Source organism: Clostridium ljungdahlii (assembly GCF_001636845.1).
GTDB lineage: Bacteria > Bacillota > Clostridia > Clostridiales > Clostridiaceae > Clostridium_B > Clostridium_B ljungdahlii_A.
In genome coordinates this window covers 115,344-161,324 of the sequence record NZ_LITT01000063.1, presented here as the reverse complement: position 1 = coordinate 161,324, position 45,981 = coordinate 115,344, and the positions used below count along the sequence as shown (strand labels likewise).

Here is a 45,981-nt window from a genome sequence, read left to right as displayed (position 1 = left end):
AATCTGTTAAATCCATCTCCTCAATAAATTGACTTAGCAAACGCACCGAATCATCATCTGGAATCATGTACTCAATATTTAGTGGAAGTTTTAATTGATAATTTCCACGATTTGAAGTATAATTTTTGTGTAAATTAATGTATTTTGTCATATATTAATTTTACCATAAATCTTTCACTCTTCCGAGTGAGAGATTTATTTTTTTATACAAAAACTGTCACACTAATTTTTTTAGTGCGACAGTCCCTTTATTTTATTTAAACCATTTAACACGTTTTATATATCATACATATAAAATTAAATAGTATTAATTCTGCTTAATTTAAATGCACCTACTATTCCTCTACTTGTTTATCATCTGTATCATCACTACAATTTATCTTAGCAATTGCAACAACCCTCTGTTCTTCATCTGTTCTCATGAGAGTAACTCCCATAGTATTTCTATTTGTAACAGAAATCTCAGATACATTGAGCCTTATAGCTACATTACTGCTATTTATGAGCATCATTTCATCCTCATCTTTTACAACTCTAGCACCAACTATTAAACCGGTCTTCTCTGTAACTTTGTAAGTGATAATTCCTTTTCCACCTCTTCTATGAATAGTATATTCGGATACTGGAGTTCTTTTACCAAATCCATTCTCACTAATTACAAGAACATCTTGAGACTTATCTACGATATCCATAGCTACAGCTATATCACCAGTTCTTAAAGTTATGGCTCTTACTCCTGTCGTATTTCTTCCTGTAGGTCTTACATCATTTTCACTGAATCTTATAGCATATCCATTTTTAGTGAAAATAAGAATTTGACTCTTACCTGTAGTCATTCTAACTCCTATAAGTTCATCTTCATCTTTTAAATTTATAGCATTTAATCCATTTTTTCTTATAGAAGCATACTGACTTATCTTAGTCTTCTTTATCAATCCACATCTAGTAGCCATGATAAAATAATTGTCCTTATCAACTTCCTTAAAGGATATAACTGCTTGAATTTGCTCGTCTCCTTGTAGAGGTATTAAATTAACTAAATTTGTTCCTTTAGCCGTTCTACCCGCATCAGGGATTTCATAACCCTTTAATTTATACACTTTACCTTTGTTAGTGAAAAATAAAATATTATTGTGGGTTGATGTAATAAATATGTGCTCTACAAAATCATCCTCTTTTGTAGACATTGCTTGTATTCCCTTTCCCCCTCTTCTTTGGGAAGAATAGGTATCAGCAGAAATTCTTTTTATATATCCTGAATGAGTTAGAGTTATTACTACTTCCTGCTCTTCAATAAGATCTTCAATATTTATATCATCATTGCTTATTTGTATTTCAGTTTTTCTTTCATCACCATATTTATCTCTTATCTCAATTAATTCATCTTTAATTATCTTCAACAGCAATTCTTTATTTTCTAGTATTTCCTTCAGATGTTTTATTGTTTCCATCAATTCATTATATTCATTTTCAATTTTTTCTCTTTCAAGACCTGTAAGTCTTTGAAGTCTCATATCCAAGATAGCTTGAGCCTGTTTTTCTGAAAGACTAAATTCAGACATTAACCCATTCCTAGCATTTTCTGTAGTTTTAGATGATCTTATTAGACGTATTACCTCATCTATATGATCTAATGCTATTTTTAATCCTTCTAGAATATGAGCTCTAGCTTGAGCTTTATCTAAATCAAATTTAGTTCTTCTTGTTACAATTTCTTCTTGAAATTGTAAATAATATACAAGCATCTGCTTTAAATTCAGTACTTTTGGTTCATTATTTACAAGAGAAATCATTATAATTCCAAAAGTATCCTGCATCCTTGTATGTTTGTACAGCTGGTTAAGAGTTACATTAGGATTTGCATCTCTTTTTAATTCTATAACTATTCTCATTCCATCTCTATCTGATTCATCTCTAATATCAGATATTCCATCTATTTTTTTATTCTTAACAAGGTCAGCCATATTTTCTATAAGCTTCGATTTATTAACTTGATATGGAATTTCAGTTATTATTATTCTATTTCTACCCTTAACTTCCTCAATTTCAGCTTTAGCCCTTACTAATATTTTTCCTCTTCCAGTTTCATAAGCACTTCTTATGCCTGATGTGCCAATTATTATTCCTGCAGTTGGAAAATCAGGACCTTTTATAGATGTCATAAGCTCACTAATTGTTATATCTGGATTGTCTATTATCATTATGACACCATTTATAACTTCAGTAAGATTATGAGGTGGTATATTTGTAGCCATACCTACTGCTATTCCAGCAGAACCATTTACAAGCAAATTAGGAAATCTTGAAGGTAAAACTGAAGGTTCTTTTTCTTCACCATCAAAGTTTGGGACGAAATCTACTGTATTTTTATTTATTCCCCTTAGCATTTCAAGTGTTATCTTATTCATTTTAGCTTCAGTATACCTCATTGCTGCCGCACTATCTCCATCTACTGAACCAAAATTTCCATGACCATCAACTAGAGTATACCTGATAGAGAAGTCTTGTGCCAATCTAACTAGAGCATCATAAACTGCTGTATCACCATGAGGATGATATTTACCTAAAACATCTCCTACAATTCTTGCACACTTCCTATAGCCCTTCTCAGGAGTAAGTCCTAACTCATACATAGAGTACAGTATTCTTCTGTGAACTGGCTTTAATCCATCACGTACATCTGGAAGTGCACGGCTTACAATAACACTCATAGCATAGTCTATATAACTTTTCTTCATTTCACGGCTTATGTCTACTGGTAAAATTTTTCCTTCATCAAACATCTATTACACCTCTCTACTTATATATCTAAGTTTACAACTTTTTTAGCATTTTCTTGTATAAAATTTCTACGAGGTTCTACCTTGTCACCCATAAGTATAGTAAAGATTTCATCAGCAGCCATAGTGTCCTCTACATTTACTTGAATAAGGGTTCTTGTTTCTGGATTCATTGTAGTATCCCAAAGTTGCTCTGAATCCATTTCTCCAAGTCCTTTATATCTTTGTATATCTACATTACTGTCTTTCCCACCTATTTCAGTAAGCAATACGTCTAATTCATCATCTGAATATGCATAGTATTCCTTCTTCCCTTTAGCTACTCTATATAAAGGTGGTTGAGCTATATAAACGTGACATTTTTCAACAAGCTCCTTCATATATCTGAAGAAAAAAGTAAGTAATAATGTTCTTATGTGCGCACCATCTACATCTGCATCTGTCATTATTATTATTTTATTGTATCTTATTTTATTTACATCAAAATCTTTTCCTATACCTGCTCCAAATGCCGTTATCATGGCTCTTATTTCTTCATAACCAAGTATTTTGTCAAGCCTTTGTTTCTCAACATTCATTATTTTACCACGAAGTGGAAGTATAGCTTGAAATTTTCTATTTCTACCTTGTTTTGCAGATCCACCTGCGGAATCACCCTCGACTAAATATATTTCACATTCAGAAGGATCTTTAGATGAACAATCTGCTAATTTTCCTGGAAGAGAAGTATTTTCAAGTATAGATTTACGTCTTGTAAGCTCTCTTGCTTTTCTTGCCGCTTCTCTAGCACGTGATGCCATAAGTGATTTATCAAGTATCATCTTCGCTACTTGAGGATTTTCCTGTAAAAAATTATTTAATGACTCTCCCATTATGCTGTCAACTATACCACGCACTTCACTATTTCCTAGTTTTGTTTTCGTCTGTCCTTCAAATTGAGGGTCTACAAGTTTTACAGATATAACTGCAGTAAGGCCTTCCCTTATATCTTCTCCTGATAGATTTTTGTCATTTTCTTTTAATATACCAAATTTTTTTGCATAATCATTAAATACTCTAGTAAGTGCTGACTTAAATCCAGCTAAATGAGTTCCACCTTCTACTGTATCTATATTATTAGCAAAAGCAAAAATATTTTCAGTATACCCATCATTGTATTGAATAGCAATTTCTACAGAGTAGTCATCTTTTTTGCCCTCTACGTATATAGGCTCTTTATGAATTGGTTGTTTATTTCTATTAAGATAAGTTACAAATGACTTTATTCCACCTTCATAGTGAAATATTTCTTCTTTATCATCTCTCTCATCTTCTAACCTTATTTTTATACCCTTGTTTAAAAATGCCAATTCTCTAAGCCTTTGAGCCAATGTATCATAATCATATTCTATTTCATCAAATATTTCTGCATCCGGTTTAAAGTGAATTTTTGTTCCGTGCTCCTCACTATCACCTATTATGTCAAGTCCACTTGCTACTTTTCCTCTTTTAAATACCTGTCTCCATATATGGCTTTCTCTTTTTACTTCAACTTCACAGATTTCAGACAGAGCATTTACAACTGATGCTCCAACTCCATGAAGTCCGCCGGAAACTTTGTATCCGCCACCACCAAATTTTCCTCCTGCATGTAGTATAGTCATTATAACTTCTACAGTTGGTTTTTTCATTTTATGGTGCATTCCAACAGGCATTCCTCTACCATTATCCGTAACTGTTATAGAATTATCTTTATGTATAATTACATTTATTTTATCGCAATATCCTGCCAGTGCCTCATCTATGCTATTATCAACTATCTCATACACTAAATGATGAAGCCCCCTTGAACTAGTACTTCCAATATACATTCCAGGTCTTTTTCTAACAGCTTCAAGACCTTCTAATACTTGTATTTGATTTTCATCATAAGTTTGCTTTTTTTCTTGCATCATACCTATATCCTCCTATTTTAGAGTTCGTAACATAAAATTTCTGACCTTTTAGCTAGTGTGGATGAAGATATAGGTGATAAATAAATTCTACTTTTTTTATTTACTTCCGCAATAATGAATGATTTAGGTTTATCTTTTGTAATTTTTTGAACAAATCCATCTTCTTCAGCCATTCTTAAAAATTGGGTTGTATCAGAATTATATGTTGAAGTTTCAATATCAAATATTCCAATTATATCTTTTATCGGAACAACTATATTTTCACCTAAATGTAAAAACATAACAATCTCCTTTCAAAATTAAATTCTATTCATCTTTCCACTCTTTACAATAAATATTTGATTTTCTTTTTTTACATTTTTTTTAATGCCGCCAATTCCTGTACCCGTTATAAATGTTTGTATTTCATTTATAGAATTTAATATATACTTTTGTCTATTTGCATCTAGTTCAGATAAAACATCATCCAGTAGCAAAACGGGATATTCTCCTGTAATTTCTTTTATTATTTCAAGAGACGCAAATTTCATAGTTAGAACTGATGTCCTCTGTTGTCCTTGGGAACCAAAGTTTCTTACATTTATACCATTTATGCTCGTAACAAAATCATCCCTATGTGGACCATAGAGGGTAATACCTTTTTCTATATCCCTTTGTCTATTAGTTTCCAAAACTTTAAACAAGCTGTTTTCTATATTATCTAAGTCTGTTATAGATGTTACATATTTAAATTCTATTTTTTCAGTTTGTGAAGTTATATCTTCATGAATAATTTTACCCATTTTGCTAAGTTTGTTTATGTATTTATTTCTGAGATCTATTATAACTGCACCATATTTAGACAATTGGATATCATATATATCAAGAATATCACTATTACTGCTACTCCGTTTTCTAAGCAATAAATTTCTTTCACTTAGGACCTTGTTATATTGAACTAAGTTATAATAATATCTTTTACTGAATTTACACAGCTCTATATCCAAAAACTTTCTTCTGAAAGAAGGAGATTCTTTTATTATTTTTAAATCTTCTGGAGAAAACATTACTACATTAAAAATTCCCATAAGTTCAGACAGTTTATTTACCCTTATAGAATTTATGTTTATTCCCTTTTTGCCTTCTTTGAATATCTTTATCTCTATTTTTTTATCATTTAAGTTGTGTGATGAACTATATACCCCAGCTTTTATATAAGCATATTTGCCATTCCAATTTATTAATTCCTTATCCTTATTTGTTCTTGGTGACTTGCCTATACTGCAATAGTATATACTCTCTAATATATTCGTTTTTCCTTGTGCATTATCTCCTATAAATACATTCAAATTTTTATCAAATTCTATTTCTAGTTCCTTATAGTTTCTAAAATTAATAAGTTTTAAATACTTGATATACATATAAAAACACCTATTTATAATTATATCACAATATATAATGCACATTTAATACTAAATTTCTAATTGCACCTATATAATTTTATAAGTTTTTTCTTGAAATTCAACTGTAAATCCTTGCGAAAGTTTTCTTCCTCTTCTCGTTTCCACTTCTCCATTTACCTTTACCATTCCATCTTTTATAAACATTTTAGCTTCAGAGCCTTGTGAAACAGCCCCGCACCATTTTAGAAAAGAATCTAATTTTATTATATCTGTATTAATTTTAATTTCATTCATTTTCTATTATCTCCAATTTTTTTATTTTTAATTGTTTAAAAGCCTTACAGGAAGTACTAAATAAGTGCAATTATCTTTATCCTTATTTTTGATTACGCATGGACTTACACTGCTGGAGAATTTCATAATAATTTCTTCTTCATCCATTATTTTTAAAACATCTATTAAGTATTTTGAATTAAATGCAATTTTTAGTGTGTCTCCTTGCAATAATATGTTTAGTTCTTCTCTGACCATTCCTAATTGAGAATTTGAAGTTATTATCATGTTGTTTTCTTCTATTTCTAACTTTATTAAATTGGTATTACTGTCTTTAGCCATTAGTGAAGCTCTTTCAATGCAACTTAAAAGTTCTTCTCTTTTAGCTGTTACTTGCAAATTAAATTCATCTGGAATTATAGAATTATATTTTATAAATTCACCTTCCAGTAATCTAGATATAATTTTAGTATTATCTAAATTAAAAAGTATGTGATTAGGTGTAAAAGTTATATTTACATTTTTATCATTATCTTCTAAGATTTTAGAAACTTCATTTAATGTTTTTTCTGGAATTACAGCATTTATTATGTTTTCTGTATTAAGATATTCTGATTTTAAAGCTAATCTATATCCGTCTAACGCTACTAAATTTAATTTTTTGTCCTTGATTTCAAATAAAATGCCTGTAAGTATAGGTCTGGTTTCATCTTGAGCTGCAGCGAAAATAGTACTTTTTATCATATCTTTTAGTATTTTTTGAGGTATTAAGAAAATAATATTTTCATTTATATTAGGTATTTCAGGAAAATCTTCTGCATTCATATGAATTAGATTAAATTTAGATTTTTGACATATTATTTCTATTGAATTATTTTCTGTAGTAGAAATATTTATATTGTCATTAGGTAATTTTCTTATAATTTCTCCAAATATTCTAGAATCAACTACTACAGATCCTTCTTCCTTTATTTCTGCATTTATTTTTGTTTCTATACTGAGGTCTATATCTGATCCAGTTAATTTAATTTGATTTTTACAGGTTGTAATAAGTAGACCATTTAATATTGGCATGCTGGATTTCCCTGTAATAGCTTTTTGTGCTATTGAAATAGCTTCTTGTAATTCTGTTTTTGTACATATAAAATTCATTTAATGTCCTCCTTTATTCACAATGTAGAAAGATATATAGAACATAGATAATTAATTAAATTTAGTAATAATAGTAGTAGGGACTGTGATTATGTGGATAACCTTTGAATGCGTTGATATTGAATAAAAAAATGCGAAAAATAATTGTGGATAAGTAATTGATAAAAATTGACGTTATCCACATAATTAGAAAAAAAAATATTAATATTTTTTATGCACAGTGTTATTACTAAATAATATTAACAGTTGTTGATATTTAATTTTGGTTTAGTCGTTTTGTTAAATCGCCTATAGCATTTTGAAGACTTTCATCCTGTTTTAAATTAGTTGATATTTTTTCATAGGCATGTATTACGGTAGTATGATCTCTTCCACCAAATTCTTCTCCGATTTTTGGCAAAGACATATCTGTAAGTTTTCTACACAAGTACATAGCTATTTGCCTTGGAAAAGCTACATTTCTTGTTCTTCTTGCAGATTTTAAATCATCTACTTTTAAGTTATAATAGTTGGCAACTACATCTTGTATTAAGTCTATAGTAACTTGTTTTGATTGTTTGCTTGAAATTATATCTTTTAAAGCCTCTACTGCCAAATCTATACTTATTTCTTTATTTGTAAGTGAAGAGAAAGCGACTATCCTTATTAGGGCACCTTCAAGTTCTCTAATGTTAGATTTAATTTTAGTAGCTATATACACCATTACTTCATTAGGAATATTTAAATTTTCCACGTCTGCTTTCTTTTTTAATATAGCCATTCTAGTTTCAAAGTCTGGTGGTTGAATGTCTGCTATAAGTCCCCATTCAAATCTAGATCTAAGTCTATCTTCTAATGTAGGGATTTCTTTTGGTGGTCTATCACTGGATAGAATTATTTGTTTATTAGCTTCGTATAATGCATTGAAGGTATGAAAAAATTCCTCTTGAGTTCTTTCTTTACCTGCAATAAATTGTATATCATCTATTAAGAGTACATCTATATTTCTATATTTATTTCTAAATTCTACATTTTTATCATCTTTTATTGAATTTATAAGCTCGTTTGTAAATTTTTCAGATGAAACGTATACTACTTTAGATTTACTATTATTGTTTAATATGTAGTGTCCTATAGCATGCATTAAATGAGTTTTGCCTAGTCCTACGCCTCCGTATATGAATAGAGGGTTATATGCTTTTGAAGGTGATTCAGCTACAGCAAGTGAAGCTGCATGAGCGAATCTATTACTATTGCCTATAACAAAGGAATCAAAAGTATATTTTGGATTTAGCATGGTTGACATTTCATCATTTACCAATACGGAATTTTTATTGTGTTTTTTGTTAGTATTGTCTAATGTTAAAGCTTCTTCTGATTCAGAGGCAATTAAAAATTTAATGTTGTATTTTTTTGAAGTAATTAATTTTAGAGCATTAGTTATTAGATTTTTATATTTACTAGTTAATATGCCTTTGGTAAGGTCATTTGGTACACTTAATATGAAGGTGTCATTTTCAATAGATACAGGAGTAATACTTTTAATCCATGTGTTAAAGCTTACTTCAGTAATTTCACCATTTATTATGTTTAAAGATTGTTCCCATATTTCTTTTGGATGGGCATTCATTTTGTATCCTCCAGTCTTAGAAAAATAATTCACAACATATTTACATGATTATAAACGTCATTATATTTTCTTGACATATGTTTATAAAAATATTCACATGTTTATAAATATGTTTATATCTTTTAAATAAAAAAAGTTATAAACAATAACCGTAAAATAAATATTAACATTATCTACAATGAATAATGTTAGTAAAATAGTTAAAAATGTATAAATGAATAGGAAGTTTATATAAAATAAAACAACTTATGCACATTTTTATCCACAGTTGTGGATAAGTTATATATTTTTAAAGTTATTAACAGGTCTCTATTTATAATATCAAAACCTAACTACCTATTCAAGAAGTTATCCACAAAAACCGATAAAAAATATTAACAGGTAATGTTTTTTATCCATTTTTGTAGTCGTCATTTTGTATTGACATTGTAACTTAGTGAATATATAATTTAATAGTAAAACTTTAGGATTTATAATTAGGTGAATTGATTGCTTTTATAAATGTTAGTTTACATGAGAGTAATGTATTTATTGCGCTCCATATATAATAAGTAAAGAAAAAATAAATGCTAAATTGGAAAGGAGTTGTGTTATAGTATGTGGATGACTTATCAACCAAAAAAGAAACAAAGAAAAAGAGAGCATGGCTTTAGAAAAAGAATGAGAACTTTGTCAGGAAGAAATGTTATTAGAAGAAGAAGACAAAAAGGTAGAAAGAGATTAACAGCATAAGGGCCGCTTTTGTGGCCTTTTTCTGCAAGCAGAAAAAAGGAGCAAAACATATGGATGTTTACAGAATAAAAAAGAATGCAGAATTTAGGGCTGTGTATAGAAGAGGAAAATCTTTTTCTAATAATCTATTAGTATTATATATTTACAGAAATAAAAAGGGTATAAATAGATTAGGTATATCAGTGAGTAAGAAGGTAGGAAAGAGTGTTATTAGAAATAGAATTAAACGATTAATCAAAGAGAATTTTAGGTTGAATATTGAAGACATAAAAGTTGGATATGATTTAGTATTTATAGCTAGGAATTTGTCAAATGGTAAAAGTTATATAGAAATAGAGAATTCCATGAAAAATTTAATTAAAAAAGCAGGTTTGTATAATAAATGAAAAAATTTTTAATTTTTTTAGTTAAATTGTATATGAAATATATATCACCTTTGAAGGGTCCATGTTGTAGATTTTACCCTACTTGTTCACAGTATACAGTAGAAGCATTGCAAAAATATGGTACTATAAAAGGTGGATTTATGTCTATAAAGAGAATATTGAGGTGTAATCCATTTTGCAAGGGAGGATATGACCCAGTTAAATAAATTTCGGGAGGTTTAGTATTTTGCAATATCTAAATAATGCTTTTGTTCAGTTTTTTGAGTTTTTACATCATAGTGTAACTTCCGTCATACCTAATCAGAATGTGTCTTATGGTATCGCAATAATTTTAATGACTATAATAATTAGAATTATAATACTTCCACTAGGTATAAAACAAGCAAGATCTTCACTTATAATGAATGAAATTCAGCCAGAAGTAAAAAAGCTACAAGAGAAATATAAAAAAGATCCTCAGAAAGCACAGCAAGAAATGATGAAATTATATAAAGAAAAAGGAGCAAGTCCTTTTAGTGGATGTTTACCGCTTCTAATTCAATGGCCTATTCTAATAGCTCTCTATTATGTTTTTAACAATCTATCAGGAATAAATGGCGTTAGTTTTTTGTGGATAAAAGATTTAGCTAAAACGGATATATTCCTTGCTATTTTATCTGGCATAACTACTTTCTTATCAGGATATCTAATGATGTCAGGTAATAGCGAACAAGCAAAGCAGTCAAAGAATATGAATATAGGAATGTCTGCAGTTATGGTATTTATGAGTATAAAGTTTAAAGCAGCTTTAGTACTTTATTGGGTTGTTAGTAATTTAATTCAAATAGCACAAACTGTTGTTTTGAAAAAGATTGAAATGAAAAAAGGAAATATTAAGGCTTAGGGGGTGGCCATGTGTTATGGATTTTATAGAAACGACTGGGAAGACAGTAGAGGATGCATTTAAAACTGCACTTTCTGAATTAAAAGTTGAAGAAGATAAAGTGGAAATGGAAGTTTTAGATGAAGGCAATAAAGGTTTTTTTAATATTATAGGAACGAGGCCAGCCAAAATAAGAGTTACGGTTAAGAGAGATTATATAAATGAAGCTAAAACATTTTTGAAAAGTATTTTAGATAAAATTAAGGTAGAGGCTGAAATAGAAATAAAAGAAGACAAAAATGGCATAAAAATGTATTTAACTGGTCAAGAAATGGGAATACTTATAGGATATAGGGGAGAAACGTTAGATGCACTTCAGTATCTTGTAAGTCTTGTAATAAATAAAAATCATGATACAGAATATAAGAGAGTTGTTTTAGACACAGAAAATTATAGATTTAAAAGAGAAGAAACACTAAAGAGACTTGCTAGAAGAGTAGCTGAAAAGGTTAAGAGGACAGGTAGAATAATTAAGTTAGAACCAATGAATCCTTACGAGAGAAGAATAATTCATTCTGCCCTTCAAAATAATATTTATGTGAATACATATAGCGAAGGTCAGGAACCCTTTAGAAGAGTTGTAGTGGATTTAAAGAAAGCCTAAAGGCTTTCTTTTTTACATTTAGAAAAATAAATGGGAGATACAAAATAATTATTTTTCCCATAATAATTTTAGACATTAGCTAGATGTAGATTATTTTATGTGTAGAAGTATACTTATAAATTATATTTTGAGGAAGTGAAATAATGAAAGAGTTTGATACAATAGCAGCTGTAGCTACTGTTTTAGGTGAAGGTGGCATATCGATTATAAGGATTTCAGGCTGTGATTCACTTAAAATAGTTAATAGTATATTTAAAGGAAAAAATAATAGAAATTTAATGAATATGAAACCTTATTCTATGAGATATGGTTATATAGTAGAAAAAAGTAGTGGTGAATTACTAGATGAAGTACTTGTTAGTTTTATGAAATCCCCTAAAAGTTATACTTCAGAAGATACAGTTGAAATAAATTGTCACGGTGGAGTTGTGGCAACTAAGAAAGTACTCGAGGAAGTTATTAAATCTGGAGCTAGAATTGCAGAGCCAGGAGAGTTTACAAAGAGGGCATTTTTAAATGGAAGGATAGATTTAAGTCAGGCGGAAGCGGTAATTGATATAATTAGAGCAAAAACTGAACTTTCGATGAAGTCAGCTGTACAGCAATCTACAGGTAAGATTTCTAAAGAAATTAACGCACTTAGAGAAAAGCTTTTGGAGGTAATTGCACATATAGAAGCTACAGTGGACTATCCTGAAGAAGACTTAGAAGAAATGACATCAGAGAAGGTTTCCATGAGATTACAGGAAATATTAGACGAAATAAATCATATATTAAGCACTGCAGAAGAAGGTAAGATAGTCAGAGATGGATTGAATACAGTAATTGTAGGAAAACCTAATGTAGGTAAATCCTCACTTTTAAATTCTTTAATTAGAGAAAATAGGGCAATAGTTACAGATGTACCAGGTACAACAAGGGATGTCATAGAGGAATATATGAATATAGATGGAATTCCTATAAAGGTAATTGATACTGCAGGAATAAGGAAAACAGAGGATTTGGTAGAAAAAATTGGTGTAGAGAGATCTAAACAAAAGATAGATGAAGCTGATTTAGTCATATTAATGCTGGATTCAAGTGAAGAATTGGATGATGAAGATAAAGAGATTATGAATTATATAAAAGATAAAAAATATATAATTCTATTAAATAAAATTGATATAAATGATAAAATAAATTTAGACGACATTTGTAATTTGGATTCCAGTTGTATAATAAAAACTTCAATAAAGACAGGTAAAGGATTGGATAAGATAAAAACATGTATTAAAGACTTGTTTTTTAAAGGTGAGGTTAAACCAGGAGATTTATTTATAACTAATGCTAGACATAAGGAAGGACTTATAAGAGCTAAGGAAAGTTGTATTGAAGCTTTAGAAGCATTAAAGAATACATCTGCTATAGATTTGGCATCTATAGATATAAGAAATGCATGGGATAATCTTGGGAAAATAACTGGAGACACCTTAGAAGAAGATATAATTGATAAAATATTTTCACAATTTTGTTTAGGAAAGTAGGTAGTTAAAAATTGGAGTATTTTTCAGAAAAATATGATGTAATAGTTGTGGGAGCAGGTCATGCAGGTTGTGAAGCAGGACTTGCAGCTGCTAGAATGGGTTGTAAGACTTTAGTGTGTACAATGAATTTAGATAGTGTAGGATTTATGCCTTGTAATCCTAATGTTGGTGGAACTGCTAAAGGGCATTTAGTAAGGGAAATAGATGCTTTAGGTGGAGAGATGGGTGTAAATATTGATCATACTTTTATACAGTCAAGAATGCTTAATACTTCTAAAGGACCAGCAGTACATTCACTTAGGGCTCAGGCTGATAAGAAAAACTATTCAATTAGAATGAAAGAGGTACTTGAAAAACAAAGTAACTTGTCTTTAAGACAAATAGAAGTACTAAGTATAAGGACAGATGATAACAGAAAAGTATGTGGTGTATTAACTAAGAATGGAGCATATTTTGAAACGAAAACTGTGGTTTTGGCTACAGGCACTTATCTAAAGGGTAAAGTTATCATAGGAGACGTAAGTTATAATTCGGGACCAAATGGATTTATGCCTGCTAATGACCTTTCCCAGAGTTTGCTTGATCTTGGTATAGAACTTAGAAGGTTTAAAACTGGTACACCAGCTAGGGTAAATAAGCGAAGCGTTGATTTTTCAAAAATGATAGAACAACCAGGTGATAAGAAAATAGTTCCTTTTTCTTTTATGAGTGGAAATTTAGATAGAAGTCAAATATCTTGTTATTTAACGTATACTACAGAGAATACTTTAAAAGTAATAAGAGATAATATAAATAGATCTCCACTTTATAATGGTTCTATTAAATCTGTAGGTCCTAGGTACTGTCCTTCAATAGAAGATAAAGTAATGAGATTTCCAGACAAGGAAAAGCATCAGATATTTATAGAGCCTGAAGGTGAAAATACGGACGAACTATATGTAGATGGGGCATCTACTTCTATGCCAGAAGATGTGCAGATTGCTATGTATAGAACTATAGCTGGACTTGAAAATGTAGAGTTTTTAAGAACAGGTTATGCTATTGAATATGATTGTATAAATCCAACACAACTAAAACTTTCACTGGAATTTAAAAAAGTTGAAGGATTGTTTGGTGCAGGTCAACTAAATGGAAGTTCAGGATATGAGGAAGCTGCTTCTCAGGGAATAATTGCAGGTATAAATGCTGCTCTTAAATCACAAGGCAATCTACCTCTTATTTTAAAGAGATCAGATGGATATATAGGTGTTTTAGTGGATGACTTAGTTACAAAGGGAACTCAGGAGCCTTACAGAATGATGACGTCACGAGCAGAGTATAGGCTAATACTGAGACAAGATAATGCAGATTTGAGACTTACGGAACTTGGACATAAAATAGGACTTGTTAGCGAAGAAAGATATGAAAAATATTTAAAAAGAAAAAGTAACATTGAGAAAGAAGTTGAAAGAATAAAAGATATTCACATAACGCCTAAAAAAGAAGTAGTTGATTTCTTAAGTTCTATAGGTTCTTCTGAATTGAAGAAAACTACAAGTTTGTATGAGCTTATTAAAAGACCAGAGCTTGACTATTTTAAGGTACAACCACTTGATGTAGATAGACCAGAGCTTGGGGAAGATATTCAAGAAGAAGTTAACATTATTTCCAAATACGAGGGGTATATTGAGAAACAATTAGAACAAGTAAGTCAATTTAAAAAATTTGAAAATAAAATTATACCTGAAGACATAGACTATGATAAGATAAATGGATTGAGAATAGAAGCTACCCAAAAATTAAAAAAGATAAGACCTATGAGTATAGGTCAGGCTTCTAGAATTTCAGGAGTTTCTCCAGCAGATATTTCTGTTTTACTAATTTATATGGAGAAAAAATATAGAGATAAGGATCTGTAAATGAAGGTAGATTGGAGAACTAAATATGCAATATTTTAAAATTATAGATACTGCATGTAAAGATGTAGGACTAGAATTTGATGAAGAAAAGTATAATAAATTTATAAAATATAAGGATATATTAAAATTTTGGAACAACAAAATTAATCTTACTACTATAGTAGAAGATGAAGATATAATAAAAAAACACTTTATAGATTGTGTAAAAATATTTAAATTTTCACCATTAAGAGATATTTCTAATGTTATAGATATAGGAACAGGAGCTGGATTCCCGGGTATACCTATGAAGATAGTTAATCCTCAAATAAAAGTAGTACTTTTAGATTCATTAAATAAGAGGATAAACTTTCTGAATCAAGTTATATCAGATATTGAATTAAATGATATAAAATGTATACACGGAAGAGCAGAAGATTTTTCTAAAGATATTGAGTATAGAGAAAAATTTGATGCAGCAGTTTCAAGGGCAGTAGCAAATTTAACTGTTCTAAGTGAGTTTTGTATTCCTTATATAAAATTAGGTGGATATTTTGTGGCTATGAAAGGTCCATCTGTTGAGGATGAGATTAAGGAAAGTAAAAAAGCTGTTAGTATTTTAGGTGGGAAAATAGAGGATATAATAAGAATAGAAAATGATGATCTTAATCATAATTTAGTCGTAATAAAAAAAGTTAAGAGAACACCAAATATGTATCCAAGAAAGGCAGGTATAGTTTCTAAAAAGCCACTAAAATAAATGCAATAATTTGTCGGATAAAAATTATATAAATTAGAAGGATTTTATAAAACGGTGAAGAAATGTTAACAATAGGAAACATAAGAGGGATGGTTAAATATGCAAAAGAACGTTAATTATATACCCGTAGATTTAATTTTACCTAATGTATATCAACCAAGAAAATATTTTAATGAAGAAAGTTTAGAAGAGTTAGCTCAATCTATAAGTTCATATGGAATAGTTCAACCACTGTCAGTAAGAAAATTAGGTGAAAATAAGTACGAATTAGTTGCTGGGGAAAGAAGACTGCGAGCAGCAAAAAAAGCAGGGCTTACTGAAGTCCCTGTAATAATAGTAGATATAAGTGATAAAGAATCTGCTGCAATTGCACTTTTAGAAAATTTGCAGAGGGAAAATTTGAATTTTTTAGAAGAAGCAGAAGCATATTATAATTTAATAAAGGATCATTCTTATACTCAAGAGAAACTAGCTGAAACTATAGGAAAAAAACAATCTACTATTGCAAATAAAATTAGACTTCTTAGACTTGATAAAGAAATTAGAATTATGTTACTAGAGAATAATTTAACTGAAAGGCATGCAAGAGCTTTATTAAAACTTCCAACATTAGAGATTCAGAAAAAAATATTAAAAATTGTAATTAAGAAATCTTTGAATGTAAAAAAAACGGAAGAGCTTATTAATAAAGAATTAGACAAGCTCACTAGTAATAAAAAAAATAAAAGAAAGAAAATAAAAGGAATATTTTCTCCTAAAGTATATATAAATACAATTAAGCAGATTTTTGATAAATATGGGCTGAATGCAAAGTATACTTCGGAGGATTCAGACGAAGAGGTTCAGATTATAATTACTATTCCTAAAAAATAAAATGTTTCACATGAAACATTTTATTTTTTTATAGAAATTTAAATGTTAATTAATAATAAAAACTCTTTTATTATTTTAAATAAAAATATATAATTAGAAAAGATGAATATATAAAGCTGGAAGGAGGAAATTTAAATGAAGGTAATATCCATATTTAATCAAAAGGGTGGGGTTGGTAAAACTACTACTTGTATCAATTTAAGTGCTTATTTGGCTATGCAAGGATATAAAATATTGAATATAGATATTGATCCTCAAGGTAATACTACTAGCGGATTGGGAATTGATAAGGAAAATTTAGAAGCTTCTATATATGATATATTAACTTCAGATGTTGAAATAGATAATGTTATAAAAAAATGTGAGTTAATAGATAATTTTTCTATAGTCCCATCAACTATAGAACTAGCTGGAGCTGAAGTGGAATTAATAAATAAAGAAAATAGAGAAAATATATTAAAGAATAGTCTAAAAAAGCTAAAAGCTAAATTTGATTTTATATTTATAGATTGTCCTCCGTCCTTGGGACTTTTGACTGTAAACGCACTTACAGCATCAAATAGTGTGATTATACCTATCCAATGCGAATTTTATGCTTTGGAAGGTGTTGGACAACTAGTCAACACAGTACAATTGATAACAGAATCCTTAAATAGAAATTTAAAAATTGAAGGGGTTATTATGAGTATGTGTGATGGGAGAACTAATCTGTCTACTCAAGTGATTTCAGAAGTAAAAAAATATTTTAAAGATAAAGTATATAAAAGTACCATACCTAGAAATATAAGATTAGCTGAAGCTCCTAGTTTTGGACTACCTATAGTACTTTATGATGATAAATGTAAAGGTGCTAAAGCTTATGAAAGATTAACTAAAGAATTTTTGCATAGGCAAAAGGAGTGAGTGAGGTTTGAATAAAAAATATGGATTAGGTAAAGGACTTAGAGCATTGATACCTGAAAATGCATTAGAAGAGAATGCAGAAAGTAAAAAGGATACAATACTTATTGATATTGACTTAATAAGTGCAAATAAAACTCAGCCTAGGAAAAACTTTGATGAACAAAAAATATTACAACTTTCTCAATCAATACAAGAGCATGGTATAATACAACCACTTATACTTAATAAAACAGGAGATGATGCATATAGCATAGTTGCAGGTGAGAGAAGATGGAGAGCTGCAAAATTAGCTAATATTAAAGAAGTGCCTGCAATCATAATGAATTTATCTGATAAGGAAATTCTAGAAATTTCCCTTATAGAAAATATACAGAGACAAGATTTAAATCCAATAGAAGAGGCTTTAGCTTATAAGAGATTAATTAATGATTTTAATTTAACTCAAGAAGAATTGAGTGTAAAGATAGGTAAATCTAGGACTGCAATTACTAATTGTATGAGACTTTTGAATTTAGACAGCAGAGTTCAAGAATATATAATAGATGGAGTTATTACAGAAGGCCATGGTAGAGCACTCTTAGGTGTGGACGATGGAGAACTACAATATAAATTAGCACAAAATGTAATAGATGAAAATCGAACAGTTAGAGATATAGAAAAAATTATTAAAAATCTAAATTCTAGTAAGGCAGCTAAGAATGATAATATAAAAAAAGCAAATCCCTATTATGTAGATATAAGAGAAAAGCTAGAAGATTTATTTGGCACTAAGGTTTCACTAATGGATAAAAAGAATAAAGGAAAAATACAAATAGAATATTATTCTCAAGAAGATTTGCAGAGAATATTAGATATACTAAAAATTTGATAAGTCTTGTTTAAATGTTTCATGTGAAACATTTTTATGAAAGGAGAAAGAAATGCAAAACATTATTAGCTTAATAGGAAGTTTACAACCTTATATTATAATTGGATTAGCTGTATTAGTATTGATATTGTTAATTATGAATATGGTGATTTTTACATCTTTAAGCAGATTGGAAAAAAGATATAGAAAAATCATGAGAGGTTCAAACAATAAAAATTTAGAAGAACTTATTGTAGGTTACTTAGATAATATAGATGATGTAAAAGAACAATCTAAAGACATGAAAGAACTTTACAATAGCTTAAATTTAAAAATAAAGGACTGCATTCAAAAAATATCCATTATAAGATACAGGGCTTTTGAGGATGTAGGAAGTGACTTGAGTTTTTCAATTGCACTGCTAGATGGGAAAAATGATGGTGTAATAATTACAGGAATATATGGAAGAGATGAGAGTACTACTTATGCAAAACCTATTGATAGCGGAATGTCAAGATATGAGTTATCTCAAGAAGAAAAGCAAGTTTTAGAAGAATGTGTAAATAAGAAAATATAATAACTTACATAAAGAACCTCCTTAAGGGAAAATTATCTTTTAAGGAGGTTCTTTATATAAAAATATATGTTACTAAAAATCTAAGTCATATAAGTGATGAATTGCAAAAAAGAGGATATATAATAGTAACAGATGATTCAGATACTAAATATGATGTTATAATTTGCAAGCTAAAAGATGATGGACTTGCAAATTTGAATATAAAAAATAAGGATATTCTAATAATTGATTTAGGAAAAAAGAATATAGAAGAAATAGAGTATATACTTAGGGATAGAGTATTTTAGTATAAGTAAAACATTAAGCTTCTATATTTTGAAAAAAACTTGTATTCTTTTTACCACCTATAGTCTTTAATATGGAATGATATAACCCTCTAGAAATTGTATCTGCAAGTTGCATAACAGTAAACAATCGGGTATTTTGTAATACCATAAATTCCATGGCTCCACAGATATTTACGATGCCTGTTATACTTAAATCTCCTACTTGAGGTAATGATTTTTTCATTGCAGATCCGGGGGTAAGAGGCTTTGTTTCTATTATTATTTTGCCTACATCTTGAATAGTGCCAAGGCAAGCATCAATTGCTATTATAAAAGGTTTGTTGTATTTAGAATTTATTTCAGTTATAATATTTTTAAGATTTTTTGCATGTACTGGATACTGCAAATTACCATATAGTTCAACTTTATTCCTCATTAGAAACTTCAATTTATCTCCTACTATTGGACCTAAACTATCTCCAGTAGACCGATCTGTTCCTATACAAAGTATTACGATAGTTCTACCTGATTTAACAACGGGATATATTTCATCACTTATTTTATCTCTTAAAGTGTATACGGAATTTCTACATGCGGAATCTAATGTTAATTTTTTAATCATAAGAAAACCTCCTATATTATGATTTTTGCCATATGGAGGTTAATTATACGTATAATTTACATTTTTTATTATAAAATTTTACACCATGTCTAATTTATGAAATATATTAAAAAATACAACTAAAAATATGCAAAATATTATGCCTATAAGTCCGTCTGCTTTTAAGCCTATAAATAATGCTGCTAATACGGCTACAGGATGTACACCAAGAGATGAAGAAACTATTTTAGGTTCTATAATTTGTCTTATAACTGAAACCAAAATGTAAGATATAATTAATCCTGTGCACGTGATGTAATTATTAAATATTGCAAGATAAATAATAGCAAGAGGCAAATATATAGCGCCAATTCCTATGATAGGAAGCAAGTCTGCTATAGCACAAATTATACTGAGGATTAAGGCATATTTAATCTTAAATACTGAGAATACTATGAGTGTTTCCAAAAAAGTTATTAAAATTATTATAAGATAGGATAGTATGTAATTTTCCAACATTCGTTTACTTTCATTATATATTTTTAATATCTTATCTGTTTTGTTTTGCGGTATCAAAGTATTCATATTTATTTTAGAAGAAGTCATATCTCTAGTAAAAAAGTATGTGGCGAGTAGTGTAAAAAATATTACCATTAATATGTAAGGAATTGTAGTCAATAGGTTTATTAAAGAAGAAACTAATTTACCTGAAACAGTTACTGCTATATTCGACAATTTAGTAATAAAATTTGTAAAGTTTTTTTCTAAAGTATTTATTATATAAGGGTCTAAGTTGTTATAGTATTTTTGTAATTTATAAAAAGAGTTATAAACGTTATCAGAATTCCTAGAAATATATAGTTGAGTGCTTTTACCCAATTGTATGGCTTCTTGTGTAACTACCGTTATTCCAAATGACAATACTGTTATTATTATGGTAAAAAATATTATAGTAGTAATTAAAGAGGATAGTGCATTGCTGATTCTAAGTTTTCTCGAAATAAAAAGAGTAGGTCTTTTTAGTATTAGAGCAAAAACAAAAGCTAAAACAAATGGCAATGTGTAATTAAGTGTACTGAAGAACACTAAAAAAGTTATAGTATAAAGTATAATAAATAAACTAATTCTATTTATTTTGTTTATCAATTCATTCACGATTTAAGAGACTCCTTTTCTGATTTTTCCTAATAAATTAAATAAAACATATTTTTTATGTTTATATGAAAAATAAAACGTGTTTTGTTATATAATTATATTGTTGGGTACATAGATTTTACAATTTTAAAGTAAATTATTAGTTAAGTTTGTATGATGTATTCATAAAAAACATATTTCTGATATAATGGTATATAAAAAATAAGTATTTGTTTTAAAGAATTTTATTAAAATTATGCACTAAAAGTAAATCTTTATACAATAATTATAAAGTAATCTAGTGTTGTTGTATATAACATAATAGTAAAATTTTACAAGGAGGTTCAGCTTTAATAAACTGAGATTATAATTATGAAAGAATATTATGTAGTAACTTTTAAAAATACTCACGGAGCTATAAATGGGGAAAAGATTTTAAAAGAACAGGGAATAGACATAAATATAATGCCTACACCAATAGTTATAACTAAAAGCTGTGGTATAAGCATAAAAATTGATAGAAAGGATATAGATACAGTAAAAAGTTTGATAAATGAAGAAAAGTTAATTATTAAAAATATTTATGAAAGAAGTAATTTAGGGTATAAGCAAATTTGCTTATAATTCTGGAGGTAAAACATGAAAGAAAGTGGTGTTTTTTCTTTTCTTAAAGTTAGTATGTATGGAGATAATATTAGTATAGGTAAATTATCCATATCCACACAAGCTATGTATAATTTTATTTGGATAATTATTAAAGTGATATTTATACTTATAGTTATGTATCTCATCGTTAAACTAGGAAACAAAATAATAAATAGATATGTTTCAAGACAGAAAGATTTTAAAATTTCATTGAATGATAAAAGGGCTAAAACTATAGGAGCTATTTTAAAAAGTGTATTAAGGTATTCAGTATACTTTTTTGGAATATTTACAATAATTACAGTCATATCACCTAAAGCAGGTGTAACTGGTTTAACTTTTGCAGGAATAGGAGGTGTGGCTGTTGGATTAGGTTCTCAAAGCATTATAAAAGACATTATAAATGGATTTTTTATATTATTTGAGGATCAATTTTCCGTAGGAGACTACATAAGTATAGATGATAAAAGTGGCATCGTAGAGAGTATGGAGCTTAGAGTTACTAAAATAAGGGATTTTAATGGAGATCTTCATATAATACCTAATGGACTTATTTCAAAAGTAACCAATCATTCTAAGGGGAGCATAAGAATTACAGTAGATGTGGAAATTTCTTATGATGAGAATATCCAAAAAGTCATAGAAATAATGACACAATTATGTGAGGATTTTGCTAAAGAAAATAGTTCCATTACCCAAGCACCTACTGTTCAGGGAATAACAAATATAAAAGATAACAGAGTAACTATTAGAGTAGCAGGTAAAGCTAAGGCCATGACGCAGTGGGATATGGAGATGAAACTTAGGAGGGAAATAGGAGAAACTTTAAAAAAGGAAAACATAAAAACTCCTTATTTAGTAATAAAAAATTTAAAGGGGGAATAGTACATGAAAAAAATTTATTACATTGGTGATGTAGTTGAAATGAAGAAAGGACATCCTTGCGGTAGTAATGAATGGGAAGTAATAAGACTTGGGGCAGATATAAAGATTAAGTGTTGCGGATGTGGAAGAATAGTTATGCTTCCAAGAAATAAATTTGAGAAAAGTGTAAAAAAGATAATTAAGCAAAATTCACCTGATGAAAAAGGGATACAATAATTAAAAAAATTAATTGATTTAATGTTAAAAAAGTAGTAAAATGAATAACTGTAGTCCCTGCTGTGAAATCACAGCCATTAGCCCAAAGGGAGGAGGTGGAATCAATGAATAAGTATGAAACTATATTTATATTACAGCCATCATTAGATGAAGAAGCTTGCAAAGCTAACATAGAAAAGTTTAAGGGTGTAATAGAAAATGGTGGAGGAGTAATAGAAAACGTTGATATTTGGGGTAAGAGAAAACTTGCCTATGAAATAAACAAAGTTAACGAAGGATATTATACCTTAATAAATTTTAATGCTGATCCTAAATTACCAAAAGAGTTAGACAGAGTATTCAGGATTACAGATACAGTTATAAGACATATAATAGTAAAGGATGAAAAATAGGTGGTGTTTTGATTGAATAAGGTTGTTTTAATTGGAAGATTAACTAAAGATCCAGAATTGAGATTTACACCGGGAAATGGTACAGCAGTTACCACTTTTACTATAGCCATTGATAGAAGATTTTCTAAAGAAGGACAAAAAGAAGCAGATTTTATTCCTATAGTTGTATGGGGAAAACAAGCTGAATCTACTGCAAATTATATGAGTAAAGGAAAACTTATAGGTATTAGTGGTAGAATCCAGACTAGAAATTATGAAGCTAAAGATGGTACTAGAAGATATGTTACTGAGGTTATTGCAGAAGAAGTTCAATTCCTAGAATGGGGAGAGAAATCTGTAAAGAACTCATATAATCAAACTTCATCTGAAAATTTTGGAAAAACTCAAAACTTTGATGAGAATATTTATGGAGAAGATATTACTCCAGTAGATGATGGAGATATACCTTTTTAAAAGTAAGGAGGGGAAAGCATTATGGCAACTAATAGAGAAGGCGGAAGAAGAAATTCCGGCAAAATGAGAAGAGCTAAGAGAAAGGTTTGTGCTTTTTGTATGGACAAATCTGAATTTATAGATTATAAAGACATAAATAAATTAAGAAAATATGTTACAGAAAGAGGAAAGATCCTTCCAAGGAGAATTTCTGGAAACTGTGCAAAACATCAAAGAGAACTTACCGTAGCTATAAAGAGAGCTAGAAACATAGCTTTACTGCCATTTACAACAGAGTAGTCTATAAAGTGAAGAATTTTTATTCTTCACTTTTTTTAAATTATATTTAGTTTTTTACTATAGATTTAATTTATGTATGATTTGGCAGCATAATCAATGCTAATTTATTGCATAAAGCTATGAAAGCAACTAAAATATAATTAAAGGCTAGGAGGATGATTGTATGAAAAAAGAAAATTTCAACATAATGTATAATGTTAAGATAATAGAAGATCTAAAAGCTAATCTTTTATGTATAGTAGCAGATTTTTTTAAATTGCTTACAAGAGGCAGTAATGTAGCACAAGAATCCATACTAGACTGTATTTCCGGGGGAATAATAGTATTATATTTACTTGCAGAGAGGCTTGGCTACTCACATAAATCAGTAGATCAAACTATGAAAAAGAAATTGAAAATTGGTATAATTGAAGAAGACAAAATAGAAAAGGATGGCAAAGATTTAAGTAAACTATATAGTTATCTCAAAGAAAGGGAATAATGGAGGTAAAAATGCAGAATAAGACATATAACACAAGAGCCCTAGCAGAAGCAGGGCTTACAATAGCACTTACAGTAATAATAATGCTTGTAAACATATATGTACCTATAGTTTCCATAGTTGCTAATTTTATAGTACCAATACCTATAACGATTTTGTATATTAGACATAATTATAATGTTACTTTGATTTCTGTAATAGCTAGTGGTATATTTATAGCAATGTTTTATAAACCTATATATGCAATATCTTCAATAATAATGGTTGGACTTACAGGAGTTGCACTAGGATATTGTGTAAAAAATAAAAAAAATTTTGGAACTACAATTATCGTTCTTTCCATAGCAATGGCTTTAGGCACAACAATTTATACGACTATATACATAGTTTTAATGAGTAATGATGGAATATATGGTTTTGTAAGTAAAATAGTGCAAAATTTCAACCAATCTATGGAGATAAGTAAAAGTATTTATCAGCAGGCAGGGGTATCAAGTAGTCAATTGGCACCTATAGAAGAATTAGTTAAGATGTTTACACCAGAATATATTATGAGACTTATTCCAGGAGTAATTATAGCTAGTTCAGTTATTTTGGCATATCTAAATTACACAATAACAAGGGCTGTGCTTAAAAAGTTAAAATATGAAGTTAATGAGGCAAAACCTTTTAATCAATGGTATATGAATACAAGAATAGGAACATTAGTTGGTGTTGTGCTTGTTTTAGGAATATTATTTAACAGAAGCAATATGGCAATTGGGCAGTATTTAATTAATTCTTCAGGACTTATACTTGAACTTGTATTTTTACTAGATGGAGTATCATTGGTTACATACTATCTTATGAATAGGTATAAGGTATCTAAAAAAATTATTGTTTTGATTATAGTATTTACAGTTATGACTAAGCTGTCCCTAGTGTATGGCTTGGCTGGATTTATAGACATGGTATTTGACTTTAGAAAACTAGACCCTTATAGAAGATTGAAAAAATAGTAACTGGGGGCTCATTTAATGGATAATAAGTACAATTACTTTATAAAGGGTAATAAAGTGTACATGGTAATAATTGCTCTTCTTATTTTAATATTGATGGCATATGGGCATAGGATAGTTGGAATTATAGCTATCTGTCTATATGCATTTCTTGTAATTTACAATGTAAAGAATACCGAATATAAAAAAAGTAAGTGGAAAAAGTTTATAGAAGATTTCTCATCTCAACTTGATATAGCTACCAGAAATACACTCGTAAAACTTCCTTTTCCACTTGTTATAATAAAAATCACCGGTGATGTACTCTGGTATAATCAAAACTTTTCCTCTATACTAGAAGGAAAAGACATACTAGGTCAAAATATTAAGAATGTAGTAAGAGATTTTAATGTTAAGCAGGTGGCAAATGGAAGGGAAACTATATTTAGATATATAAAGATTAAGGATAAATATTATGATATATATACTAATATAGTTGATACTTCAGAAAACTCTAAAGATAAAATTATACTCTTATATTTCTATGACGTAACAAAACCCTTTAAAATTATGAATTCAGTAAATGCAAACAAAGATGCAGTAATGTTAATGGAAGTGGACAATTTTGATGATGTAGTAAAGCCTATGGAAGAAGATGATAGACCACTTATAATAGCCGAAATAGAGAGAACTATAAATAGCTATGCTCAAAATTTAAATGCTATGATAAGAAAGTATGAATCAAATAAATATGTATTTTGTATACAAAATAAGTACATAGAAAAAGAAATGGAAAAGAAATTTGAAATACTTGATACTATTAGAGAAATAAATATGGGGAATAAACTTGCAGTAACTTTAAGTATTGGAATTGGCAGGGGCGGTGATACTCCTTTAGAGAATGAAAAATATGCAGTATCGGCTAAGGAATTGGCACTAGGACGTGGAGGAGACCAGGCAGTTGTAAAAAATGGAGATAAGCTTTTGTTTTATGGAGGAAAGACTAAGGAAATTGAAAAAAGAACTAAAGTAAGGGCTAGGGTAATAGCTCAGGCTCTTGTAGATATAATAAAGGATAGTAGAAATGTATTTATAATTGGACACATGAAGCCAGATATAGATTGTTTAGGATCTGCGGTTGGAATTCGCAGTGTAGTCAGTTTAATGAATAAAGAATGCTTTATCATATTAGATGATAGTAATGAAAGCATAAAAATTATATTAGATAAGATAAAAGAAGAGAAGGAATATGATAATGTTTTTATACACAGCAAAAATTGTGAAGATAAGATAGATGAAAATAGCCTTCTTATAATTGTAGATGTACATAGTGAAGGACATGTACAAAATATGCAATTAGTTAAGAAGTTTGATAGAATAGTTATAATAGATCATCATAGAAGAACTACAGATCTCATTAAAAATTCTCTTTTAAGTTACATTGAACCTTATGCTTCATCTACCTCTGAGTTGGTTACTGAAATGTTGCCTTATATGGTAGAAAAACCAAATATAAAGCCAATAGAGGCAGAAGCACTTCTTGCAGGCATATGTGTGGATACAAAGAATTTTTATTTTAAAACTGGTGTAAGAACTTTTGAGGCCGCTTCATTTTTAAGAAGATTGGGAGCAGACACCATAGATATAAAAAAGCTTTTTTCCTATGATTTTGAGACTTATTTAAAGAGAGCTGAAATTATAAAATCAGCAAAGATAAATAATGGTATTGCTATAGCAGTATGTCCTCCAGAAATGGCAAATTTATTATTAGCTGCCCAAGCAGCAGATGAGCTACTAAATATTACAGGTATTCAAGCATCCTTTGTTTTTGTTAAAATAAAAGATGAAGTATTTATTAGTGCTAGATCCTTAGGGGATATAAATGTTCAAATTATACTTGAAGGCCTAGGAGGGGGAGGACATATGACTATGGCAGGAGCTAAATTAGAATCTGTAACCATAGATGAGGCTATAGAAAAATTAGATGAGGCTATAAATGAATATACTAAGGAGAGTGAAGAATAGATGAAAGTTATATTATTAAAGGACGTAAAAACTTTAGGGAAAAAGGGGCAAGTAATAAATGCTTCAGACGGATATGCTAGAAATTATTTAATACCAAGGGGAGTTGCAGAAGAAGCAAATCAGTCAAATCTCCATATATTGAATAACAAAAAGGAAGCAGAGAGAAAAGAAAAACTTGCTGAAATAGAAGCAGCACAAAAACTTGCTGCTAGCTTAAAGGGAAAAGAGATAAAATTAAATGTAAAATCAGGAGAAAATGGAAGGTTGTTTGGATCAATAACGGGAAAAGACATTTCAGATGAATTAAACAAAAAATTTCATATAAATGTGGATAAAAAGAAAATAGCAGTTAACAACATAAGACAACTTGGTACCTATGATGTAGAAGTTAAATTGTATCCTGAGATATCCACTAAAATAAAAGTAGTTATTGCAGAGAAATAAGGAGGAAAATTTGTGAAATTACAATTTGTTGATGGATTAAATAGGGAATTAAATGATTCTATTCCAATAAATACTCAAGTAAAAGTTTTATATGATCTTTTGAAAAAAATAATGGATAAAGGTACTGTAAACTCTAGAGTAGTAAGGTATAATTTAAAAGGTTATATGAATAGCGAGAATTTATTTGAAAGAATATATGCTCTAAATAAAATAGTTAGTGATGGAAAAGGATTGACTGAGATACCAGATGAATCAAATGTATATGATGCGATAGAAAATACAAATAATTGGATAGCAGAAACATTAGCAGAAAGATATGTAAGAACTAAAATTGAAAAGGAAGTAGAGAAAAACCTTACAGAACATCAGGATAAATATATGGATGAGGTTAGACTTAGTATTATAAAAAAGCGAAAAGGACCTGAAAACGCAAAAACTTTGAAAAAGTATGCTCAACTTGAGGTACTGGATTCTAAGGGGCTTAGCAAAAACATTCAAAAACTTCTAAGACCAGAAACTTTTGATGAAATAATTGGCCAAGAAAGAGCTATAAAGTCTATACTGTCTAAAATAGCATCACCCTATCCGCAGCATATAATTTTATATGGACCACCGGGAGTAGGTAAAACTACAGCAGCTAGAATTGCTTTAGAAGAAGCAAAAAAGTTAAAGTTTACACCTTTTAGAAAAGATGCCAAGTTTGTAGAGGTAGATGGAAGTACTTTAAGGTGGGATCCTAGGGAAATTACAAATCCACTTCTTGGATCTGTACATGACCCGATATACCAAGGAACTAAGAGAGACTTAGCTGAGGTAGGAGTACCAGAACCAAAACCTGGACTTGTTACAGAAGCTCATGGTGGAGTGCTTTTCATTGATGAAATAGGAGAACTGGATGAAATGCTCCAGAATAAGTTGCTAAAAGTACTGGAAGATAAAAGGGTTGAGTTTTCATCTTCATATTATGATCCGGATGATGAGAATATACCTAAATATATAAAGTATTTATTTGAGAAGGGGGCTCCTGCAGATTTTTTACTTATAGGAGCTACTACAAGAGAGCCAAGTGAAATAAATCCTGCCCTTAGATCAAGATGCACTGAGGTTTATTTTGAGCCGCTTTCTATGAAGGATATACAGAAAATAGTGGAAGATGCAGCTGAAAAACTTAATATTGAAATTGAGAGCGGGGTCTCTGAATTTATAAGTAAATATACAATTGAAGGCAGAAAAGCTATTAATATATTATCAGATGTCTATGGATATGTCCTTTATAATAATGAAATAAATGATTTAAATGATAAAGTTAAAATTTCAGTAGAGGATTTAAAGAAAGTTATATCTATAAGTAGACTTGTACCTTTTGAAGAAGTTCCTTCAAAGTCTACCTATGAAGTTGGACATATTTATGGACTAGGAGTAAGTGGATATATAGGCTCTACTATAGAAATAGAAGCCGTTACATTTGAAGCTAAAGAAAAGGGCAAGGGAATTGTAAGATTTAATGATACAGCAGGAAGTATGGCAAAAGATTCTGTATTTAATGCTGCTTCAGTTATAAGAAAGATAACAGATAAAGATATGTGTGATTATGATATCCATGTAAATGTAATAGGTGGGGGAAGGATTGATGGTCCTTCAGCAGGAGCTGCTATTACAGTGTGTATTATAAGCGCCCTTTTACAAAAACCTTTAAGGCAAGATGTAGCTGTAACAGGAGAGATATCTTTAAGAGGAAAGATAAAACCTGTAGGTGGAATATTTGAAAAAGCTTATGGTGCCAGAAGAAAGGGAATAAAGACAATGTTACTACCTGTAGAAAATTTGAAAGAAGTACCTAATGATATTAAGGATATAGAAGTTAAGGCTGTATCAAATATCGAGGAACTTATGGAATTGATCTTCTGATTATAAATAAGCAAAGTGTTAATTTGAAACAATTGCTATTTCACCTGTAGATCAATTAAACAAATGGTAACATTTAATTCTAGGGAGTGAGGCATCTGTATGGATACATCTATTAGAAGCATACCTCATAATATAGAGGCTGAACAAGGTGTAATTGGATCTATGCTTATTGATAAAACCTCAATAGTTGAAGCTATGGAAGTTCTAAACACCGAGGATTTTTATAAGGATTCACATAAGGTTATTTTTGATTCGATACTTGATTTATATAAAAAAGATACAGCTGTAGACATAATAACTTTGACTGAAAACTTAAAATCGAGATCAAAACTTGAAGCAGCAGGTGGTATAACTTATATAAGTGAACTAAGCGGATCAATAGTGTCCACTGCTAATTTAAAATCCTATATAAAAATTGTAAAAGATAAATCTGTCCTGAGAAAACTTATTAGGGCTTCTACCAAGATAATAGAAGAAAGTTATAAAAACCAAGATGATGTTGCAGGAACCATTGATATGGCTGAAAAATCTATATTTGATTTGTCAAGTAATAGAAAAGTTTCTGATTTTGAGCCTATGAATGTTGTACTTGAAAGAGGATTTACTGAAATAGAGAGGTTATTCAACAATAAAGGTGAAACTACAGGAGTGGCCTCTGGATTTAGAGAGTTAGATGCTAAGACGTCGGGTTTTCAAAAGGGAGATATGGTACTTGTAGCAGCTAGACCTTCTATGGGTAAAACAACTTTTGCCTTAAATATAGCGGAATATGCGGCTTTAAGGGAAGGTAAAAAAATAGCTATGTTTTCTCTTGAAATGTCAAAAGAACAATTAGCTTATAAGCTTTTATGTTCCGAGGCACATGTAGATATGTTGAATTTAAGAACGGGAAATTTGGAAGATAAGGATTGGGAAAATATAGCTAGGGCTTCAGGGCCTCTTGCTGCTGCAAAGATATTTATAGATGATACTGCAGGTATATCCATTATGGAAATGAGGTCTAAATGCAGAAGATTAAAAATGGAACATGGTATAGATATGATAGTTGTGGATTACCTACAGCTTATGAGTGGAGGTAAAGGCTCAGAGAATAGGCAGCAGGAAGTTTCAGAGATATCTAGATCCATAAAAGCACTAGCAAAGGAAATGGAATGTCCTGTTATTGCTTTGTCCCAATTATCACGTGCGCCTGAAGCTAGAACGGACCATAGGCCTATGTTGTCAGATTTAAGAGAATCTGGATCAATAGAGCAGGATGCAGATATAGTTATGTTTTTGTACAGGGATGAGTACTATGACAAGGATACAGAAGATAAAAATGTTGCGGAATGTATTATTGCAAAACAGAGAAATGGTCCTACAGGCACTGTAAAATTGGCATGGATGGGTCAGTTCAGTAAGTTTGGTAATTTAGATGTTATACATCAGGAATAGCTAAAAGCACTGTAAAGTTTATTTACAGTGCTTTTTAGTCTGGTTATATTAATTTCATAGTAAGTAATTTTTTATTGTATATCTATTTTCTTACCTTGTCTTTTACCTTGTGAAAGTTTTGGAAGGCTAACTTCTAAAACTCCATCTTTAAAAGAAGCTGTAATGTTTTTGTCATCTACATTATCAATGTAGAAACTTCTTCTGAATTCACCATATCTTCTTTCACGTCTTACAAAGTTTTCATTTTTATCTTCTATAGAGTCATCCCTTTTTGCAGATATGGTCAAGTAATTATTATTGAAATCCAAATCTATAGAATCTTTATTCATTCCTGGTAGATCAGCACAAACTACATAAGAAGTTTCATTCTCTTTAAGATCAACTTTAAAACCATTGCCAAAACCATTCATGTTCATAGGTGTGAAAAAGTCATTATCAAAGAATGAATCTACAAAATTATCGAATGCATCGCCTCTTTTTAAAGAATTGTTTCTTTTAAATGGGATCATATCAAACATAATGAATACCTCCTAAATATAATTCTATTATTTTTTGAAAATTATCAAATTTCATTAATGTATATCTATTTTTTTGCCGTTACTTTTTTCTCTATTAAGTTTTGGAAGATCAACTCTTAAAACTCCAGCTTTAAAAGAAGCCGTAATATTTGAATCATCTACATTGTCGATGTAAAAACTTCTTTTGAATTCACCATATCTTCTTTCACGCCTTACAAAGTTTTCAGTTTTATCTTCAGCAGAATCATCTCTTTTTGCAGATATGGTCAAATAGTTATTGTTAAAATCTAAGTCTATAGAATCTTTATTTATTCCTGGTAGATCAGCACAAATTACATAAGAAGTTTCATTTTCCTTAAGATCAACTTTAAAACCATTGCCAAAACCATTCATATTCATAGGTGTGAAAAAGTCATTATCAAAGAATGAATCTACAAAATTATCGAATGCATCGCCTCTTTTTAAAGAATTGTTTTTTCTAAATGGAACCATATCAAACATAATGAATACCTCCTTATAGATTTTATTTTCTATGTTTGCTAAATTGCTTTTATATTTTGTAAATCCTTATTACAGTTATTATAGTACAATAAAGGTCAAAGAAAGTCAAAGTCTAAAGATAAATGAATTACATAGATATTATTAGTTAATGTTAGAGTTAACTATATAATTTAGTATTATCCATATATTTTGAAGATATGCTAAGAAATTAATCATATTTGGATGATTATGATAATAATATAAAAAAGCTTTTTTTATATTTGCTTAAAATAGAATTTTGTATTAAAATAGTATTGTGTTTTGCTCCTATGGCTCAGATGGTAGAGCAACTGATTCGTAATCAGTAGGTCACAGGTTCGAATCCTGCTAGGAGCACCAGAAAAGAAACGTCAAGAAATTGATGGACTCTAAATACAGAAACACTCATTTGCGTATTGTAGTGATATTACAATAGCCTAGTGGGTGTTTTTTGTGGTCTTTACTTGAATTTAGTGTAATTTTGGACAACATTAGTTTATGATTTAATTGCTTACTAGAGGTGGAAAACAGGACGGAGCTGCTCTTTACTTCTGCTTGGATAAGTAGGAGTATTAGAGCAGGTAGTCATCGGATAAAAATATAGTTGAAAAGTGCTTATAAAGAGGAAATAACTTCATCTATTTAAGAACTTTCTTCAACCGCTGAAGTATTGGAAGAAGTATCTAAAGAAATTTAATTAGCATAAATAACACATGTATATTAGTTTTAGTGATTTAGCATATAATTTGTGAATATTTTCACTAAATTGGGTTCGAATCGACGTTTCTTAGTTATTAAACAAATTTCCCATGTGAAAGAAGAATCTTTAAAAGGAATTGGATAAATGTCCTCATAGTTAATATCTTTAGCCATAAAATCAATACTTATGCCAATACCTTTATTAAAATGACTTAGTTTATGAACGGTAATAATTTCTGAGGTAGTAAAGACTATATTTGGTTCAAAATCTGATTCTTTGCATTTATTAATAAAGTTGTGATAAAAATGAAATTTTTCATTAAGAATAATGAATTTTTCATTTTTTAATTCTTTAAAATCCACTGATGTTTTTTTAGACAATGGATTTTTTTTATTTACTAAAATACAAGGATACTGAGATTTAATGGCAGTAGAATTAAAAGTTTTTTCATTAACGGGGCCAATTGAAACAGCTAAATCTGCTTTTTCATTCATAACAACTTCTTCACAAATTGAATCAGGATAAGTTTTTATAATTAATTTAATGTTAGGGTAAGTTTTTTGAAAGTCGGATATAATATCTGGTGATAGAGCATTGAGAACTCCGAAGCTAAAACATACGGTTAGAGTTCCCTCATTGGTATTAGCCATTTTATTCATGCCATCTAAAATCAAATCAAACTCTTGTACAATATGTTCCGATCGTTTTTGTAAGTATTGCCCATATTTTGTTATTTTGATTCCTTTAGGTGTAGTATGAAGTAAAGGATATTGAAGTTCTTCTTCCAAATTACTAATTGCCTTGCTTAAGCCCTGTTGAGTAATATAAATTTCTTTAGCAGCCTTTGAAAAACTCTTATGTTTGCAAACCTCTAGAAAATATTTTAATTGTTTGATCTCCAATTCATCACACCTGCCTTTTTATAATATCTTAAGGAATTTTAAAAGTATAATATGAGGAGTCTTATACTTTTATCTATTATGATATAATAATATAAAATATTGGTTGATACCGTTTTATGTTGATAAAATAAGAAATTAATATAACTTTATTGTAAAACACTAGTGTTATATGTAAAAGTGCCAGATTTAGAAAAAAGAATGAGGCCAACTATAGAAAAGAGTATTCTTAAAGAATCATGATTTTGGGTTAAAAGGATGTGAACGCATGTTTGTTTTAAAAGATAAAAGTGATGTCCCATTATATATTCAGTTGTACCAGCACTTTAGAGAGCAAATTTTAAGTGGTGATTTAAAGCCAGGTAGTAAACTGCCATCAAGCCGAAAATTATGCAGTGATTTACATATAAGTAGAAATACTGTAGATATAGCTTATCAGCAACTATATTCGGAAGGATATTTAATTAGTAAACCTCGCAGTGGATATTATGTTGAAAAGTTAGATCTTTCCTATATTCATGGTACAAAAGAAGTTTCTTATAATAAGCCTATGCTGCCAGATGATTCGGACTCATTAATTCAATATGATTTTAAATATGGAAAATTAAATGAGAGTGAACTTCCTATGACGCAGTGGAGAAAACTTACAAATAAGTGCATAAAAATTTTCTCTAGTGAGATGACAAGTTATGGTCCAACTTTTGGAGAAATTAATCTTCGAGAAGAGATATTAAAATATCTTCATTATTATCGTGGAGTAGAATGTACGTTAGATCAAATTTTTATTGGGGCCGGTGTAAATTACTGCTTAGGTATGCTCTGCCAACTTATCAGGGACATTACTACCACAATTGCAATGGAAGAACCAGGACATCATATAACCCGCCGTACCTTAGAAAATCATGGATTTAATGTGAAGCCTATTTCGCTTGATCCATCGGGATTAAATGTAAAGGAACTAAATTCTACAAATACCAAAGCTGTACATGTTACTCCATCACATCAATATCCTTTAGGAATTATAATGCCTATTTCTAGAAGACTGGAGCTTATAGAATGGGCAATTAAAAACAATTCAATAATTATTGAAGATGATTATAGCTGCCACCTTAGATATAATACAAAACCTGTGCAGTCTCTTCAATCTCTTTGTAGTGATAGGGTTGTATACATTGGCAGTTTTTCGAAATTTCTATTTCCAACATTACGTTTATCATACATGATCATTCCAAAATGTATGTTAAATAAGTTTACCATAATGTTTGATGGGTATCCACCTTCTGTCCCTTTTATTATCCAAAAAACTTTAGAACTTTTTATGAAAGAAGGGCATTGGGAAAGCTACCTTAGAAAAACCAATAGGATGCAGAAGAAAAAACATGATGCACTAGTTGAAAGTTTGAAAAGAATGTTTGGAGACAAAATTTCTATTTATGGGATGAATGCTGGTCTTCATATTTTAGTACAGGTAAAAGGAAATGTATCAGAAAAGGAGTTAATTGAAAGAGCTCATGAAGTTGGTGTAAAAGTATATCCTACGTCGAAGTTTTGGAAATATCCTGAGAACAGTTTAAAAGGTACTGTTATGTTGGGATTTGGAGGAGTAAAATTATCTGAAATTAATCCAGCTGTTAAACTTCTATATAAGGCGTGGACCAATAATAATGTAGATTAAAATAGAGAAAATCAATTGTTTTTAGCCTTCTTTTAAATTTTAAAGCTATAACTTTTAGTTGTATAAGTGTAAATTTAAGTTGTTTATCAAATGTAAATATATGTCGTATAATTTAAACATAAACACAAATATGTTAGGGGTAATCTCATTATTAGTATAATAATGAGAAAAATTATATTAAATACAATATATCCTTCTTATATAAAATAGCAAAAGTATCTTATAAAAAAATTCATAAAGATACATTGTATAATCTTAAAAATACCTAAAACCCTATTTAGTTAAAAAAAGATTAATAATTTTTACCCCTTCCATGTTAACCTTTACAAATTTGGTAGACAATTAAATTTTAACTATAATTAAAAAATACAATCTGGGTTATAAATTTATTATATTTTAAGGAGGTATTTTATTAATGGAAGACAGAAGATCAGAAATAGTAGCGGCTGAGGAAGAGCTTATTGAAAAAGCAAAAAAAGATGGTGTAGAAACTGTATGGGATAGAAAAGCTAAAATGAAAGTACAATGTGGTTTTGGTTTAGCTGGTGTATGCTGTAGAAATTGTGCTATGGGACCTTGCAGGGTAAGCCCAGTTCCAGGAAAAGGAGTATCAAGAGGTATTTGCGGAGCTACAGCAGATGTTATAGTTGCAAGAAACTTTGCAAGAATGTGTGCAGCTGGAGCTGCATCACATTCAGATCATGGTAGGTCAATATGCCTTTATCTTGAAAACGCATCAAGAGATGGACAAATAAATATAAGAGATGAAAAAAAGCTTGTAGCTGTTGCAAAGAGATTTGGAATTGAAACTGAAGGAAGGGATATTTATGATGTAGCACATGATTTGGCCGCAGCTACATTAAATGAGTATGGAAAACCGCATGGGAATTTGACTTTGCCTACAGCGCTGCCTAAAAAAAGAAGAGAAGTATGGGACAGGCTTGGTGTAACTCCAAGGGCAATTGATAAAGATATAGTTAGTATAATGCACTCAACTCACATTGGATGTTCAGGAGATGCAGAAAATATTCTTAAAATGTCAATGAGAGCATCCCTTGGAGATGGATGGGGTGGTTCTTATATTGCAACTGAACTTAGTGATATTCTATTTACAACTCCATCAGAAGTAGAAACTACAGCTAATTTAGGTGTATTAGAGGAAAATTCAGTTAACGTTATACTGCATGGACATGAACCAGTACTTTCAGAAGCAGTTGTTGCAGCTGCTGAAGATCCTGAACTTATTGCTCTTGCAAAAGCTCAGGGGGCAGATGGAATAAATCTTTGTGGTATGTGTTGTACAGGAAATGAAATAGCACTAAGACATGGTATTAAGATGGCAGGAAACTTCCTTCAACAGGAACTTGCTGTAGTAACAGGTGCAGTTGAAGCATTGATAGTTGATGTTCAGTGCATAATGCCATCACTTGCAAAACTATCTCAATCTTATCATACTAAATTTATAACAACATCACCAAAAGCCAAGATAACAGATTCATTATATATTGAGTTTGATGAAGACAATGCTTATGAATGTGGAAAACAGATATTGAAAGAAGCTATATTAAATTATAAGAATAGAGATAGAGAAAAGGTTCTAATTCCTCATGAAAAATGTGATGCAGTGGTTGGATTTAGTACTGAAGCTATAGTTGACACACTTGACAAGGTTGTCAATTCAAATATAGGTCAGCTTCAAACAGTTAAACCTCTTGCAGATGTTATATTATCGGGTGTTATAAGAGGTGCAGCTGCTTTTGTAGGTTGTAATAATCCAAAAGTTGAACATGATGGACCTATAGTAAAAATGATCAAATATTTAATTGCACATGATGTAATAGTAGTTGTTACAGGATGTGCGGCTCATGCAGCAGCAAAGGCAGGGTTGCTTTTAAAAGAAGCTAAAGAGATAGCTGGTCCTGGACTTAAAACAGTGTGTGGTTTATTGGATATTCCACCGGTTCTTCACCAAGGTTCATGTGTTGACATCAGCCGTAATTTACAACTTGTTGGTGAGCTAGCAAATTATTTAAAATTGGATATCAGTGATTTGCCAGTAGTTGGAGCTGCTCCTGAATGGATGTCAGAAAAAGCAGTAGCTATAGGAATGTATGTAGTAGGCAGCGGTATAGATACATGGCTTGGTGTTGTTCCACCTGTAACTGGAGGTCCATTTGTTGCAGATTATCTGTTAAATAAGATGGAAGATGACTATGGTTCAAAATTCTTTGTAGAACCTGATCCAGATAAGGCAGCGGAGCAAATGCTTCAAAGGATAGAGTCAAAACGTAAAAAATTAAATATTTAAAGATAAAAAACAAAGTAGGCATTTATCTAAAATGTCTGCTTTATTTTATGAGATTTATATATTAGCCGTGAGAGAAAGTTTCAGGATAACTAGTGATTTCATAAAGTTCATTTGAAAAGTCTTTTTTACCAGGTATTCCACATGCATCTGCACGGCAGTGTTTACAATTTTTAAATACAGAAATATACTTTTCAGCTGTTATTCTTGCTTTATTTAATTGCTGGCATGTAGGAGCAGGAATATGGCTGAATTCATGTTGAGGTATAAGTGGTATGATGTTGTATAGAAATGCTCCTGCATCTTTAACGGTTTTAGCGATTGCCCCTATATGTTGGTCATTAATGCCTGGAATTAATACCGAATTTACCTTTACTATAACTCCGAGTTTACTTATTTTGGCTATGCCTTTTAGCTGATTATTTATGAGAATGCTTGATGCTTCTTTACCGTAATATTTTCCGCCTTTGTAATTTATGTAAGATATAATTTTATTTCCAATACATGGATCTACAGCATTTACAGTAACTGTTATAGTTCTTACTCCTACATCATAAATTTCTTGGGCATACTTATAAAGTAAAAGGCCATTAGTGCTAAGACATTTTATAAGGGTGGGATAGGCTCTATGAATAAGTTTAAAGGTTTCAATTGCTTGAGGAGTAGCCAAGCTATCGCCCGGACCGGCTATACCTACTACAGTTATTTGAGGGCAAAGTTCTAGAGCTTTTTCAACTTTTTTTATAGTGTCTTTTGGATCTAGTATTTCCTTTGTAACACCAGGCCTATTTTCGCTGTCATTATAAACTCTTTTACAAAATTTACACTGTATGTTACAGTGAGAACTTACTGGAAGATGAATTCTTCCATAATTCGAAGCATTCCCCATACTAAAACAAGGGTGAACTTTTAAAGCATGAGATGAATCCATACTTTTATTTATATCTGTATTTTCCATAATATTTTCTCCCCATGTTATTGATTTTCTTGTTTCAGTAAATAATTTGCCAATTGCTTACCCCAATCTCTTAGTTCTTGAATACTTAGAGGGGAAGGTACTTTTGATTCAGTATGAACTACTATTTTTTTAGCTAATCTAGTATAAATTTTAGCTTGATCGGAATCCGGGGCAGCTTCAATGGTAGTTTTACCTTGCAGTTCGCTGTGTGTAACAGTAATTGACCTTGGGATATATTCAATTACCTGTGTACTTGTTTTTTCTGCAAAAGCATCAAGTATTTTTTTGTCATAAGGTTTGTTAATAGAATTTCCTATAATACCGCCAAGTAATGCTCCATCAGAATCAGAATATTTTTTAATACCTTTAAACAAATTATTAGATGCATATATAGACATGAAATCTGAGGAGGAAACCGTAAATACATGTTCTGCTATTCCCTCTCGTATTGGCATTGCAAAGCCGCCGCATACCACATCACCTAAAACGTCATATATTATATAATCTAAATCCAATTCCTCGAAAATTCTTTGTTGTTTAAAAAATTGTACTGCGGTAATGATACCTCTACCTGCACAGCCTACTCCGGGGGATGGGCCTCCTGATTCTACACAGTAGACTCCATTGAAACCCTCAAAAATTACATCATGTGCATCTACTTTATCTTTTTCTCGTAGTGTATCTAAAACGGTAGGAATGTAATTACCATTTCTCAATGTGTTTGTTGAATCGCTTTTAGGATCACAACCAAATTGCATTACTTTATAACCCATCTTAGATAGTGCTGCACTGATATTTGACGTTGTGGTAGATTTACCTATACCGCCCTTACCATATATTGCAATTGACTTTATTTTTTTTGGCATTTCATTCACTCCTATAAATAAGTTAAAACTTTAATAAAATACAGTCCGTTTTGTAAGGTATAATTATTTAGTACTTATATGTTCCTAAAATGCTGTCGTATATATCTTCTGTCAATCGAAGTCCTCCGCTGTATCCAATATAGCTTCTATCTAAAACCAATCTGTGCATAACTGGCAAAGATATATTTAACCAAAATCCATTTTGATGTCGAGCTATATCAATATCCCAGGAGCTACCTAAAATTAGAGGAGTATGTCCATCATAATCATATTCTTTTAATTTATGAGATATTTTGCCTCCATCAATTTCAAAGATTACTTTAGATGAAGTATTTTTTGACAAGTGTTTAAATTCATTTATTATGAATTCTTGATATTCTTTAGGTGTATCTTCTGTAATGTATTGTTCTCCAGGGAGAATGCCAAGTCCATTTGGCAAAAATTTACTAATGCCAAGTGCATAAAAAGAGTCGTTTATATTAAAAAATCTATCTGGCATACTAAAGCGAAATTCAGTAAAAAAATCAATAGCTCTTTCTATGTAGTAGTAAAAATTTTTTTCTTCTTTTTTAATTAGACTTTCAATTCTTGATTTATCGAGTCCTGCAAATTCTCCTACTTGTCTTAGAAATTTACTAGTTTCACTTGCTCCTATAGGCACAACGGGGTAATGGAAATAAGGAGTTTTATATTTAGTTTTAAGCAGTTTTGCAGTTTTCAATCCTACCCAGGGAGATAGTACTAAATTAAACTCTGCATTAGGAATGGTTTTCCATTCTTTAACTCCTCCAGATTCTGGTCCAAAAAGTATATTTACCTTTAGACCTATTGCTTCTAACAGATGCTTTATTTCAGCTAAATTTCCAGACCAAAAGCTATCCTGATAGGGAATTGATGCAAAAACATTTACTAATCCTTTTTCTTTTTTTACTTCAACATCACCAATAAATTGATTTATTATAGCTTCAATTACTAATTCATGACCCTTGTAATTAGTTCCTTTAAATCCACCGGTTTCTGCAAAAACTATTGGAATATCTTTTTGCTGATATTCCTTAACTATATGTTTTACATCATCACCTACAATATCAGCTGTACATCCAGTTAAAACAACAAATAGATCTCCTTTTAAAACTTTTAATGCTCCATCTATTACTTCTTTTAATCTATTTTCTCCACCAAATATTACTTCTTTTTCTGTCGAATTAGTACAAGGAACGGAGCTTCCACCAGAATATCCTACTCCTTGATAGCCTGATGATGTGCTTAATCCACGGAAGAGTTTATATGAACATCCAGGGCCTGAATGAACTATGGGAATAGCTTTCTTAATAGCAGCTACAGTCTGTTGACATCCTAGTGCACAAAAATGCCGGGGTTGTTCAACTATATTGTTTGCATTATTACGCCACCAAAATAAGGTAGAATTCCATTTTTCTGAACGCTGCTTATCATCATTATTATTCAATTTTTTCCCTCCCTAAAAATGTTTGAGGATCTTGGTTCATCCACCAGCTAGTATATGGAAAATCTGAGTGAGCAGCAATGTTGCCTACAAACTCCTTAGTTGCAAGAGTGTCTAAAATTTTATTACCGTAGTTCAAGATTCCTTGATAGCTTATACCAAATTGTTCATCTCCAATTAACAAAGTTGGTATTCCAAGGTTTACACCCCAAGCCGATAAACCACCGTGCCGTACAATTAATACATCTGGCTTTAATTTATTTAATGTATTCACCAATTCGAAGACTTGTTTATTGCAAACATTAAAGTTTTTAATATCTCCATAATTGTCAACTACATGTTTCAAAACATCACATTTTTCATCTCCATTGTCATAGTGGGGATCATGATGGAATATTCCTGCGCCAACAACATTCATTCCAAGATCATTCATCAGTCCTAGTAAACTGTGTCCATGGGCAGCTCCAGCACATACATAAACTTTTTTATTTTTCAATTTATCTCTTAATTCTTCAAGTTTTTCTGAAATTCTTTTTCTTTCTTGTTTTATAAGTATTTCAACTTCTCTTTCTTTATGGGTTACCTTCCCAAGTTCCCTAAAAAATTGATCTGAAGCTTTAAGACCATAGGGAGGTGGTGATTTTACCTCTGGAACTCCATATTCTTGTTCTAAAGCTGCAGCTAGATAGGTACCTAGAGTAGGGCAAACTTCTACTGTGGCAGCAGCTTCGGATATTTTCTCTAATTGCTCAATAGTGGTAAAGGGTACAATATAATTAGGCTTAAGACCTATTCGTCTAAACAAATCAGTAAATACATCACTACCCCAAAAGTTTATAACATTAACTAACTTCTTTTCCTTTTTAACGGATGGCTTGACTATTTTTCTGATAATGCCATGAAAAGCAGAGTCAAATCCCGTTGCCCATATTTTAGATTTAAAACCTTCGCAGGAAATGTATACAACCGGGATACCTAATTCACTTTCTAGTTTATCAGTTATACCTGACACATCATCTCCGATGATACTGGATGCACAAGAGGTTGTTACAAATATTGCTTTTGGTTTAAATCTTATATATGCATCTCTTATAGTTGCCTCTAGCTTTGCTCCTCCACCATAGATCATATCTTTTTCCTCAAGATTTGTGCTCAATAAATTTACATTTTTTAAAGGTAGTTTCCTTCTTATCTGTTCTCCTCTATTAGTAAAATTAAATTCGGCAAAATCTGCACTACATCCTAGTGGGGCATGGTTTATTATTGCAGCATCCTGTATCATTACAAGCATAGACAATGCTCTACTTGAACTACATTCAGTACATTGAGTGAAGGAACGGTTTCTTCCACAAAACCTATTTTGCGTAGATTTGTCACATAACTCCCTAGCAGTTCCTTTGAATTCATTATTTGAACCTAATCGAGATTCTCTAATTTCAACTTCTGATGATTTTATGTTGATACTCACTTATATTCCCCCTTTCAGGTTTTCTAAGTATAGAAATAAAATTTAATATTATAATTTTAGACATGAAAAAGATTAGGGCCTTTTCATACTATGATAAATCTAATTACAGCTTAGAATTGATTGTCCATTAAAATTGTAGAAATTAATATAATACGTTTACAACTAAATTGTACAGCAGATACTTATATTTTAAAAACAACTTAATTTTATATATTAACAACTAAAAGTTTAATGTGTATGATTAAGATTTGTTGGTTAAAAATAATTGGTATATACAACATGACAACATAATGATATACTAATATAGTAAACGTTGATGAATAGGAGTGAAAAGATTTGAGAAAAGTTTCAAAAGATAATCCGTTACCACTTCACTATCAGATAAAGGAAATTTTACAGGAAATGATAGAAAATGAAGAATTGAAGCCAGGGGATGCTATTCCCACAGAAAGAGAATTGTGTGAAGTTCAAGGAGTTAGCAGGATGACTGTAAATAAAGCTATAATGTCCCTAGTAAATGAAGGGGCTATATATAGGAAACAAGGGAAGGGAACATTTGTCTCGGAGGCTAAGGTAAATCGACAACTTTCAAGGCTTAAAAGTTTTACAGAAGAAATGGAAGATGAGGGACATAAGACTAATACAAAGGTGTTAAATTTTCAGGTAAAAAAGCTACAAAAAAGCATAAGACAATTTTTAACCTTCCTGATAGTGAAAATATGGTAATAAAAATCAATAGGCTGAGAATGAGAAATATGGAGCCAATAGCTATTGAAACTGTATGGATTCCCTATTATATGTTTAGAGATATGACTAGAGAGATGATAGATAATAAATCTTTATATAATATATTTAGAACAAAATATAAATGTTTTCCTAGTAAGGCAAAACAAACAATTGAACCAACTAAAGTAAATGATTACGAGGCATCTCTTTTAGGTTTGAAAAATGAAAGCTTGGCTTTATTATTTAGAAGAACTACCTTTGATGAAAAAGAAAGACCTATAGAATATACAAAATCTATATATAGAAGTGATAACTATAGGTATGAAGTTATTTTAACATAAACAGAAATATATACTTTTAATTAAAAGAGGTCAGTGATAAATGATGTATGAAAATAGTAAGTGTATCATAAATGGAAAAATAATCTTACAAGATGAGGTTATAGAAAACAAGGTTTTGATTTTTCATGAAAAAATAGTGGATATTCTAGATAAAGAAAGATTTGAAAAACAGGGACTTAGTGAAAAGATGAATGAAATAATAGATGCTGGGGGTAAATATGTTTCACCAGGATTTATAGATGTTCATATTCATGGTTCTGGTGGAAAAGATACTATGGATGGTGAAATATCTGATCTTAAAATTATAAGTGAAACTATAGCTAAAAATGGAGTTACAGCCTTTCTACCAACTACTATGACTATGAAAAGAGAGAAGATATACAAGGCAATGGATGCTGTAAGACTTGCCATGAAAGAAAATATAAACGGAGCTAAAGTACTTGGTATTCACATGGAAGGACCATTTGTAAGTGAAAAATACAGGGGAGCTCAAAAAAAAGATTACATATTGAAGCCTGATTTTGAATTTATTAAAAATTACGTAGATATAATTAAAATAATTACTATGGCCCCAGAAGAAGATTTTGAGTTTAATTTTATAAAAACGGTTAAAAACAACTCGGACATAGTACTTTCAATGGGACATACAAATTCAGATTATGAAACAGCAAAGGAAGCTGTTAGAGTTGGAATAAGTCATGCTACTCATATGTTTAATGCCATGACACCACTGCATCACAGAAACCCAGGAGTAGTAGGTGCAGTATTAAAAAGTAATGTAAGTTTTGAATTAATAGCAGATACAATACATATACATCCGGATATATTTCAAATTTTGTTAAATGCTAAAGGAAAAGACAAGATGATTTTAATCACTGATTCCATGCGAGCTGGTTGTATGGAAGATGGAGAATGGGAACTTGGAGGTCAAAAAGTAATTGTAGCTAATAATTCTGCTAGGCTTACTGATGGAACTTTAGCAGGAAGTATTTTAACTTTAAATAAGGCAATACTTAATATATTAAAATATACAAACCTTAAAATTTATGAAGCTGTAGCTTTAGCAAGTTTAAACCCAGCAAAGCTTATAAAAATTGATGATAGAAAAGGAAGTATAAAAATAGGGAAAGATGCAGATTTAGTTATATTTGATGAAAATTTAAAAGTAAATTTATCTGTATCAGAAGGAAAAATAATTTACAGAAAATAAGAAGGAGGTATTTTAATGAGGGTAATAATAGCAGATAATTATAAAGAGATGAGTAAAAAAGCAGCAGTCATGGTAAGTAGTCAGGTTATTTTAAAACATGACAGTGTGCTAGGACTAGCTACAGGGGATACTCCTCTTGGCATGTATAAAGAGCTTATAAAATTATATGAAGATAAAGAAGTAGATTTTTCAGATGTTACTACTTTCAATTTAGATGAATATTATAAAATTCAAAGGGAAAATCCTGAGAGTTATTATTACTACATGAATAATAACTTTTTTAAGTATGTGAATGTAAAAAAGGAAAAAATATATATTCCAAACGGTACCGCAAAGGACATTGATGAAGAATGTAGGAATTATGAGGACGAAATTAAAAATAAGGGTGGAATTGATATTCAGGTTTTAGGAATAGGAGCTAATGGGCATATAGGCTTTAATGAACCAGATGTTAATTTTGAAGCAGAAACTCATTTGGTCAAGTTAGATAAAATGACTATTGAAGCTAATGCTAGGTTTTTTAATTCAAAGGATGAAGTCCCTACAACGGCTATAAGTATGGGAATTAAGACCATAATGCAGTCAAAAAGGGTAGTATTACTAGCAAATGGAGAAGTTAAGGCAGATGCAATTTATAAAACGGTAAAAGGTAAGATATGTCCTGAAGTGCCTGCTTCAATTTTACAGCTTCATTCAGATGCTACTATAATTGTAGATAAAGGTGCTGCAAAATTGTTGTAAGTTTAATCATATTTTGTTATGAGACAAGTATTTTATTGTGCAGTGAACTAAGGAGGATAACAATGAATGTTGAAAAATTGTCAAAGCTTGTGACTGAGGGAAGAAATCCAAATACTATGAACATAGATAACGTCAGTACATTGGAAATGATAGATATGATAAATGAGGAGGACAAAAAAGTTCCTGAAGCTGTAGGAAAAGCAAAGGAAAGTATAGCAAAGGCTGTAGATGTAATTGCTGAAAGACTTAGCTTAGGAGGAAGACTTATATATATTGGAGCTGGAACAAGTGGAAGAATTGGTATATTAGATGCATC

46 protein-coding genes, 1 tRNA gene and 1 pseudogene (1 of these 48 cut by a window edge) are annotated in these 45,981 nt (G+C 30.2%); 32 read left to right on the top strand and 16 right to left on the bottom strand.

What is annotated here, in order from left to right:
• Nucleotides 1–335: 335 nt before the first annotated feature.
• The 7 genes from gyrA to dnaA form a co-directional block, all read right to left on the bottom strand.
• Complete coding sequence (gene gyrA, locus WY13_RS18915; protein ID WP_063557115.1) at nucleotides 336–2,783, bottom strand: DNA gyrase subunit A; 2,448 nt, start codon at nucleotides 2,781–2,783, stop codon at nucleotides 336–338.
• 17 nt (nucleotides 2,784–2,800) lie between these two features.
• Nucleotides 2,801–4,711, bottom strand: coding sequence for a DNA topoisomerase (ATP-hydrolyzing) subunit B (gene gyrB / locus WY13_RS18910; protein WP_174377515.1), 1,911 nt, complete (start codon nucleotides 4,709–4,711; stop codon nucleotides 2,801–2,803).
• A 20-nt stretch (nucleotides 4,712–4,731) separates the two neighbouring features.
• Entirely contained in the window at nucleotides 4,732–4,995 is a 264-nt protein-coding gene (gene remB / locus WY13_RS18905; protein WP_013236719.1) for an extracellular matrix regulator RemB, read from the bottom strand.
• 18 nt (nucleotides 4,996–5,013) lie between these two features.
• Nucleotides 5,014–6,114 (bottom strand): DNA replication/repair protein RecF, encoded by a 1,101-nt coding sequence (recF, locus tag WY13_RS18900; protein WP_063557114.1) that lies wholly within the window; start codon nucleotides 6,112–6,114, stop codon nucleotides 5,014–5,016.
• A gap of 69 nt (nucleotides 6,115–6,183) precedes the next feature.
• Complete coding sequence (gene yaaA / locus WY13_RS18895; RefSeq protein ID WP_063557113.1) at nucleotides 6,184–6,390, bottom strand: S4 domain-containing protein YaaA; 207 nt, start codon at nucleotides 6,388–6,390, stop codon at nucleotides 6,184–6,186.
• Nucleotides 6,391–6,417: 27 nt separating this feature from the next.
• The gene (dnaN, locus tag WY13_RS18890; protein ID WP_063557112.1) at nucleotides 6,418–7,521 is read right to left on the bottom strand and encodes a DNA polymerase III subunit beta; all 1,104 of its coding nucleotides are present in this window, start codon (nucleotides 7,519–7,521) and stop codon (nucleotides 6,418–6,420) included.
• 256 nt (nucleotides 7,522–7,777) lie between these two features.
• On the bottom strand, nucleotides 7,778–9,130 hold the full coding sequence (dnaA, locus tag WY13_RS18885) for a chromosomal replication initiator protein DnaA (protein ID WP_063557111.1): 1,353 nt from the start codon (nucleotides 9,128–9,130) through the stop codon (nucleotides 7,778–7,780).
• A gap of 597 nt (nucleotides 9,131–9,727) precedes the next feature.
• On the opposite strand from dnaA, the gene rpmH reads away from it, so the two are divergent.
• From rpmH to WY13_RS18820, 13 genes are all read left to right on the top strand, one after another.
• The gene (gene rpmH / locus WY13_RS18880) at nucleotides 9,728–9,862 is read left to right on the top strand and encodes a 50S ribosomal protein L34 (protein WP_013240860.1); all 135 of its coding nucleotides are present in this window, start codon (nucleotides 9,728–9,730) and stop codon (nucleotides 9,860–9,862) included.
• Between the two features lie 50 nt (nucleotides 9,863–9,912).
• Nucleotides 9,913–10,248 carry a ribonuclease P protein component gene (gene rnpA, locus WY13_RS18875; protein ID WP_013240859.1) on the top strand — a complete coding sequence of 112 codons (336 nt, stop codon included), beginning with the start codon at nucleotides 9,913–9,915 and terminating at the stop codon, nucleotides 10,246–10,248.
• Nucleotides 10,245–10,454 (top strand): membrane protein insertion efficiency factor YidD, encoded by a 210-nt coding sequence (yidD, locus tag WY13_RS18870; protein ID WP_013240858.1) that lies wholly within the window; start codon nucleotides 10,245–10,247, stop codon nucleotides 10,452–10,454. The genes rnpA and yidD overlap by 4 nt, the downstream gene beginning before the upstream one ends.
• Nucleotides 10,455–10,474: 20 nt before the next feature.
• On the top strand, nucleotides 10,475–11,131 hold the full coding sequence (locus WY13_RS18865) for a membrane protein insertase YidC (RefSeq protein WP_063557110.1): 657 nt from the start codon (nucleotides 10,475–10,477) through the stop codon (nucleotides 11,129–11,131).
• A 16-nt stretch (nucleotides 11,132–11,147) separates the two neighbouring features.
• The gene (gene jag, locus WY13_RS18860) at nucleotides 11,148–11,774 is read left to right on the top strand and encodes an RNA-binding cell elongation regulator Jag/EloR (RefSeq protein WP_063557109.1); all 627 of its coding nucleotides are present in this window, start codon (nucleotides 11,148–11,150) and stop codon (nucleotides 11,772–11,774) included.
• Between the two features lie 143 nt (nucleotides 11,775–11,917).
• Nucleotides 11,918–13,297: a tRNA uridine-5-carboxymethylaminomethyl(34) synthesis GTPase MnmE gene (mnmE, locus tag WY13_RS18855; RefSeq protein ID WP_063557108.1), complete on the top strand. Its 1,380-nt coding sequence runs from the start codon at nucleotides 11,918–11,920 to the stop codon at nucleotides 13,295–13,297.
• 11 nt (nucleotides 13,298–13,308) lie between these two features.
• Nucleotides 13,309–15,195 (top strand): tRNA uridine-5-carboxymethylaminomethyl(34) synthesis enzyme MnmG, encoded by a 1,887-nt coding sequence (gene mnmG, locus WY13_RS18850; protein ID WP_063557107.1) that lies wholly within the window; start codon nucleotides 13,309–13,311, stop codon nucleotides 15,193–15,195.
• 25 nt (nucleotides 15,196–15,220) lie between these two features.
• On the top strand, nucleotides 15,221–15,934 hold the full coding sequence (gene rsmG, locus WY13_RS18845) for a 16S rRNA (guanine(527)-N(7))-methyltransferase RsmG (RefSeq protein WP_063557106.1): 714 nt from the start codon (nucleotides 15,221–15,223) through the stop codon (nucleotides 15,932–15,934).
• Nucleotides 15,935–16,033: 99 nt separating this feature from the next.
• Nucleotides 16,034–16,807 carry a nucleoid occlusion protein gene (gene noc, locus WY13_RS18840; protein ID WP_013240852.1) on the top strand — a complete coding sequence of 258 codons (774 nt, stop codon included), beginning with the start codon at nucleotides 16,034–16,036 and terminating at the stop codon, nucleotides 16,805–16,807.
• Nucleotides 16,808–16,942: 135 nt separating this feature from the next.
• Nucleotides 16,943–17,710, top strand: coding sequence for a ParA family protein (locus WY13_RS18835; RefSeq protein ID WP_063557105.1), 768 nt, complete (start codon nucleotides 16,943–16,945; stop codon nucleotides 17,708–17,710).
• A 7-nt stretch (nucleotides 17,711–17,717) separates the two neighbouring features.
• Nucleotides 17,718–18,578, top strand: coding sequence for a ParB/RepB/Spo0J family partition protein (locus WY13_RS18830; protein WP_063557104.1), 861 nt, complete (start codon nucleotides 17,718–17,720; stop codon nucleotides 18,576–18,578).
• A 52-nt stretch (nucleotides 18,579–18,630) separates the two neighbouring features.
• Nucleotides 18,631–19,134, top strand: a complete 504-nt coding sequence (locus tag WY13_RS18825; protein WP_063557103.1) for a DUF4446 family protein — start codon at nucleotides 18,631–18,633, stop codon at nucleotides 19,132–19,134.
• Nucleotides 19,131–19,421: a YkuS family protein gene (locus tag WY13_RS18820; RefSeq protein ID WP_082848572.1), complete on the top strand. Its 291-nt coding sequence runs from the start codon at nucleotides 19,131–19,133 to the stop codon at nucleotides 19,419–19,421. The genes WY13_RS18825 and WY13_RS18820 overlap by 4 nt, the downstream gene beginning before the upstream one ends.
• Before the next feature lie 13 nt (nucleotides 19,422–19,434).
• Here the strand turns inward: WY13_RS18820 and yyaC are convergent, their stop codons facing one another.
• On the bottom strand, nucleotides 19,435–20,022 hold the full coding sequence (gene yyaC, locus WY13_RS18815) for a spore protease YyaC (RefSeq protein ID WP_063557101.1): 588 nt from the start codon (nucleotides 20,020–20,022) through the stop codon (nucleotides 19,435–19,437).
• Nucleotides 20,023–20,100: 78 nt separating this feature from the next.
• Nucleotides 20,101–21,156, bottom strand: coding sequence for a sporulation integral membrane protein YtvI (ytvI, locus tag WY13_RS18810; RefSeq protein WP_063557100.1), 1,056 nt, complete (start codon nucleotides 21,154–21,156; stop codon nucleotides 20,101–20,103).
• A 351-nt stretch (nucleotides 21,157–21,507) separates the two neighbouring features.
• Between ytvI and WY13_RS18805 the strand changes: the two genes are divergently transcribed.
• The 12 genes from WY13_RS18805 to WY13_RS18750 all read left to right on the top strand — a co-directional run bounded on the left by WY13_RS18805 (nucleotide 21,508) and on the right by WY13_RS18750 (nucleotide 31,274).
• The gene (locus tag WY13_RS18805; RefSeq protein WP_063557099.1) at nucleotides 21,508–21,759 is read left to right on the top strand and encodes a DUF3343 domain-containing protein; all 252 of its coding nucleotides are present in this window, start codon (nucleotides 21,508–21,510) and stop codon (nucleotides 21,757–21,759) included.
• A gap of 15 nt (nucleotides 21,760–21,774) precedes the next feature.
• Nucleotides 21,775–22,665, top strand: a complete 891-nt coding sequence (locus tag WY13_RS18800; RefSeq protein WP_063557098.1) for a mechanosensitive ion channel family protein — start codon at nucleotides 21,775–21,777, stop codon at nucleotides 22,663–22,665.
• Nucleotides 22,666–22,668: 3 nt separating this feature from the next.
• Entirely contained in the window at nucleotides 22,669–22,881 is a 213-nt protein-coding gene (locus WY13_RS18795) for a DUF951 domain-containing protein (protein WP_063557097.1), read from the top strand.
• A gap of 104 nt (nucleotides 22,882–22,985) precedes the next feature.
• The gene (rpsF, locus tag WY13_RS18790) at nucleotides 22,986–23,273 is read left to right on the top strand and encodes a 30S ribosomal protein S6 (protein ID WP_063557096.1); all 288 of its coding nucleotides are present in this window, start codon (nucleotides 22,986–22,988) and stop codon (nucleotides 23,271–23,273) included.
• A 12-nt stretch (nucleotides 23,274–23,285) separates the two neighbouring features.
• The gene (locus WY13_RS18785; protein ID WP_063557095.1) at nucleotides 23,286–23,726 is read left to right on the top strand and encodes a single-stranded DNA-binding protein; all 441 of its coding nucleotides are present in this window, start codon (nucleotides 23,286–23,288) and stop codon (nucleotides 23,724–23,726) included.
• A 21-nt stretch (nucleotides 23,727–23,747) separates the two neighbouring features.
• Complete coding sequence (rpsR, locus tag WY13_RS18780; protein ID WP_063557094.1) at nucleotides 23,748–24,005, top strand: 30S ribosomal protein S18; 258 nt, start codon at nucleotides 23,748–23,750, stop codon at nucleotides 24,003–24,005.
• Between the two features lie 163 nt (nucleotides 24,006–24,168).
• Nucleotides 24,169–24,486, top strand: coding sequence for a MazG-like family protein (locus WY13_RS18775; protein WP_013240839.1), 318 nt, complete (start codon nucleotides 24,169–24,171; stop codon nucleotides 24,484–24,486).
• A gap of 11 nt (nucleotides 24,487–24,497) precedes the next feature.
• Nucleotides 24,498–25,484, top strand: coding sequence for a YybS family protein (locus WY13_RS18770; RefSeq protein WP_063557093.1), 987 nt, complete (start codon nucleotides 24,498–24,500; stop codon nucleotides 25,482–25,484).
• A gap of 18 nt (nucleotides 25,485–25,502) precedes the next feature.
• Nucleotides 25,503–27,488 (top strand): DHH family phosphoesterase, encoded by a 1,986-nt coding sequence (locus WY13_RS18765; RefSeq protein ID WP_063557092.1) that lies wholly within the window; start codon nucleotides 25,503–25,505, stop codon nucleotides 27,486–27,488.
• Nucleotides 27,489–27,932 (top strand): 50S ribosomal protein L9, encoded by a 444-nt coding sequence (rplI, locus tag WY13_RS18760; protein ID WP_063557091.1) that lies wholly within the window; start codon nucleotides 27,489–27,491, stop codon nucleotides 27,930–27,932.
• A gap of 12 nt (nucleotides 27,933–27,944) precedes the next feature.
• Nucleotides 27,945–29,840, top strand: coding sequence for a Lon family ATP-dependent protease (gene lonC, locus WY13_RS18755; RefSeq protein WP_063557090.1), 1,896 nt, complete (start codon nucleotides 27,945–27,947; stop codon nucleotides 29,838–29,840).
• A 99-nt stretch (nucleotides 29,841–29,939) separates the two neighbouring features.
• Nucleotides 29,940–31,274 carry a replicative DNA helicase gene (locus tag WY13_RS18750; RefSeq protein WP_063557089.1) on the top strand — a complete coding sequence of 445 codons (1,335 nt, stop codon included), beginning with the start codon at nucleotides 29,940–29,942 and terminating at the stop codon, nucleotides 31,272–31,274.
• Between the two features lie 71 nt (nucleotides 31,275–31,345).
• Here the strand turns inward: WY13_RS18750 and hsp18 (WY13_RS18745) are convergent, their stop codons facing one another.
• Complete coding sequence (gene hsp18 / locus WY13_RS18745; protein WP_063557088.1) at nucleotides 31,346–31,792, bottom strand: heat shock protein Hsp18; 447 nt, start codon at nucleotides 31,790–31,792, stop codon at nucleotides 31,346–31,348.
• 54 nt (nucleotides 31,793–31,846) lie between these two features.
• Nucleotides 31,847–32,293: a heat shock protein Hsp18 gene (gene hsp18 / locus WY13_RS18740; RefSeq protein ID WP_063557087.1), complete on the bottom strand. Its 447-nt coding sequence runs from the start codon at nucleotides 32,291–32,293 to the stop codon at nucleotides 31,847–31,849.
• Between the two features lie 302 nt (nucleotides 32,294–32,595).
• On the opposite strand from hsp18 (WY13_RS18740), the gene WY13_RS18735 reads away from it, so the two are divergent.
• Nucleotides 32,596–32,671, top strand: a tRNA-Thr gene (locus WY13_RS18735).
• Nucleotides 32,672–33,037: 366 nt separating this feature from the next.
• Here WY13_RS18735 and WY13_RS18730 read toward each other — a convergent pair.
• Entirely contained in the window at nucleotides 33,038–33,913 is an 876-nt protein-coding gene (locus WY13_RS18730) for a LysR family transcriptional regulator (RefSeq protein WP_063557086.1), read from the bottom strand.
• Between the two features lie 265 nt (nucleotides 33,914–34,178).
• Between WY13_RS18730 and WY13_RS18725 the strand changes: the two genes are divergently transcribed.
• Together WY13_RS18725 and cooS are read left to right on the top strand one after the other, a co-directional pair.
• Nucleotides 34,179–35,585 carry a PLP-dependent aminotransferase family protein gene (locus WY13_RS18725; protein WP_063557085.1) on the top strand — a complete coding sequence of 469 codons (1,407 nt, stop codon included), beginning with the start codon at nucleotides 34,179–34,181 and terminating at the stop codon, nucleotides 35,583–35,585.
• Nucleotides 35,586–36,000: 415 nt separating this feature from the next.
• Nucleotides 36,001–37,893 carry an anaerobic carbon-monoxide dehydrogenase catalytic subunit gene (gene cooS / locus WY13_RS18720; RefSeq protein WP_063557084.1) on the top strand — a complete coding sequence of 631 codons (1,893 nt, stop codon included), beginning with the start codon at nucleotides 36,001–36,003 and terminating at the stop codon, nucleotides 37,891–37,893.
• 61 nt (nucleotides 37,894–37,954) lie between these two features.
• On the opposite strand, the gene WY13_RS18715 is transcribed toward cooS, so the two are convergent.
• The 4 genes from WY13_RS18715 to WY13_RS18700 all read right to left on the bottom strand — a co-directional run bounded on the left by WY13_RS18715 (nucleotide 37,955) and on the right by WY13_RS18700 (nucleotide 42,647).
• Nucleotides 37,955–38,848, bottom strand: a complete 894-nt coding sequence (locus WY13_RS18715) for a radical SAM protein (RefSeq protein WP_431602472.1) — start codon at nucleotides 38,846–38,848, stop codon at nucleotides 37,955–37,957.
• Between the two features lie 17 nt (nucleotides 38,849–38,865).
• Nucleotides 38,866–39,714 (bottom strand): nitrogenase iron protein, encoded by an 849-nt coding sequence (gene nifH / locus WY13_RS18710; RefSeq protein ID WP_063557083.1) that lies wholly within the window; start codon nucleotides 39,712–39,714, stop codon nucleotides 38,866–38,868.
• Between the two features lie 67 nt (nucleotides 39,715–39,781).
• Nucleotides 39,782–41,104 carry a nitrogenase component 1 gene (locus WY13_RS18705; RefSeq protein ID WP_063557118.1) on the bottom strand — a complete coding sequence of 441 codons (1,323 nt, stop codon included), beginning with the start codon at nucleotides 41,102–41,104 and terminating at the stop codon, nucleotides 39,782–39,784.
• 70 nt (nucleotides 41,105–41,174) lie between these two features.
• Nucleotides 41,175–42,647 carry a nitrogenase component 1 gene (locus tag WY13_RS18700; protein ID WP_063557082.1) on the bottom strand — a complete coding sequence of 491 codons (1,473 nt, stop codon included), beginning with the start codon at nucleotides 42,645–42,647 and terminating at the stop codon, nucleotides 41,175–41,177.
• A gap of 336 nt (nucleotides 42,648–42,983) precedes the next feature.
• On the opposite strand from WY13_RS18700, the pseudogene WY13_RS22245 reads away from it, so the two are divergent.
• The 4 genes and pseudogenes from WY13_RS22245 to murQ all read left to right on the top strand — a co-directional run.
• Nucleotides 42,984–43,714: pseudogene (locus WY13_RS22245) on the top strand (GntR family transcriptional regulator).
• Between the two features lie 40 nt (nucleotides 43,715–43,754).
• Nucleotides 43,755–44,924: an N-acetylglucosamine-6-phosphate deacetylase gene (gene nagA, locus WY13_RS18690; protein WP_242866547.1), complete on the top strand. Its 1,170-nt coding sequence runs from the start codon at nucleotides 43,755–43,757 to the stop codon at nucleotides 44,922–44,924.
• Between the two features lie 15 nt (nucleotides 44,925–44,939).
• On the top strand, nucleotides 44,940–45,665 hold the full coding sequence (gene nagB / locus WY13_RS18685; RefSeq protein ID WP_063557081.1) for a glucosamine-6-phosphate deaminase: 726 nt from the start codon (nucleotides 44,940–44,942) through the stop codon (nucleotides 45,663–45,665).
• A gap of 62 nt (nucleotides 45,666–45,727) precedes the next feature.
• Nucleotides 45,728–45,981, top strand: the 5' end (the start) of a protein-coding gene (gene murQ / locus WY13_RS18680) for an N-acetylmuramic acid 6-phosphate etherase (RefSeq protein WP_063557080.1). The gene runs 652 nt beyond the window's last position; 254 of the gene's 906 nt are visible here — the first part of the coding sequence; its start codon is at nucleotides 45,728–45,730; the stop codon falls past the right edge of the window.

What these genes read in the sequence shown, in the direction of transcription:
- gyrA (WP_063557115.1), bottom strand. Translation starts at nt 2,783, where the DNA reads ATGTTTGATGAAGGAAAAATTTTACCAGTAGACATAAGCCGTGAAATG.
- gyrB (WP_174377515.1), bottom strand. Translation starts at nt 4,711, where the DNA reads ATGCAAGAAAAAAAGCAAACTTATGATGAAAATCAAATACAAGTATTA.
- remB (WP_013236719.1), bottom strand. Translation starts at nt 4,995, where the DNA reads ATGTTTTTACATTTAGGTGAAAATATAGTTGTTCCGATAAAAGATATA.
- recF (WP_063557114.1), bottom strand. Translation starts at nt 6,114, where the DNA reads ATGTATATCAAGTATTTAAAACTTATTAATTTTAGAAACTATAAGGAA.
- yaaA (WP_063557113.1), bottom strand. Translation starts at nt 6,390, where the DNA reads ATGAATGAAATTAAAATTAATACAGATATAATAAAATTAGATTCTTTT.
- dnaN (WP_063557112.1), bottom strand. Translation starts at nt 7,521, where the DNA reads ATGAATTTTATATGTACAAAAACAGAATTACAAGAAGCTATTTCAATA.
- dnaA (WP_063557111.1), bottom strand. Translation starts at nt 9,130, where the DNA reads ATGAATGCCCATCCAAAAGAAATATGGGAACAATCTTTAAACATAATA.
- rpmH (WP_013240860.1), top strand. Translation starts at nt 9,728, where the DNA reads ATGTGGATGACTTATCAACCAAAAAAGAAACAAAGAAAAAGAGAGCAT.
- rnpA (WP_013240859.1), top strand. Translation starts at nt 9,913, where the DNA reads ATGGATGTTTACAGAATAAAAAAGAATGCAGAATTTAGGGCTGTGTAT.
- yidD (WP_013240858.1), top strand. Translation starts at nt 10,245, where the DNA reads ATGAAAAAATTTTTAATTTTTTTAGTTAAATTGTATATGAAATATATA.
- jag (WP_063557109.1), top strand. Translation starts at nt 11,148, where the DNA reads ATGGATTTTATAGAAACGACTGGGAAGACAGTAGAGGATGCATTTAAA.
- mnmE (WP_063557108.1), top strand. Translation starts at nt 11,918, where the DNA reads ATGAAAGAGTTTGATACAATAGCAGCTGTAGCTACTGTTTTAGGTGAA.
- rsmG (WP_063557106.1), top strand. Translation starts at nt 15,221, where the DNA reads ATGCAATATTTTAAAATTATAGATACTGCATGTAAAGATGTAGGACTA.
- noc (WP_013240852.1), top strand. Translation starts at nt 16,034, where the DNA reads ATGCAAAAGAACGTTAATTATATACCCGTAGATTTAATTTTACCTAAT.
- WY13_RS18835 (WP_063557105.1), top strand. Translation starts at nt 16,943, where the DNA reads ATGAAGGTAATATCCATATTTAATCAAAAGGGTGGGGTTGGTAAAACT.
- WY13_RS18825 (WP_063557103.1), top strand. Translation starts at nt 18,631, where the DNA reads ATGCAAAACATTATTAGCTTAATAGGAAGTTTACAACCTTATATTATA.
- yyaC (WP_063557101.1), bottom strand. Translation starts at nt 20,022, where the DNA reads ATGATTAAAAAATTAACATTAGATTCCGCATGTAGAAATTCCGTATAC.
- WY13_RS18805 (WP_063557099.1), top strand. Translation starts at nt 21,508, where the DNA reads ATGAAAGAATATTATGTAGTAACTTTTAAAAATACTCACGGAGCTATA.
- WY13_RS18800 (WP_063557098.1), top strand. Translation starts at nt 21,775, where the DNA reads ATGAAAGAAAGTGGTGTTTTTTCTTTTCTTAAAGTTAGTATGTATGGA.
- WY13_RS18795 (WP_063557097.1), top strand. Translation starts at nt 22,669, where the DNA reads ATGAAAAAAATTTATTACATTGGTGATGTAGTTGAAATGAAGAAAGGA.
- rpsF (WP_063557096.1), top strand. Translation starts at nt 22,986, where the DNA reads ATGAATAAGTATGAAACTATATTTATATTACAGCCATCATTAGATGAA.
- rpsR (WP_063557094.1), top strand. Translation starts at nt 23,748, where the DNA reads ATGGCAACTAATAGAGAAGGCGGAAGAAGAAATTCCGGCAAAATGAGA.
- WY13_RS18775 (WP_013240839.1), top strand. Translation starts at nt 24,169, where the DNA reads ATGAAAAAAGAAAATTTCAACATAATGTATAATGTTAAGATAATAGAA.
- WY13_RS18770 (WP_063557093.1), top strand. Translation starts at nt 24,498, where the DNA reads ATGCAGAATAAGACATATAACACAAGAGCCCTAGCAGAAGCAGGGCTT.
- WY13_RS18765 (WP_063557092.1), top strand. Translation starts at nt 25,503, where the DNA reads ATGGATAATAAGTACAATTACTTTATAAAGGGTAATAAAGTGTACATG.
- rplI (WP_063557091.1), top strand. Translation starts at nt 27,489, where the DNA reads ATGAAAGTTATATTATTAAAGGACGTAAAAACTTTAGGGAAAAAGGGG.
- WY13_RS18750 (WP_063557089.1), top strand. Translation starts at nt 29,940, where the DNA reads ATGGATACATCTATTAGAAGCATACCTCATAATATAGAGGCTGAACAA.
- hsp18 (WP_063557088.1), bottom strand. Translation starts at nt 31,792, where the DNA reads ATGTTTGATATGATCCCATTTAAAAGAAACAATTCTTTAAAAAGAGGC.
- hsp18 (WP_063557087.1), bottom strand. Translation starts at nt 32,293, where the DNA reads ATGTTTGATATGGTTCCATTTAGAAAAAACAATTCTTTAAAAAGAGGC.
- WY13_RS18725 (WP_063557085.1), top strand. Translation starts at nt 34,179, where the DNA reads ATGTTTGTTTTAAAAGATAAAAGTGATGTCCCATTATATATTCAGTTG.
- cooS (WP_063557084.1), top strand. Translation starts at nt 36,001, where the DNA reads ATGGAAGACAGAAGATCAGAAATAGTAGCGGCTGAGGAAGAGCTTATT.
- WY13_RS18715 (WP_431602472.1), bottom strand. Translation starts at nt 38,848, where the DNA reads ATGGAAAATACAGATATAAATAAAAGTATGGATTCATCTCATGCTTTA.
- nifH (WP_063557083.1), bottom strand. Translation starts at nt 39,714, where the DNA reads ATGCCAAAAAAAATAAAGTCAATTGCAATATATGGTAAGGGCGGTATA.
- nagA (WP_242866547.1), top strand. Translation starts at nt 43,755, where the DNA reads ATGATGTATGAAAATAGTAAGTGTATCATAAATGGAAAAATAATCTTA.
- nagB (WP_063557081.1), top strand. Translation starts at nt 44,940, where the DNA reads ATGAGGGTAATAATAGCAGATAATTATAAAGAGATGAGTAAAAAAGCA.